We start from the raw sequence: 50,784 nt of genomic DNA, 5'->3' as shown, positions 1-50,784 counted from the left end.
ACGCAAAGCGAGCATCAGACGGAAGCAAAAGATTGCAGGAATGAGCAGTGAATACCTGGAAAAGGTACTCAATGCTGGCCTCAACAAATTGGGTGAATTTTAACAATATGTTCACGCTCTCGCCCTGACTGATATCCAATAAAAAGAGGGAGGCATCATGCCTCCCTCACTCTTTAGTCCTTATACCTCGCGGGTTGGGACTCAAACTCTCTTAACTGACTTGCATTAAGCCCTTGTAGCCCGCTTTCTTATGCCAGAGCCGTAAGCAGTCAGAGCGGGGTTAATGGGATGGGCGGTGGACCTGGGGCGTTCAGTTTGTTTATCGCGCTCATATACGCCATCATTACTCCCACTTGGCCGCTGTAGTTACGCAGACTGATTTTCCCCGCCAGCCATTGTTTAAACCGGCGCATCGCCGTTTGCGCCAGCGAGCGACGGTAGAGTTGCACTTATACCTGTCTCTACCTGTCTCAGACGGTTCATTTCTGCGGTCACTTTTGTCGTGTATAACGCCAACGACGATCTATTTTTAAAAAAATTGACCCACATCCCAAAAACATCTGATTTTTAGCAAGTAAATGATAAATCACTCACATTTTTTAACCTCATTTGGTATTATCAGTGGCATGATCCCCATACCTAATTCAGCGCATGCCGATAAAGACATCGTCCTGCCATGAGGGCGCAGCAATCTAAGCGTAAGCTTCATCAGATACCTCCCGAATAGACAGTGGTGTCCGGGAATCAACAGCCACCTATTCAAGCAGCTAGCGGGAAAATTCAAACATTTTTTGGGGTGTTTAAGTCAATGAAAAAACTATCATTTATTGCAGTGGCACTGCTTGCAACAACCTCTGTCAATGCTGAGATCATCAAGATCCCAACTCAATCTGGTTTCTCAGGTTTTGTCATAGGGGGGGTCGGCACCCTTGAGTACAAATCGAATATGTACAAAGGCCCGAATGATGACAATGACCGCCATGCTGGCTTGTTCAACTCACCAGAAAGCCACTCTTCTGTGACGCCGATTTTTGGTGCAGATCTCCGTTATACATTTGCAGAGACGCGTACTCAGCTGTTCCTTGGTAACCTTATCCAAGATGCGGTGCGTTTTGACTTCACCCAGCAATTAGGTGTGCGTCAGCAGATGGGAGATAAAGGGATTGTAGCTCTGGCTTACGTTTTCCCGCTGCTGCCGGCAGATACTTGGTCTGACCCCTATGCAGAAGGCAATCGCCATGAGACAGACATGAAGTCCGGGGGGGGCCGTTTAGCGTGGGATCAGATTTGGGGAACCCATTTCAACACTTCCTTCACCATGCGCAAGTTCGATATTTCTGAGGAGCTGAGCGGTCAGAGCCTGGGCCTCAGCAGCGCACAACGCGACATGCTAGATCGCAACGGCACCACCAGTGATGTTACTCTGTCCTATGACTGGATCTTTACCCCCGGCCACGTACTGCGCCCAGAGCTGGTATACAGCAAGGGTAGTTTCGATGGCAGTGCCATGAGCTATGATAAGACCCAAATCCTGCTGTCTCACGGCTACAACAACAGTCAGTGGTCATTGGTCAGCAACATCTATCTCGGCCAAATGAGCTACGATGAAGTCAATCCCATCTTCGGTGACAAGGCTGATTCTGACGAGTTTGGTATCAGTGCAAGCTTCTTTTGGCACCGCTTGTTTAACGTGAAGGGACTCAACGGATTAATCAGCGCCTCTTATAGAAAAAGTGACTCTGACATCAACTTTTATGATGCCAGTATCAGAAGTATCAATACTGGTCTGGTTTATCATTTTTGATGAAATGGGACCCCACAACGCCAGCTGCAATGCTGGCGTTTTCAATAGGGGTTGAACGTCCCCACACCGCGCAGATTTTTTACAATACATATAGTGTCACTTTAAGAAAATCAGTCAGATGAGTCTGACTTCACTGTGCTTTCTGACGGGGCGGGTGGTATTGCTGACACAGCCATTGACCAGGGCGCAGAGCGGCATATTCATCAACTCGAACAGGGAGTCGGGCAACCCCTGAGTTGCTCGCAAAGTCAGGTTGAAAATACGCTTGATCATCAGGAAGATGAGATGGCTTGGCCGGTATAGACCTGACTGCGGCCCCGCCTCCCCAGTAGGTTCCGTTCAAACCGCATCGATTTGGGCAACAATGCCTCTTCCAACTCCTTGAGGAAGCTATCAGGGAGTCATCCATCCCCGAAAATGTTAGCAAGAACAGTGAGCCGTCCCCATTGCACTCGGGTTGCCGCTCATGATGGGCGACCATGAAAAAAGCCGGCACGGGGCCGGCTTGCAAAGGGGAATTGCGCTTAGTGAGCGGTGGCGCTGGAGGCGCCGAACCCGGTTTGTGAGCGGACGAACTGGGGCAGGAACTTGGCGTGTTCCTCGGCTGCATTCTGCGACTTGTCGGTGACCGAAAACAGCCAAATCCCGATGAAAGCCACTGCCATGGAGAAGAGGGCAGGGTACTCGTAGGGGAAAATGGCCTGGGCATGGCCCAGCACCTTCACCCACACGGTCGGGCCCAGGATCATCAGGCTGACCGCACTGATCAGCCCGAGCCAGCCACCGTAGACGGCGCCACGGGTGGTCAGGCGTGACCAGAACATGGAGAGGAACAGCACCGGAAAGTTGCAGCTGGCCGCGATGGAAAAGGCCAGGCCCACCATGAAGGCGATGTTCTGCTTCTCGAACAGGATCCCCAGACCAATGGCGACCACCCCCAGCACCACAGTGGTGTACTTGGAGACGCGCAGCTCGTCGGTTTCGTTGGCCTTGCCCTTCTTGATGACGCTGGCATAGAGATCGTGGGAGACAGCCGAGGCGCCCGCCAGGGTCAGGCCAGAGACCACCGCCAGTATGGTGGCGAACGCGACGGCCGAAATGAAGCCGAGGAACAGGCTGCCACCGACCGCATCGGCCAGGTGAATGGCCGCCATATTGGTGCCGCCCAGCAGGGCGCCGGTGGCATCCTTGAAGGCCGGGTTGGTGCTGACCAGCAGGATGGCGCCAAAGCCGATGATGAAGGTCAGTATGTAGAAGTAACCGATGAAGCCGGTGGCGTAGAACACGCTTTTGCGCGCTTCTTTGGCATCGCTCACGGTGAAGAAACGCATCAATATGTGGGGCAGGCCGGCGGTGCCGAACATCAGGGCCAGGCCCAGCGAGATGGCGGAGATGGGGTCAGCGACCAGACCGCCCGGGCTCATGATGGCGATCCCTTTCTCGTGCACCTTGACCGCTTCGCTGAACAGAGCGCCGATATCGAAGTTGACCGATTTCATCACCATGATGGCCATGAAGCTGGCACCGGAGAGCAGCATCACCGCCTTGATGACCTGCACCCAGGTGGTGGCCAGCATGCCGCCAAACAGCACGTAGAGCACCATGAGTATGCCGACCAGCACCACGGCGACGTGATATTGCAGGCCGAACAGCAGCTCGATGAGCTTGCCTGCTCCCACCATCTGAGCGATCAGGTAGAGCGCGACCACCACCAGAGAGCCGCTGGCGGAGAGGGTGCGAACCTCGGTCTGCTTGAGACGGTAGGAGGCCACGTCGGCAAAGGTATATTTGCCGAGGTTGCGCAGCCGCTCCGCGATCAGGAACAGTATGATGGGCCAGCCCACCAGGAAGCCGATGGAGTAGATGAGGCCATCGTAGCCTGAGGTGTAGACCAGGGCCGAGATGCCGAGGAAGGAGGCGGCGGACATGTAGTCACCGGCGATGGCCAGCCCGTTCTGGAAGCCGGTGATGCGACCGCCGGCAGCATAGTAGTCGGAGGCCGAGCGGTTGCGCTTGGAGGCCCAGTAGGTGATGAACAGGGTGCCTGCCACGAAGATCACGAACATGACGATGGCCGAGATGTTGAGGGGCTGGCGATGGACTTCACCAGTCAGCGCGTCGGCCGCCAGCAGGGGGGAAGAGGCCAGCGAGGCCAGCAACAGCAGAGACTTGCCTTTCATGACTGTACTCCCTTGAGGATCTTCTGGTTCAGCTCGTCAAACTCGCCGTTGGCCCGGAACACATAGATGCCGGTCAGCACGAATGAGGCAAGGATCAGCCCCACCCCGACCGGGATGCCACGGGTGATGGTGGAGCCTTCGCTCAAGGGGGTGCCGAGCCAGTCGGGGGCAAAGGCGATGAGCAGGATGAAGGCCAGATAGAGCCCCAGCATCAGGATGGAGAGGGTCCAGGCGAAGCGCTGACGTTTGGTGATCAGCTCCTGGAAGTTGGGATCTTGCTGGATCCGGAGATAAGTTTGCTGTTCCATTGCAGTGCTCCATGACATTGAGTGTCAGCGGTGGATGAAGGGAGGCCCCTACCGAGCAGCAGAACTGCTCATGTAACTGAAATGTGAATTAAATGTTTCTTGTGGGCAATTAGACTTTGGGATAAGTCAATGGGCCGCCTTGAGCCAGACGCAGGTAGATGAGGCCTGCCGTGATGGCGTCACTCAGGGCGTCGTGAACGGGCAGGGGGGGCAATGCCAGATGCTGGCAGATGGCGGCCAGATGCAGGTCGATGGCCGCGTCGGGATAGCGCCGATAGAGGCTGTCGTGATAGAGGCGGCTCACCTCTATGCCCCGCTGGGGCAGGGTTAGCCCCCACAGTTTCTGGCAGGCCAGGTTGAGAATGCGCAGGTCGTAGGCGATGTGATAACCCACCAGTTCGCGCGGGCCGATAAAGTCGAGCAGCAGGCGCAGCGCGGCTTCCAACGTTAATCCCTGTTGCAGATCCTGATGACGCAGGCCGTGGATCACCACAGACTGCGTGCTCAGACTGGCGGGCGCTTGCACCCGCAAGGAGAGGGCCTCTCCGGTGATCAGCCGGTTGCCCTGGATGCGCACTGCGCCGATGGAGACTATCTCCGCCCGCTCGGGATCCAGGCTGGTGGTCTCGAAATCGAGGGCAATCCGCTCATCGCCCGGCGGTAGGGTGAAGAGTGGAGCGAACTCCCCTTCACGGAAAGCGCGGCCAAGCCAACGGCGTCGCCAGTGGTTCCACATGCCTATTGTCTCAGACGAAAGTGCAAGGTGAGCCACTGCTGGAACTTCTTCACCTGATGCAGCGCCTGGCGCAGTAGATCCCGCTCGCCGTGACTGAGCTCACCTATCTGCACCCGGCTGTCGCCCCCCTTGAGCTGGCTGCGCAGCCTCAAGCGGATAAAGAGCCGGAACGCCTCCGCCAGATTGCTGCCATAGCTGGCACTGAGCCGATCGCACGCCACCAGCGCCTCGATACGCCCCAGGGTGGAGGTCTCCAGAATGGCCGCTTCCAGCGCCAGCATGCGGATGCCGTGCACCAGAGGGAAGAGGCCACCCCGCTTGAGATCCAGCCCATCCGGCGCCCGCTCCAGCCTGCCAAACAGGGTGAGCGGGGCATGAAAGGCTACCGCCGGCCGCACCATCTCCGCCAGCAGATCCCGCCGATCGGCCAGTTGCTCCCGCAGCTTGCGGGCGATGGGAGGCAGCAGGTTGCGATCCCCGGCGATAGGGTGGGCATCGGCCAGGGTGGCGAGCCAGAGCAAGTCGGCCTCGCCCGCGTTGACGCAGGCCCGCTCAATCTCCTGTTGCCACTCGTTGACCTCTTTCACCCAGTTCGGGTTGTTGACCATCACCCGGCCGGGGCAGGGCGGATAACCGAGCCGTTCCAGCAGGGCGCTGAAGGCGGCCAGATCCGCTTGCTGATCCGGCCAATGCAGGCCGGCGGGCAGGATCAGGGCATTGTCCTGATCGGTTTTCTGGATCTGCTCGCCGCGTCCCTCCGAGCCCAGCATCAGCAAACACACCTTGTCCTGTACCTCGGGGGGGATCAGCAGGGCAAAGGCCTTGGCGATCAGCTGCTCGTTGATGGTGGCGATGAGCCTCATCAGGAAGGCGGTGTGGATCCCCTGGGCAAACAGCGAGCGGGTCAGTTGCTGCTGCTCGCGGGCCACCGCCTCCAGCGCGGGCAGGGAGTCTGCCCGGGCGATGCGCAGGGTCAGCACGTGGGAGTGAGTCGAGAAGAGCCCCAGCACCTGAGTCAGTTGCAGGATCCCCGCGACCTCGTTGCCACGCCACACCACCAGTCGCTTGATGCGATGACGGGTCATCAGCAGCAGGGCATCAAACAGATAGCTCTCCAGCGGCAGACCAATCAGCTGTGTGGGGGTCAGCACCGAAAGGGGCGCGGTGAGCGGCAACCCCTTGAGGGTCAGGGCGTGGAGCAAGGTCTTGCGGGTTGCCAGGGTGAGCGAGCCGTCGTGGGCGGGGTAGAGCAGGCAATCGGTGCCCTGCGCCACCATGGCTTCGGTGGCCGCCAGCAGGCTGAGCCGGTTTTCGACGACGAGCGGCGCCTGCAGATGGTCGGGTTCTATTCTGGTCAGAATAAATTCCGCCAGATTTTTCTGGCCCAGCCGTTCCCTTTGTGCCTGCTGTTGTTGCCGCTCGGCCAGATTGGCGGTGAAGTAGTTGGCCAGTGCCGGCGTCTGTTCGCAGAGGGCCAGAAAGGTGTGGCGGGGGATCAGCTGGCAGAGTGTATCTTCCAGCGCCGTGAAGTTGTGGCGGCAGCGGCCGTCAAACTGGGCCCGCACGTCGAACAGATCATCGACCCCGTAGTCACCGAAGTGGTGATGAGGCGCGGACTCCTCTACCGTCCCCTTGATGATGAGATAGAGGCCTGGCGGGACATCGCCGGCATTGAGCACCACCTGGCCCGCGCGGAAATAGCAGATGGAAAGGCTCTGCGCGAGCCGCTGGTGCGCCTCGACGTTCAGGCAGTCAAACGGCGGGCGGGCAAAGTTGAACAGAGTGGTCATGGCAATCCTTGGCCGGTGGCGTCAGGTCAGTCTGACAAAGCGGTGGCGTGTGAGCTAGCCGACTTTAGTCGCACGCAGCATCTGCAACGGGAAACGGATGCCCTCACTGTACCTGGTGATCACACTCTGATAACGTTGTGGTATGACCAGTGAGTCAATGACAGGGATCAAGGAGAGGACAAGGGAGATGGAAAAACCAAGGGTCAAGTGCGAGATCCGGGACGGTATCGCCGAAGTGATGCTGGCGCGGGGGGACAAACTCAATGCGCTGGATAGAAGCATGTTCGGCGCCATCGACGAGACGCTGCGCCAGCTGCAGCAGCACAAAGGGTTGCGGGCCGTGATCCTGCACGGTGAGGGACGTGCCTTCTGCGCCGGACTGGATGTGAAGTCCATGCTCAAGCAGCCGGTGGCGGCGCTCGACATCCTCAAGCGTGAGGCCGATGAAGCGACCAACCTGGCCCAGCGGGTGGCCTACGGTTGGCACCAGTTACCGGTGCCGGTGATTGCGGTGACCCAGGGGGTTTGTTTCGGTGGCGGCCTGCAAATTGCGCTGGGGGCTGATTTTCGGTTCAGCACCCCGGATTGCCGTTTCTCGGTGATGGAGATCAAGTGGGGCATTATTCCCGACATGAGCGGCAGCGTCACCCTGCGCAACCTGATGGGGGTGGACACGGCCATGGAGTTGGCAATGAGTGGGCGCGAGCTGGATGCCGTTGAGGCCAAAACCTTCGGGCTGGTGAGCCGGGTCTGCGAGGACCCGCTGGCAGAGGCGCGCGAGTTCGCCAGGACGCTCATCACCAAGTCGCCAGACGCATTGGCGGGGATCAAGCAGCTCTACCATCAGGCTTGGGCGCGCAGCGATGAGGTGATGCTCAAGGAAGAGACCCGTTTGCAGAGACAGATCCTGGGGCGGCCCAATCAGTGGCGCGCCACGTTCAACAGCCTGTTTCGCTGGCGCTTGCCATTCGGGCCGAGGCGCAATCCGCTCTGACCGCGAGCAGATAAAGTGCAAAAGAAATGGCAGCCGAGGCTGCCATTTTTATCGATGTCTTATGTCATTACGGTTCAGGAGATCTTGCGATCCGGCTCGAACGGGTGGCCGGCCTTCTCCTGTTCCAGGTTGTCTTCGGAGCGGTGACCCATCCAGTAGTCGGCGTTTTTGATGCCGAGTTTTTCCGGGTGGAACACGGGGTCCTGCCCCTTGGCCTGCTGGGCTTCATAATCCCGCAGGCAGGCGAAGGCGGTCTTTTGCAGCAAGAGGATAGCGATGATGTTGAGCCAGGCCATCAGGCCGACCCCGATATCACCCAGCCCCCAGGCCAGATCGGCGGTCTTGACGGTGCCATAGACGGTGGAGGCCATCAGCGTCAGCTTGAGCACGAAGGTCAGCCAGGGACGGTTCACCTTACGGTTGATGTAGGCGATGTTGGTCTCGGCGATATAGTAGTAAGCGACTATGGTGGTGAACGCGAAGAAGAAGAGCGCGATGGCCACGAACATGCTGCCAAAGCCGGGCATCATGCTCTCCATGGCGGTCTGCACATAACCCGGGCCCGCTGCGATGCCGGCAATACCGGTATAGAGGGCGACGCCATCCGGTCCCTGTACGTTATAAAGGCCTGTGATGAGCAGCATGAAGCCGGTGGCAGAGCAGACGAACAGGGTATCGATATAGACGGAGAACGCCTGAACCAGACCCTGTTTGGCCGGGTGGCTCACCGCTGCTGCGGAGGAGGCGTGTGGCCCTGTACCCTGGCCCGCTTCGTTGGAGTAAACCCCGCGCTTGACCCCCCACATGATGGCCAGACCCAACACGGCGCCAAAGCCGGCATCAAAGCCGAAGGCACTCTTCCAGATCAGCAGGATCACGCCCGGCAGGGCCGTGATATTGAGGGCGATGATGACGCAGGCCACTATGATGTAGCCCAGCGCCATAAAGGGCACCACTGTACTGGCGAAGCTGGCGATCCGCTTCACACCACCGAAGATGATAAAGCCGAGCAGCAACGCCAGAGCGGCGGCGGTGACGTTCGGATCGATATCAAAGGCAGTTTGCAGGCTGGAGCCGATGGAGTTGGCCTGCACCCCCGGCAGCAGCACGCCGCAGGCGAAGATGGTGGCGATGGCGAAGGTCCAGGCATACCACTTCATGCCGAGCCCTTTCTCGATGTAGAAGGCCGGTCCCCCGCGGTATTCGCCGTTGATCTTCTCCTTGTAGACCTGACCCAGGGTGGACTCCACGAAGGCGGAGCTGGCGCCGAAGAAGGCGACCATCCACATCCAGAACAGGGCGCCCGGGCCACCGAAGGTGATGGCCGTGGCGACACCGGCGATGTTACCGGTACCGACCCGGCCAGCCAGGGTCATGGCCAGCGCCTGGAAGGAGGAGACACCGGCATCAGTGCTCTTGCCGTCAAACATCAGCCGGATCATCTCCTTGATGTGACGCAGTTGCAGGAAGCGGCTGCGCAGGGAGAAGTAGAGGCCTACCCCCAGACACAGAAAGATGAGCGCTGGGCTCCAAATTACCCCATTGATGGCATTGACGATCTCATTCATGTACAACAACTCCTTTGTCGTGCTGTCTTGGCGGGGTCTGCGCCCCGCTCCCTTAAAATAGTGGGTGACCAAGAGGGTCATTTCATCGTGTGCGGGACTTTCAACTGCCAAGTCCGCGGGTTTTAACATATCCATTTGTTCGTGGGCTTCCCAGCGAAATATGTTGTTAACTTGTTAATTTGTGAATTGACATTAACAAATGGCCAATTTGACTGGACACAATACGGCATAAGCCCCTTATCATCGTCGTTTGCGCCTCGATGTATGGAGGGGGCTGAGACAGAGCAAAATGGAGGCCAACGATGAAGATGGACAGTGAAGAGTGGCAGATCCGGCCCGCCGCGCAGGCGGATGCCGATGCCATGGCGCAGCTGTTCGGGCAGCTCGGCTATCCGGCCAGCACGGCCGAGGTGGGCGAGCGCGGGGGTAGGCTGGATCCGGCTACCGAGGTGCTGCTTGCGTGTCATGGGACTGACGTGGCGGGTGTGCTGGTGTGGCACCGCCTGCGGCCATTGCATGTTGCACCAGACTGGGGCCTGATCTCGGCGCTGGTCGTCGATGAAGGTGCAAGGGGGGTGGGTGTGGGGGCTGCCTTGCTGGCGGCGGCAGAAGCCAGCGCCCTGGCGCAGGGTTGCAGCCAACTGGAGTTATCCAGCAGTCTCAAGCGTGAAGAGGCTCATCGCTTCTATCTGGCGCAGGGCTACCTTGAACGCCCGAAACGGTTCGTGAAATTATTCTGATCAGCAAGAGGAGTCTGCGTGTTCTGGTCCAGGTTATGGAGTCTGTTTGGTGGCGCATCCCGGCAGGAAGAAAATGCCCCGGGAGCGTTGGAGTGGCAGCAAGCACTGGCGGCCGTGCCCATTTTGCAAGGATTTACCCGCAGTGATCAGCTGAGGCTGGTTGCGCTGGCGCAGCAGTTTCTGGCTCGCAAGACACTCACCCAGATTGGCGTCGAGCTCACTCCTCGCCAGCAGGCGGTGCTGGCCCTGCAGGCCGTGCTGCCCATTTTGCATCTGGGGCTCGACTGGTATTGCGGTTTTCACGAAATCATCCTGATCCCCGAGCCGGTAACTCGCCGTCAGGAAGTGCAGGATGAGTTCGGTCTGGTAAGCGAGTGGGAAGAGGAGAACGCCGGTGAGTCCTGGCCGCAGGGGCCGCTGGTGCTGGCCTGGAGCGAGTTGCAGCAGGATGGGGATTGGGATGGGTTCAACCTGGTGATCCACGAACTGGCCCACAAGCTCGACATGCTGGGGGGGGAGGCTGATGGTGCGCCACCACTGCCGGCAGGCATGGATGCGCGCCAGTGGACCCAGGCGTTGCAGGGGGCATTCGATGCCATGAACGCCCAGCTGGCCCGCGACGAGGTGACCGCCATCGATCCCTATGCCGCCGAGCATCCGGCCGAGTTTTTTGCCGTGTGCTGCGAGAGCTTTTTTACCGATCCGCTGCGCCTGCAGCAGGTCTATCCCGCGGTATACCGGCAACTAAGCCAGTTCTTTAGCCAGGATCCCGCCCTGCGTTTTCCGGCGACCCGCTTGTTGGCGGGAGAGGCGCAAACGGGGTCACTTGTCTGATAACCGATCCGCAGATGATGTAATCTGAATAGCAAAAAGGCACCCGAAGGTGCGTTTAAAAAATGATATAAGCACATGAAATAAAAGGATTTATTTCGCTCGATGTCCACACGTCGACCACATTGAGAAAAAATCAAAGCCCCGCATGTCGGGGTTTTGTTATCTGTGGCTATCAACTGCCGCGCTTCGCTTGCCACCCTGCACGAAGAGTAAAACGCAACAAACTGTCTTACTCTTCGTGCAGGGCATATTCATAAAAACGGCATGTTATAGCTTCAATTTATTCTTTTTTCGTTTGTAAACATAAGACACGAGCAATAGAGATAAAACAAAACACAAGGGGGTGATCAGATAAAGTATGAAATCAAAATAGTATGCAGCATATGTTTCACCAACATAGTGTCCCTTTAATATATATTCTTCATATAGACTAAAAATTGGTTTGGTGATTGTTAGTATCGATAGAAAAAATAAAGCTAAAAAAGTGAGAGTAACTACGACAATACGCATCATTCTGACATATCCCAAAAAAGAACTTTTGATGCACGTTTCAGATTAGACATTGATAAATATTGCTCTGAAACATCAGGAAACGTTAGTCTCATTCGTGAAGCGAAAAAACCTAAGCTTGCCAGTCTGTTATTTTTCCAAAGGTCAATATGGTCTCCTGTTCGACCACTTTCCCCGGGACGTTGCCAATAATTTTGAAAGAAAACGATACCTTGCTTTCCTGATATTTTCTCTTCAAAATCAGCTCCAGTCATTACAGTCGCAACTGGGCAGCTTGCAAAGGGCCTTTTTGCAAGATAATCAGCAAGCTCTTGAGCCCTAATGGCATGAATTCCTTTACCTTCGGGGCTGGGTGTTGGGCAACGCCAACAACGAGTTCCCCTGAATGACTTCATTAATACGCCATTATCGTATAATGCTTGGCTAACATTGATGGCACAATAATCGCTGAATATATCATTACCTGTACTAGGGTCTTTATGCGTTATGCTACCTGTTGGATAAGCACCCCATAACTTGTCAAAGCTTATTACATTATGCTCAATTGTTTTTATTGAGCCTGTTTTATCATTGGTTCTTATTTTAAATGCAGTGTTAGGCACTTATCATTCCCTCCATTAAGGCCAATGCCTCATCTCCCCAATAGATAGCAAACTCGCCTTCTTTTTGTGTCTTAATTCTTTTCGTTAGTCCCGCACTATCTGTTCGGCCAGAGATAACCTCACCAGCATCATTTATCGCATAATATGGATAATCTGATACTGGTTTATCGGCTGCCATTAGTTGAATTTGTTCATCAAATGACAATGGGGGGATAAATCCAACGGAGCTTTGACTGTTTGCTGAAACTGACATGTTCCCAACAATAACGGAGCTATCGCCAATGATAACACCACCGCAGTCAATAGCTGCTCCGGTCATGGCGATGGGCTTACCATTAATCAGTATGTTAGATATCCCTGAATCAATCGCGCGTGGATGAGGCGGATTGTTTGGCTTGTCATGTGGTTCTAAAGGGTCGCCAACACGCGCAACGGGCATACCATCTATCATTACATCTGGTGAACCAGCAGTGATCTTTGTCGGCTTAAAGCCATCATGGTCAGTACCGATGTTTCCTACTATCGCTGCCTTCATGAAAAGCTCCATTTGAGGTTTAATTCGTGATGGTATCTCCATCTTGCAATGCATTCAAATTTTCGTTATTTCAGTTTTTCGCCATGTGAAATGCAGCGTAACTAGCTGAATTTAATAGGTTTTACTGCGATTCTTTCGATGCATCGACCAATGCCACGATAGCATAAATGTTCACGGAAAATTGATTTTTCCCTTTTATAACAGATGGTTATATTTTCTCTCACTCATAGAGAAACGTTTCAAAAATGCGATTTGCTGCAAAAAACTTCACTCCATTCAGTTTACCTTGGACAAGAAAATCCTAGATATCACGCGCCCTGAGAGGGGGTTATTGCAGGAATCTGTTTTTGCAAAAATTTTATCTCATGGAGCGCGCAGGCGGGAGCGGATGAGCGCGGATTCCGTGACGTAGCTCTGTCAGTGTCTTCTTTTGAGGGGCTAAAGACTCCGCTGATATGGGAATGCTCTGTGCCAGGCTCTGGAGGCTGCTAATAGCCCGTAGGTTTTTTTTGATGGTCGAGATCCCTCTATCTGGCATGATCAAACAACCTTGGTTTTCAGTATCTGGTTTTGAAAAATGGGTAGTTCATGAAACATATAGGAAGGGAGGCCGAATAGTAATGACTATTCTTTTTAAGAAAAAGGTTATGTTGCCCTATTTAATTTAAATAGGGCAACGTCATGTCATTGTTTTGTCAGATATAGATACTCGGATTCGATCTTTTTAAAATCTACTGGAGATAATAAACGACCTTTATTTAGAGTAATCACATGTGCATTTTTTTCAAAAGAATCCAGGGATGAATTATGCATTCCACATAGGAATATTTGTAATCCATCAGGAAGATCAGTGTTTATTACGGTTACGATTCTATCGTAATTCTTTAATGCCTGCTCCTGCTGATTAGGTGTGTCGATTACAAATGGAGATATAACTTCATTATTCGCTTTGTTAATTTGATTTATAATTGCAACGTGATAAGCAAGGGCGGCTCTAGTGCTCTCTGCTGCTCCACCGCTTTGAAATATTTTCTTATGGTCTGTAGGGGACTTTATTTTATTCAAATTAACAGCTGAAGCGTCCAAATCTCTTATTGACTTTGACAATGAACCGCAAAAGAAAGCATCTAATTCAGCTTTGTATTCTTTAGTCGTTAGTTTGTTTTTCTCTTTGTTTATACTTTTTTGGAGTGCACTATTTTTATCATGCTCTGCCTGTTTAGCTGTTTTTGTAGCTTTGACATTAATTTTCACAATGCTACTTGATATAATATCAAGAAGTCCTTTTTTGAAACCTTCAGTGGTTTCCGTATCTGAGTTTAAATATAGCTCTACTTCGCTGGTGGTTAACTCAATCTCTTTAGAGATGCGAGCTATATCTGCATCAACATACTTGATGTCATTAATGATTTCAGTTGCTTGGTCATGTATCTCTTGAACATCATGTAATATAGATGCTCGGCTTACAAGAGTATTATCATGCTGCACACCACAGAGCGGACATTCTAGTACGTCACCATGAATATTCTCGACGGTAAATGTATAGTCCTTATCAAGCTCTACAGCAACGGATTGTGCAAAATTTAATTGATTCTCCAAATCAAACTTTCTAGTTTTCAGATGGGCAAGTGCTTCCAAGGATTCTTTCTGATTAGTTAAGAGGGGGATTAAAACTGTTTCTGCTTTATCTATTTCTAATTTTAGATCCTCCTCTGTTATTGGAATGCCAACGCCTTTTGAGTATTGGTCAACCACATCAATCGCAGTATCAATTCGTTGAATATCATCACTTATCTTCTTATTCTTTTTTTCTATCTCAAAAGCATCTTCTTCAAGGTTGAAGTAATCAGGAGAAAGATACCCTGTATGATATTTAATTATTTTTTGTTGCCATCTTGCATATTGTGATAAATTATTGAATGAATCCCATGCAGCTGACCAGCTTTTCTTTTGGTCTATATAAAATGGTAAAAAATAATATGCGGGCGGTGGTGTTTCTAAATCAGGGTTATCGTCACTACGATTTATCAGCTTTACTTTAAAACCAAGTAAATCAGCAAGCGTCTGAGAGTACTCACCCGAAATTTTTGTGTATTTTTTTAACTTCTCGTGTTTCTTTCCAAAAAAGATGATGTTGCCTTCTCTAGCGACGGTATAGTCATCATTCTCGATGGAGAAATCAAGAAGAACCTTGCAACCTAACGATATCCAGTTGTCATCAAGCACGGGCTCACAACCTAACCCCCAAAAAATATTTTTAACTAGGGTAGACTTACCAATACTATTGTCGTCTCCCGTTATCAATATATGTTTCTTCGGGAACTCGAACTGATTCGCGCATTTTGTAAAACTTGACACTAGAAGCATTCGTTTGAATTTCAAGGTTTTCATTTTTCTTATTCCTTAAGTTTCTCACTAACATTCTGTAATTGTTTTTTTGCTTCAAAATTTCTCCTTACAGCGTAGCTAGTTCATAAATTATATAAGCTGATATCTCATCTTCATTTTTAAATAGAGCACTATCACTCCCCATTTCCATGAGACCCTTGATTGCGTTAAAAAAATCAATGGTCGGGGAGTTAATATATTTATTTTTTTCATTTTCAATGGCAAGATTTATTATTTTGCTCTTTTCTATATCTAATCTATCACTTGCACTTACTTTTGTCATTGCAATTGTCCTAACTATGCTGGATATGGCATTTTTCTTTAAAGTAAAAAATCCCATTTCAGCCAAAATATCTTTCCCGATTAAAACTATCTCATCAATTGATGCATCCTTGGTGTAAACGGAGATAGTATCCATTAATTTTTTTGAAGTGATGCCTTTTTTCTCAATAAGCATGTCCCAGTCACTATAATCCTCAGTAATGGAACCTTTGATGTGAAGTTCATCAATCAAACTTCTGTATATACTCACCGAATTACACATGCTGCTTGGATAAATAGAATTAACAAGCTCAGCTATTTTTGAAATACCGTACTCTCTATGATTATCTATCTTCATTTTTGGAACAATGAACCCAAGATTGCTTGGGATTTCATTGATTTTAATTTCGTCAGAAAGAGATTGTTTGAGAGTTGCCAAACAACTATCACTCAGATCCCCAGTAGATATAATCTCAAGCTGCAAATCTTTTTTCATTGGCAGGGAGAAGCCTCCTGACGAGACTAAATTGACGGCGATAACTTGCTTAGAGTACATCTTGTCTTTGACTGATAGTAACAATTTTCCTAATACAGAGTTATTACTATCCTTGTCAATTTTTACTAGATTCTCTGGCGTGTATTTTTTCTGTACGTTTTTAATTTGATTAAACTCAAATGTAGCATCACTTACATCTAGCCCATTCGAAACCAAGACATCCTCATGAAACTCTATGAATATTGCAAATTCTTTTTTTTCCATCTGCTTATCAATAAGCTTGCATAAGGCCCAATGATATTGGTAGTCATATTTTGCGAATGTGGTCGCCCCAGATTTTTCCCTTTGCTGTTCTGCTAATATATTTGTTCCCATAAATAGCCTGTCGTCGAATGGGTAAAGTTTGACTTCATATGCTAAGGCTCCCTTTGAGTAACGGCAAGCTAGGAGATACAAAAACTGCGGGATTGTTCACAACTAGTGTTCCCCCTTCCTCAGAAGTGGATTACTTGAAGATGAGAATAAGCCCTCATTGATGGACGTTTTTCTAATAGTACAGTTATTGCCAGAGCTCCAAGGAGCGCAGCTGGCGCCGCTTGAGGGCACCTCGCTACGCTCGCCAAACCCTGCTTCGCTTCGCTCGCTCAACACCTCCTCGGCGCTCTCTGCGGGCTTGTCGCTCGCTTTGCGGCGTAGCACCCAGCCATCAAGGCGGGTGGCCTTAACGGCGCTGCCAGCAGCCACACCCACAAGCCGGATCACGTCTTCCCCGTACTTGTTCTTGGCGAGGTCTATCAGGTGATGCAGCCGCACGGGCCGAGCATCCCGTGGGCACACGGGGCCGCCCATCGAATAGGTAAACTCCTTCCAGTTCGCCGCGTCCGCATAGCGGCGGCACTCCTCCATGATTTCGCTTTCAAGCGGGGCCACCGTGCGCCCTTCCTTCTCTTGCACTCGCCCAGGTAGTCGCCGCAGCTCCCGCCACACGCTCACAGATGGCCCGCCCAGCTGCTGAAACTGGCGCAGGCCCCAGAGGGACGCCCACGCCCTGACCCGTCTTGCCCCTTCACTGGCGGCGGTTTCGGCCTCAAGGTCGCCTTCATCCCCTATCTGGTGGCCATCTATGTTCTTGGCGATGTATTTGACGATGTAGCCCACGGCCCCGCCTTTGGCCGGATCCATGACCTTCCAGTCAAAGCGCGGGGTGATGTCGCTATAGGGTCGCTTGCTCACCGGATGGCGCTTGCGCTCAAGGTCGCCCTGGTCATGGCTCAGGGCATAGCGTTGCATCGTGCTTATCAGTTCATGCTGCTGTGCCGGATTGACGAACAGCAGCAAGTGCCAATGGGGTGTGCCATCGTGGTGGGGCTCGACTACCCGAAAGCCGAAATACTCGATACCACGGCGGGCAAGTGCGGCGCGGCAGCGCTTCCAGAGGGTGCCTAGATAGGTGTTGGTGTCGCGGGGAGTGTGGCCCTGATACTTGGGGTTTTCCGTGGTGCGGGCGGGTTGTCCATGTCCCTGGGGGGTTGTCTTCCACGGGTGATATTGGCTCGGGGCTGTCCAGGTGAAGAACAGGCCCACATAACCCATTTCGTCCGCTGCATCGGAGAAGCCCCGCGCCCTCACTACCAGTTCATCACGGCGGTTTGACGGGTTGGCCATTGAGCTGGCCACGGCATCGGCCAGAGAGATAGTAATGTCGTGTTCTTCGTTGTGCGCCTCCATGCTCTTTAGCCACTGCTCGGCGGCCAGCTGGCGCTCATTGAAGGCCCGCAGGGCGTAGCTGGATACATAGGGCGACACACCGCGCCGCACCTTGCCAAGCAGGATGGCGCAGTGCTCCCGATATTGTTCCCAGAGCTTGCGAAATTTGCGCGCCCACCATTGCGGGTCAAGCCAGCGGATAAGGTGGGCCGCAATGAAGGTATCGCGGGCCTCGGTGCTCTTGAAGCGCGGCAGAGTGGGCAGGAAGCCCCAAGGTTTGAGCGGCTGGCCACAGACCCGCCAGAGGTAGGTGGCGGGCATGGTGTCGGCTTGGCCATTGGTGGCCGCATCCAGCAGGCGCTGGACCCGCTCCACGTAGTTCATGGCCAACCGTTCGCGGTGCTCTTTGCGTTGCAAGAGCTCCAACGGTTCGGGGAAGTCGGCTTGCACCTGCCGGAACACTTTCACTCGGTCGGACAACCAGATATTGGCGTCCTTGCAAGCGCTCCCTTTTAGGATGGCTGGCACTCGACGCACACAGTAGCCAGCGAACAGCTCGCCGATAAGCTCGTCGGGTAGTTGTACTGACCCACCTTTGCCGCGTTTGATGGAGAACATCAGCAGGTCGAGCGCCCAATCTAGGTCATAGGCACCTGGAATACCGATGAAGTAGGAGCGGATCACCTCCTCACTGGCGGGGGTGTTGTGGTTACGCTGGCGAAGGGGCTTATTGGCCTCGTCGAGCGGGTAAAACGGCAGGCGGTGTAAGCGCAAGATGTGGGTCATCTTGGTCACCCGCGCTCGCAAGACGGCGGCGGACTGGTTGCGGCGGGGGCGGCCTTTGTCGGTGAAGGTGCTCAGGGGGTTATTCATACCAGCCCCTCTACGCTTGCCCGCAGCGCCCTGGCGTGGGCGGTGGCCTTGGTGTGGGCTTGGCGCAAGGTGGCGCGGGTTAATCGGCACATCTGCAACAGCACCCGCGTTTGGGCCCTGTCACGTATCCCCCTGACCCGTCGCCGGATACGCAACACGGCAAGGCGTGATTGCAGGGTATAAAGGCGGTGATGGTCTTGGCGCAGGGACTCCCCCCAGAATGCGGACAAAACGAGTCCCTCCGCTTGCTGGGCGGCATTGAATTTGATAATGTTCATTGGCTATCTCTTGTCGTGCTTGATATGGGTTAGCTAAAGGGGAGCCACGCAACGGCTCCCTTTGTCTTTTCTGGCGTTCTGCCTCGCTTGCTCTCCTCTTCCTTGTTTGCCTCTCCCGTCCGGCCATTTGTCCGGCGCGGTCGGCTTTTAATCCGCGCCCGCTCGCTCTGTTGTGATAAGCGTGTGAGCACTGGGGGGAGCCGTTATCGGCTCCCCCCTTCACATGGTCGGCTTATTCTTCCAGCTCCCGCTGCAAGCACTGGCGTTTGCCTGGGCTATTGCACAGCGCCAACAGGTCAGCCGCTTGCGGGCGGGTCGAGGTGGCCAGCACTTCACGGGCGGCGGGCTTGTCCCCATCCAGTGCCACCTGCTCGCCACTCATTGCCTCTTTGAGGGCATGGGCCAGCTCGTTCTGTGCCCACTTGCGCGCCCCTTCCTGCCCCATGATGGTGGCCTTGGCGTGGGTCAGGGCGGCCAGTTCGGCCAGTCGCCCCTTGAGCCCGTTGAGGATGGACGGCATCACCTTGTGGTCGAGGTAGCTTTCATAGCCTCCAGCCACCATGCTCTGGGCGCTGTTGACCGCCAGCTGGGTCTGATAGAGCGGCATGGCCAAGCGCTTTTCCTGACACTCCGACAAAGTGGTCGCCGCCTTGGCATCTTCCAGCAGTTCCCCCAGCTCGCGGTATTCCCGCGCCGCTTCCAGTGACACAACCCCGCCCATCAACTGATTAATGCGCCCCTGGCGCAGCTCTTCGCGGCGCTCCTTGGCGGGCGGGATTTGGGCCAGTAAGGCTTTGCGTTGTTCACGCAGTACCTGAATTTCGCTGTCCAGCTCCATCAGCTTTTGATACTCGCTTTGGAAGAGGGCCACGTGCTCATCCAGTCGGCTGGCACGGGTGGCAGTGGGAGCGTTGGGCAGTCGGGTCATGGGGACAGCTTGCAAGGTCTGTTGTTGCATGGGGTTACTCCTCGGTGGCAAGGGTGATGGCATCAAAGGCGGCGTAAGCGGTGGGCTCGCCCAGGGCGTAGGACTGGGCGCGGTTGTAGCGAATGCCCCAGCTGGCGAGGTCGTCAATGTCCCCCGCGTTGAGGCGGTGGGTATGGTTGACGGTGAGCACTTGCAGGTTCTCGACCAGGGTGATGGCCAGATAGGTGCTCGGCATGTGCTGGTGCGAGACAAAGCCCAAGTCGGCAATCTTCATGCGCTGGGTTTTGTCCCGTACCTGTCCGGCCTTGAGGTAGGCTTTCTGGTGGGCGCGTAGCAGGTCGCCGCCGACCATCACCACCAAGCGCGAGTCTTGGCGGTAGGCTGGCGGCAGCTTCTCAATCAGGGCATAGACCATCGCGTCCAGGTCGGTGAAATCGCCCTTGCCGCTGGGGTCGAACGTCACGGCATTGCGCAGCACTCGCAATCCTTCGGGGTCGGCGGCCTTGGCCAGCGCAGGCCAGCCCATCATGACGTCTTCCCCGTTCGGGTTGGCCTCGGGGTCGGTGTTGACGGCGGCGGTCTGGCCATGAAAGCCGACCCGAATCAGGTCATCCGCAAAGGCAACCAGCGCCAGCTCTTCGAGCAGGTTGTTGGCTTGGCGCTGGTCGAGCCCTGCCAGCATCTGGGCCAGCTGTTGCCACGTCCAGATGGCGCTGCTGTCCAGCTCTTCGTATTCGTGTTCACGCTTGCTTGGCTCGGCCCGCACCAGAAAGCGCCCTTGTGCCTTGCGGCCACTGCGCAGGGCTGGCTTGAGCGGGTCAAAGCGCTGTGCGTGGGGGTCATCCACGCCCTGGATAGAGACCATCCACAGAAACGGGGCAGCCTGTAGCATGGCCGCTGTCAGGGCCATACTGGCGGCGTTGTCAAGGTTGCCAAAGCTGGGTTGAGGCGCAGGGATAAAGCTCAGGCGCACATCGCGCAGCAGGTCAGATAAGCTCATCGGGTGGGGCTCCTTAGTAAATGCGGTAATGGTTGGCGTGGGTGGGGTCGTCACTGCGGTCAGCAGCGGGGGCGCTCGGCTGGTTGGGTCGATACGGGGTGAGGCTGTCGAGCTTGCTGCAAAGGGCCGTCACCTCCGCTGACAGGGCCTCTATCTGGCTAAACATCTGCTCGGGTTTTGATGTCCGGAAAGTGGGTTTTGCAGGCACAACGGGCGCAGAGACAGGCACCAGCAGGGGACGCCTGCTGGGCGGCTTGGCGCTAAATTGCAACTGGGTGAGCCCCGTCAGGGTCGGCTGGTCAGTGACGGTCACGCCGGACAGATACCACTTGCCAGTGCCCGCGAAATTCTCACTGGCCTCAATGGCGCAAAAGGCATGGGTGCCGCTGGTGTTGAGCTCTATCAGTTCCAGAGTGGGGCACAGCTCGGCCAGCAGCTTGAGCTGGTCGCCTTGCTCTTGCAGTTTCAGGGCGTGGACGTGCCCCAACGGGCGACCCCGTACCCCATCTGGCCAGAGGTTGGCCACGTAAAAGTTCGGGTCGTACGTCTCGGCCAACTGGCGCAGACACTCGGGCGTGATGGTGCGGCCATCCAGTGTTCGCCCCGTGCTGGCGATACAAATCCAGCCTGTTTTTACCTGACTGCTCATCCTGCCCTCCGCAGTGTTACCGTGGGTTTCTCGCGCTCTTGCGCGGCTTGTATATCCAGCTGCTGCTGGTGTTCGTTCACGCTTTGACACAAGGTGGCGTGGGCCTCGGGTGACATGGCCCGCACCAGTGCCAGGGTTAGCTCATTGGCCCGCTTGGCGGACGGGCTCAGGGTGTGGCTGTAGGACACGGTGGACACCCAGGAGTGACGGCACGCAATATCCGAACAGCGGCAATAGAGGTTGGCGACCCCCGCTGTCATGCGGTTGGTCTTGGTAATGCGGCCTGGCTTGCCGCACTCGGTGCAAAGCACACGCATAGTTTCCCTCCGGCACAAATGGCGTGAGGCATCATCGGGTTACGGCTTGGTAACGGGTGACGTCTCGGGAATTTTCCTGGCTGACGGGTGCAGGGTGTGGCTGTATGACAGGGACGACACCCACGAATGACCGCACTCGGGGTCAATGCATTGGCAATAGAGCGTGGCCACGCCTCGGGTGTGTCGATAGGTCTTGGTAATGCGGCCCAGTTCGCCGCACTCGGTGCACATCACGCGCATAGGTTCCCCCGCAGTGGGTTGACGGGTTGGGGCAGGCGCTGCCACAAGGCCGCCCACGCCAAGGCGTCAGGTTGCTCAATGGCTACGCGGTAGTCAGGCAGGTGTATGAAGCGCTGGCAGGCAGACCCCGCCAGCTTGCGGCGTTGCAGCCGCAGGTTGCGCAAGGCGCAGGGGATAGATAAGATGCTCATCAAATCAAGCCCTCGAAAGCTGATTTGGAAACCCCGTTTGGTGTTAGCGCACCGTTAAACGGGGTTTTTCTTTGCCCGTTGCCAAGGGTTTGCAAGAGGGCGAGCCTGCGTGACAGGCGTTGCGCCCGCAGGTCATGGCTGGCCTGTTGTTGGCGGCTGTTGACCTGCTCGACGGTTTCGCGCAGCAACTGCGCCCCCGCCATGTTCAGGGCCGTTTGTTCATCCCATGTCTGGCTCATACCGGACACCCCAGCCCCAGCCAGGACAGCCAGCCGTCACGGATTTCACGGGGGCGGCTCTCGAAAGCCAGTTTCATTCCCTCGTTCCACGCCGGAAGGTAAATCCAGTATTCGGCGGGGGCGCTCGGGTTAAGCGGGTTGCGCATCGGCACCACGGGCACCTTGCCCTTTTCAATCATTCCCCGCACCGCGCCCTTGGTCTTGCCTATCATCTTGGCGAACACCTCAACGGGAACGGCATCGGAGGCATTTATCATGGGTTCGAGCACCAGCGACACGCGCGGGTCTGTCTCGGTCGGCGGTTGGGTTTGGCTTGCTGCTGTCATCTGATATTCTCCCTAGTTGACACACCAATGGGTCATAGTGGGCCATAATGGCTCAGTGTTAATATCATCTACGATGTAGAGTATGTTCTATAAAATAGAGGAGTTATCTTTTATGTCAACCCCCATCAGCGAGAAACTGGCTTTAGTCAGGGAGTCCGAGCGGATGACAAAGAAGGAATTTGCCGAGCTTGTATGCGTCCCATATGGAACTTACGTGTACTACGAAAGCGGAAGAAATGTCCCTTCAACTGAGATAGTCATGAAGATTTTCAAACAACCAAAATTGGAGAAATACGCGCTCTGGTTTTTCACCGATAAGATCGCACCAGAAGCCGGTCAGATTGCACCGGTTCTCGCACACTTTGGGCAGGAAAGCGGGGATTCATCCCGTTCCGACCAGAAAATTGGCTAACCCTGCATGAGGCATTTCTCAGCGAAATAGAAACATCATGTTTGGGTTACATCGGAGGGCTTCACTATGTCGATTAAGAAGCTCGATGATGGTCGTTATGAAGTGGACATGAGGCCGCAGGGGCGCAACGGAAAGCGCATCCGGCGGAAGTTTGACAAGAAGCATGAAGCAACAGCATTCGAACGCTATGTGCAGGCCAATCAACATGATAAGGCTTGGCTGAAAAAGCCAAAGGATGTGAGACGGATTTCAGAGCTGATCCAGTTGTGGTGGGCCTACCATGGACAGCATGAGAAATGGGGTGCGGAAGAGAGGGCGAAAATGGAACGGGTGAGCGATGGTTTGGGCGATGTTTGCGCCTTTCAACTTGAACCGGCTCGCATTGCTGCATATCGCTCACAGCGGCTCATGAAAGGTAACAAGGCCAGCACGATCAATCGTGAGTTAGCCTGTCTAAGCGGCATGTTTTCCGCATTGATAGACTCGGGGCTCTTTTTTGGCGACAACCCTCTAGGGACGTTGCGAAAGCTGAAAGTTTCCGTGACGGCCATGAGTTATTTGACCGCTTCCGAAATCAGGGGGCTGTTAGAGAGGCTGGAAGGGGATAGCCATAAAATCGTGCTGTTCTGTTTGAGTACAGGGGCAAGGTGGAGTGAAGCGGCCCAGTTGCGTGCGGAACATGTGGTTAATCAACGAGCGATATTCGTTGAGACCAAAAATGGTCGCCAGAGGGTGGTGCCGATCTCAATTGAGCTAGAGCAGTTGATTACCAGCTCAGGCAAAGGGCTGGTTTTTCCAAGGGCGGACTATATGGAAATCAGAGCGGCGCTCAAGGAGGCTAAGCCGTTGCTACCAAAGGGGCAGGCTCTGCACATATTGCGGCACACCTACGCCACGCACTTCATGATAAATGGTGGGAACATCATTACGCTCCAGCGTATTCTGGGGCACGCCAATATTCAGCAGACAATGGTCTATGCCCATTTTGCGCCAGACTACCTACAAGATGCGGTGATGCTCAATCCGCTAAGGGGAAAGCTTGAAATGGCGTGACCACATAGCGTCCACACTTTGGCCCATTTGGAGGGGTATTAAGGGGTGGTAGTGCTGTAATTGACTGAGAAATAGAAGGTAATTCAGACTGTATCAATAGCAAAAAGGCACCCGAAGGTGCCTTTTTCACAATCTGAATCGCTTGCCTATCAGGCAGCGGCTTTCAGCTGTACGGCTGCGGCTTTCTTGTGATCGCCAATCGGCAGCACTGTGCGGCCAAATTGCTCGTTGATCACGGTGGCCATGGCCAGGTAGATGGCGCTGGCGCCGCAGATGATGCCTTCGAAACCGGCGATGGTGCCGATCAGGGTGCTGCCGGTGAAGTCACGGGCGGCCAGCAGGAAGAACAGCACTGTCAGGGAGGCAAACACGAACTGCTTCACGCGCGGGTAGTTGACGGTGCCAACCAGCATGAACAGGGTGAACATGCCCCACATCAGCAGATACCAGCCCATGTAGGCAGCGGGAGTGGCTTCGGCCAGACCCATGGTCGGCATCACCAGCAGGAACACCAGGCTCCACCAGAAGGTGCCGTAGGAGATGAAAGCGGTGACACCGAAGGTGTTGCCACGCTTGAACTCCATAATACCGGCAATGATCTGGGCCAGACCGCCATAGCACAGGCCCATGGCCAGGATCATGGCGCTGATGGGGAAGAAACCTGCGTTATGGATGTTCAGCAGAATGGTGGTCATACCGAAACCCATCAGACCCAGAGGGGCAGGGTTGGCCAATTTTTCGCTCACGTGGCGTTCTCCAAAAAAATAGAGGTGGGGGGTTGATAAAAGACGCGCGATTTTAGGCAGGCTCTTGGCCCCGAGCAAGAGGGGGAACCGCAGAAATGGTAAAAAACCACACGAAATTTTACCCCATGAACCATTCGTGCCATTCAGGTAGATAACAGGTGAATGAATAGCGCTGAAAAGGTTTGTTTTTTGTATGAAAAACGCCACTTCTGAAAGTAAGCAACATGGGGCGTGGGCATGTTTGACTGCCGCGCCTTGTCCCTCTTTTTTATTGCCCGAGTGGTATCCGGCTAAAAAACAGCCTCATATGCCATCAGACAAGAATGTGTCACTGCTATATCAAGTTGAGACAGACCTCAGCTTATGTTGGGGGTCTGCCGGTTGGGCAGGGGCTAAGCAGGGATAGCAGGGATAGCAGGGATAGCATGGCTGACAACGGGAGCATCAGGAAATGGGGGCACGGGTAGTCGCACCAGCGCCATCTGCCTGGCGCATAGCAGCGCAATAATAGCGCCGCAATATGGCGATGTGAAAAGACAACCGGCAGGGTGAGCAAAGGGGGGGGGCTTTTGGCCCCCCCTTGCTCAATCATCCAGGGTCAGGACGACCTTGGCTTCCTTGTCCGTTTCCCGCACCTGGCTGTCGAGCACAAACAGCCGCTCCGGCGCGATTCCCTGGGTATCCACCAGATACTCCTTGGTGTTCTGGGCGCGGCGCATGGCGAGGTTGCGCAGGGACTTGGTGGTGATCAGCTGTTGATCCCGCAGCAGGATCTCCGCCTGGGTGCGCAGGGCCGGGCTCGATTTATCCAGTTTCAGCCGATCGGCCAGCGCCCCAAGATCCTCATTGAAGCGCGCCTCATAGGCCTCGGCCAGTGCCGCTTGCAGGACGGGATCCTGCTCCAGCAGGGAGAGGTCGACCGGGGCGCCCGTGATCTTGGCCAGCGCACGTTCCAGCTTCTGGCGCTGCAAGATGGGGCGCTCCTCGTTGAAATTGACCTTGCCGCGAATGTTCATGCTGAGCTTGGGTCTCTCCTTGAGGGCCTGTGCCAGCTTGGCGAGCTTGGTCTGCTGGGTGGGTGTGAGATCCGGCTCACCGGGCAGGAAGAGCAGTTCGTCCAGATCCTCGGTGCCTCCGGCCAGGGAGGCCAGCAGGGAGAAGGGGGAGGTGATGGCCTTGCTGAGCGTGTTGCTCAGCACATCCCAGAAGATGTTGCCCAGGCTGAAATCCGGCTGATCCAGATTGCCCTTCACCTTGAGGTTCATCTGGATGACGCCATTGGCGTCGCTGAGCAGGGCGATGGCCAGCCCCAGCGGCAGATCTTTGGCCTGTTCACTCTTGATCTTCTCCCCCAGTTGCAGTTTTTTGATCGTGATGTCGTTGTTCCCCTCCAGCCGGTTGCCCCGCAGCTTGTAGTTCAGCTTCATGGAGAGCTGCCCCTTGTCGATGGCGTATCCCGCATAGGTGCTTGAGTAGGGGGTGAAGGTGGTGAGCTCCAGGTTGTTAAAGGTGACGGCCACGTCCAGCACAGGTTGTTCGATCAGCAGGTTGGTGCCGCCGCGAATGGTCACGGGGGCATAGCGGTCAACCTTGCCGTTGAAGGCGAGATCCGAACGCTGGCCGGGAATGTTGCTGATATGGCGGCTCTGACCCGTGAGGGAGGCGATGTCCACCACGAACTCCGGGCTCAGGCTGCGATCCGCAAAGCGCAGGTTGCCCTGCTCGGTACGGATCTGATCTATGGTGATGCGGGGAACGGGCCCACTGGCCGGCTTGGTCCCGGCGGCTTGCGGCAGCAGCAGTTGCTGGACGTTGGTCACCCTGTCCTCGTTGATCTCGATGCGGGCAAAGGGCTTTCGCAGCAAGATGTCGCCAATTCTCACCTGCTGGCTGATGCCGTCATAGTGCAGTCCGCTCAATTGCAGGTGCTCTATCTGCAGCAGGCGTTGATTGTCGGCCCGATCCAGCACAGTGAGACGCTCGATGTCGAGCCCACCCGTGACGTCGAGCTGGCTCAGTGTCCCCTTGTCATCGGTGGTGATGGCCAGCTTGGTGCGGCTGGCGAGCAGGCCATCGCGCACGCTGATGCGCAGCAGATCCTGCAGGTAGGGTTGGGCCCACTTGAGGGGCAGTCCCTGCTGCCTGATCTCCCCGTTGAGGGCGAAGGGGGTGAGGGTGAGGGCACCGTCAAACGCCAGCGTACTCTGGGCGTTGAGGGTGGCATTGAGGGTGAGCGGGCTGCGCTGGCCAGCCTGGCTGCTCAGGGGGCCGAGGGTGAGGTTCAGCCCGGAGAGTTCCCGCAATTGCGGCTTGCCGCTGCTCGACTCGGTCAGCTTGAGCTCGCCCTGGCTGATGCGGGTCTCTTTGAGCGACCAGCGCCACGGCTTGCCGCTATCCGCTTGTTTGCCCGCCGGCTGGGCGGCGGACTGCGGGATCAGCAGGGCGGCCAGATCCAGTTGTTGGCTGGCATCCAGGGCGGCCGTGATGGCTGGGGCCTTGAGCGCTATTTGGTCGATCTGGATCGATTGCTTGCCGCCATCCATGGCAATGCCTGCCAGCACCAGCTGCTTGAAGCGGGCAAACTCGGCGCCCTGGCTCTGCTTGAGCTGCCAGTCGTTCAGGGTCAGCTTGCCCTTGGTGAGTTGCCAATCCAGCCCTTGCTTGCCCGGTGTGAGCTGGTAATCCAGCTCGGCACTGGCCTCGCCCTTCACCAGATCGACCTTAAGATAGGGGGCCCAGAGCGGTGCGAAGGGTGAGAGCGCCAGCTTGCCCAGGCTAAGCCTGCCCTTGCCTGCCCCCGTCATGATATCGAACTGACCGCTGGCCTTGAGCGGGCTGTGTTGGTTGAGGCTGGCGCTCAACTGAAACGGGTTGGTGTGGGCGGGCGCCGTGGTGAAATCCGGCAGCTGCAGTTCGAGCCCGCTCAGGGTGAGCGGCGGTACCCAGCCCGGGCTGCTGCTCTTGCGACTGTCCTGATAGCGGATATGCCCCGCGGTAGCGGCCAGCCTGGTTATCTGTATCAGGGGAGGTTCGCCGCCAGCCGGCTCGGGCGTCTGTGCTGGGGTGAGCAAACGGGTCAGGGCGTCGGTCAGGTTGAAGCGGATGGTCCCCTTGTTGTCCGGGAGACGAACAAGCTGCACCGTCGGCCGGGTGAGGGTTGCGTCACTCAGTATGATGGCTTTCTGCCGCCAGCTTTCGCCCAGTGCGGGGATAATCTGCAACTGCTCGAAGGCGATGATGGGTTGCTGTTTTTCATCGAGCAATGCCGAGGGACCGATGGCGAGGGAGGGGTGACGCAGGCCGACGCTTATCTCCCCCAGGGTCAGGTTCAGGCCGTAATGCTTGGCCAGCCAGCCCGGCAGGTGGCGCTGGGTGAGGGTGGGGGCTTGCCATAACAGGATGAGCAGGGAGATGAGCAAGACGGCGCTAAGGTAAAGGACATAGCGCAACAGGCGGGCACGCAGGGGCTTGGGCATGAGGCTCTCCAATTGATGCGTATAGGGTACCAAAATATCAGGAGACGATCGTGGCTCCGATTGATGCCTTGCGCCGTACTTTGTCCAACGGCGTGTCACTCTTTCGCTGCTCTGCAACTGGGCCAGCCAGGCTTCCAGCTGGCTAGCTGTTGGAGTGAAGCTCGCACGGCTGATCCCATTTGTCCGATCGCAGCAGGCGGGCGACTTGCTGCGGATACTCGTTGAGTTCGGCGATGAGATCCTGCGTCAGCCCGCGACAGCTGTTTTCACCCTCCTTGAGCACGAAGGGGATAAGGGTAGCCCCCGACCTGGAACAGGGGGGGCCATGCCGTGGGGCAGAGCAATAACAACCAGTAGCACAGTGTTTCATGGGGGCACCAGGGCGGTGAGATGATCCCAGATTCGGTTAATCTGCGCTGGTTTTCAAGCTGTTAAGGGAATTTGCGCAGCGTTGCTCGGCCGCCTCCAGCTCCGCCATCACCATCTGGATGTCTTCCAGTTGCTGGTGCAGGGATTGGCGCTTGGCGTCGATGAGCTGGATCATGGAGTGAAGCTGGGTTTTGCTCGATCTGTCCGTGTCATACATGTCGAACAGCTCGCGGATCTCCGCCAGGCTGAAGCCGAGTCGTTTGCCGCGCAGGGTCAACTTCAGCCGGATCTTGTCCTTGTGGCTGTAAATGCGGGTCTGGCCCTCCCGGGTCGGGGTGATCAAGCCTTCATCCTCGTAGTAGCGGATGGTGCGCGGCGTGATATCAAATTCGTGGGCCAGCTCGGAGATGCTGAAGGTGATCTCCTTGCCGGGCAGGGGATCAGTCATCATGGTGCGCTCCTGTAGCAACTCGGGTCTGTCGTCGCTTGGACCCCGAGAGGCCGGGCCCGCTTGACGGGGGGTCAGAGATCATGATCTGCTCCTGTTGACAGTGCGGCGCGAAGCCGCATGGCATGGGCGTGCAGGGCCTGGCCGACCCGGGAGCCGTTGGGACGACCGAGTTGCTCGCTCACCCACTGACCGGTGGCGGCCAATTTATCGAGACTCACCCCTGTGCTCATGCCAAGCCCGTGCAACAGGTAGACCACCTCCTCCGAGGCGACGTTGCCGGAGGCCCCCGGCGCATAGGGGCAACCGCCCAGCCCGGCCACCGAGCAGTCGATGGTGCGGATGCCGCGCTCCAGCGCTGGCAGCAGATTGGCCAGCCCCTGGCCATAGGTGTCGTGAAAGTGCACCGCGAGCCGGCCCGCCGGGATCTCGTGCAGCACCGCATCCAGCATGGGCGCGACCGTGCCCGGGGTGCCGACCCCTATGGTGTCGCCCAAAGAGATCTCGTGACAGCCAAGATCCAGCAGCCGCTCGGCCATGGCCGCGACCCGTTTCGGACGGGTCGGGCCGTCGAACGGGCAAGCGATGACGGTGGAAAGATAACCCCGTACCCTGATGCCGAGGTGGCGCGCCTCCTGCACCAGGGGGGCGAAGCGCACCAGAGACTCCTCCACGCCGATGCCGATATTGGCGCGGGTAAAGCCATCGGAGCAGGCGGTGAAGAGGCCAATCTCGTCGACCCGGGCGGCAATGGCCGCCTGCAAGCCCTGCAGGTTGGGCACCAGGGCGCCGTAACGGGTCGCTCCCTTGCGCGGCAGGGCCTTGAAAAGTGCGGCGGAGTCCGCCATCTGCGGCACTTTTTTGGGTGAGACGAAGGCCCCCACCTCGATGCGCTGCAGGCCGCTCTCGGCCAGGCGCGCGATCAGCTCCAGCCGCTGGACGAGCGGCAGGGAACTGGCCTCGTTTTGCAGGCCGTCGCGCGGGCCCATCTCCACCAGGCTCACCTTGTCATCCTGCATTCCGGATTCTCTCTTCATGACCCGCTCTCTTGTTGATCCACGGCATCGGCAAAGCGCACCAGTATGGCCCCCTGACTTACCTGCTCCCCTTGCGTGCATTGCAGGGTCTCGATCACCCCATCCCGGTCGGCTTTCAAGACATGTTCCATCTTCATCGCCTCCAGCACCAGCAGGGGTTGGCCCTTGCTGACGCGCTGGCTGGCCTCGACCAGCAGCGCCACGACTATGCCGTGCATGGGGGCCGTTGCACCCTGTGCGGCGCTGGTGTGCTGATCATGATGAGGCTGATGGTGTTGATCATCGGCGCAGAAGCGGATGCGCTGGTCATCGAGCTGTAACACGAATTCGGTGGCGGTCAGTGCCTGGACGGGGTAGCGCTGCCAGCGCCCAGCGTGTTGCAGGCGGAGATGATCGGTGCCCAGTTCACAGAGGAGTGAGCTCCCCTGCCACGACAGCGTGCCGGCGCGCCCGGACAGGGTCAGCACCCGGGCCTCGTCGCCGATGCGCACCGCCGCCGTCCAGTTTCTGCTGGCCCCCAAGCGAAAGCCGCGGGCCTGCTGCCAGGGAGTGGCATCGGCACTGCGGCTGGCGAGCCAGAGGGTGGCCAGCGGCCAGGCCAGTTCCGGGATGGCTTGCGACTCGGTAGGAATGGGCCACTGGGTATGATGGCGCATGGCCAGTACGTCCGGTTCCTGACACAGGCGCAGCAGCAGCGGTCCGTTGTGCACCAGGGGGCCGAGCGCCAGCGCCGCCAGCGCATCAGCCAGCTTGGCAAACGCTTCGGTTCGGCTCTGGCCGTGGGCGATGAGCTTGGCAATCATGGGGTCGTAATAGGGGCTCACCTCATCCCCGGCGGCGACCCCGGTATCGATGCGCACACCCTTGGGCCAACTGAGCCAGGCGATGGGGCCGCTGGCGGGTAGGAAACCGGCCTCTACATCCTCGGCGTAGAGGCGAGCCTCCACCGCATGGCCGCGCAGCACCACCTTATCCTGGGTGAGCGGCAGCGGCTTGCCTTCGGCCACCGTCAGCTGCCAGGCCACCAGATCCTGACCGGTGACGCACTCGGTGACCGGATGTTCCACCTGCAAGCGGGTGTTCATCTCCATGAAGAAGAACTCATCCCCGCACAGCAGAAACTCGATGGTGCCGGCACCTCGATAGTCGATGGCCCTGGCGGCGGCGACGGCCGCCTCGCCCATGGCGCTGCGCAGGCCAGGCGCTATGTTCGGCGCGGGGGCCTCTTCAATTACCTTCTGGTGGCGGCGCTGCAAGGAGCAGTCCCTGTCCCCCAGGTAGATGGCGTTGCCCAGGCTATCGGCAAACACCTGCACCTCCACGTGGCGGGCGCGGGCCAGATAGCGTTCAAGCAGCACATGATCATCCCCGAAGGCGGCCAGCGCCTCGCGCTTTACCGCCGCCAGCGCCTCGTCGAATTCGTCGATCTGATCGACCCGGCGCATCCCCTTGCCACCGCCACCGCTGGCGGCCTTGATAAGCAGCGGGAAGCCAGTCAGCAAGGCCTGCTCGCGCAGCCACTCGGGGCGTTGATCCACGCCGTGATAGCCGGGCAGCACAGGTACGCCGGCTGCCAGCATCAGCGCCTTGGCACCCGATTTGTCGCCCATGGCGAGGATGGCGCTGCCGCTGGGGCCGATAAAGCGCAGGCCACGTTGTTCACAGGCGGTGGCAAAGTCGCTGTTCTCTGACAGAAAACCGTAGCCCGGGTGGATGGCATCGGCCTTGGCCTGCTGGGCGATGCGCAGCACTTTGGCGGCATCGAGGTAGCTCTCCCGTGCGGGAGCTGCCCCCAGATGCCAGGCTTCGTCGGCTTCCCGCACATGCATGGCGCAGGCGTCAGCGTCCGAGTAGAGGGCGATGGTGTGGATGCCAAGGCGCCGGGCTGTCTTGATGATGCGCACGGCAATTTCGCCTCTATTGGCAATCAGCAGGCGCTGGATGGGGTGATCGTGGGTCATGCTTCATCCTTGAAACGGGGGCGCCAGGCGGGAGGGCGCTTGTCGAAGAAGGCCTGCATGCCCTCCTGGGCTTCGAGCCCGACCCGTACCCGGGCGATAGTCTCGACGGTTTTCTCTTCATGCAGGCGGGTGCCATGGCTCTCGATGGCGGTCAGCAGCCGCTTGGTCTCTTTCATCGCCTCCGGGCCGTTGTGACACAGCCGCAGGGCCAGCGCGCGCCCTTGCGCCAGCAACTGATCCGGCTTGGCCAGCTGGTGCGCCACATTGAGTCGACAGGCGGTGATGGCATCGAAGGGTTCGGCGCTCAGCATGTAGCGGCGCGCCTGGCGCATGCCCATGGCACGCACCACATAGGGGCTGATCACCGCAGGCACCAGTCCCAGACTCACCTCGGAGAGGCAGAAGCGGGCATCCTCGCTTGCCAGTACCAGATCGCAGGCGCAGACAAGGCCCAGTGCGCCGCCATAGGCCGCGCCCTGCACCAGCGCCACTGTGGGGAAGGGCAGCTCGTCCAGGGTGTGCATCAGCCGCGCCAGCACCCGGGCGTCTTCGCGGTTGTGCTCGAAATCGGCGTGGGCCAGGTTACGCATCCAGTTGAGATCGGCGCCAGCGCAAAAGTGCTTGCCCTCTGCCCGCAGCAAGAGAGCATGGGGCCGCTCGGCGTGGCCGTGGCGATGGGCCAGATCGTCGAGGCAATCGAGCAGCCCCAGCATGAGCTCGGCATCGAAGGCGTTGTGGCAGGCGGGGCGCGAGAGCACCAGCTCGGCCAGCGGACCGTGACGCTCCAGGCGAAATCCTTGCTGAGCGCCGCTGAAAAGTGGATCGGACATGTCGAGCTCCTTTACATCCGGAAGATGCCGTATTGTTCCGGGCCTGTCTCGGCCCCCTGACAAGCGGCCAGTGCCAGCGCCAGTACGGTGCGGCTCTGGGCTGGATCGATGACGCCATCATCCCACAGCCGGGCGCTGGCGTAGTAGGGGTGACCCTGCCGTTCATACTGGGCGATCACGGGCGCGCGGATGGCCTCCGCCTCCTGCTCGCTCAACGGCTTGCCCTCGGCGGCCAGCTTGTCGCGGCGCACCTGCACCAGTACGCTGGCGGCCTGTTCCCCCCCCATCACTGAGATGCGGCTGTTGGGCCAGCTGAACAGAAAGTCGGGCTCATAGGCGCGGCCGCACATGCCGTAGTTGCCGGCACCAAAGCTGCCACCGACGATGAGCGTTATCTTGGGTACCCGGCTGCAGGCCACGGCGGTGACCAGCTTGGCGCCATGTTTGGCGATGCCTTCCCGCTCTGCGGTACTGCCCACCATAAAGCCGGTGATGTTTTGCAGGAACAGCAGGGGGATCCCGCGCCTGTTGCAGAGCTGGATAAAGTGGGCGCCTTTCTGGGCGCTGTCGCTGTGCAGCACGCCATTGTTGGCGAGGATCCCCACCTGCATGCCTTCGATCCGGGCGAAGCCGGTGACAAGCGTGGTGCCAAACAGTGCCTTGAATTCGTCAAACTCGGAGCCGTCCACCAGGCGGGCGATGAGCTCGCGGGCGTCGTAAGCGCGCTTGAGGCTGGTCCCCACCAGACCGTAGAGATCTTCTATCGGATAACAGGGGGCTTCATAGGCTGGAGTGGATTGCGTGGTGTGTTCTCCCAAGTTGCTGACCAACGTGCGGGCGATAGCCAGCGCATGGGCATCGTCACGGGCCAGGTGATCCGCCACGCCTGAGTGAGCGCAGTGCACCTCGGCGCCGCCGAGGGCCTCGGCGCTGATCTCCTCGCCCGTCGCTGCTTTGACCAGTGGCGGCCCCGCCAGAAAGATGGTGGCCTGTTCCTTGACCATGATGGATTCGTCAGCCATGGCGGGTACATAGGCACCGCCTGCGGTGCAAAGCCCCATCACCACCGCCAGCTGGGGGATGTTCTGGGCCGACATGCGGGCCTGGTTGTAGAAGATGCGACCGAAGTGTTCCCGGTCGGGAAAAACCTCGTCTTGCATGGGCAGGAAGGCGCCGCCGGAATCCACCAGATAGAGGCAGGGCAGGCGCAGCCGCTCGGCGATGGCCTGGGCCCGCAGGTGTTTTTTCACCGTGAGCGGGTAGTAGGTGCCCCCCTTGACGGTGGCATCGTTCACCACCAGCAGGCAGAGTCTGCCCGCAATCTGGCCCAGCCCCGTGATGATACCGGCGGCGGGCACAGGTTCGTCATAGACCTGCCAGGCGGCCAGCGCCGACAGCTCGAGAAAGGGAGAGCCCGGGTCCAGCAGCTGGTTGATGCGCTCGCGGGGCAGCAGCTTGCCACGGGCTTGATGGCGGGCGTTGTTGGCCTCGCCGCCGCCTTGGGCAATCTCGTCGAGACGGGCATTGAGATCCTCGACCAGTGCCTGCATGGCCGAGCGGCCCTCGGCAAACTCGGGACTCGCCGTGTCGAGGCGGGAGCGGATACGACTCATGCGTTCTCTCCCATCAGCTCGCGGCCGATAAGCCAGCGGCGAATTTCCGAGGTGCCTGCGCCTATCTCGTAGAGCTTGGCGTCCCGCAGCAGGCGACCCGTGGGGTATTCGTTGATGTAGCCGTTGCCCCCCAGCAGCTGGATGGCATCGAGCGCCATCTGGGTGGCGTTTTCTGCGGCAAACAGGATGGCGGCGGCGCAATCCTTGCGGCTGGTGCGGCCCAGATCGCAGGCGCTCGCCACCGAATAGACCAGCGCCCGGCTGCTGGCGAGGCGGGTGTACATGTCGGCGAGCTTGCCTTGTACCAGCTGGAACTCGCCGATGGCCTGGCCGAACTGCTTGCGCTCGCGCACATAGGGCAGCACCACGTCCATGCAGGCCTGCATGATGCCAAGGGGGCCCGCCGCCAGCACCACCCGCTCGTAATCGAGCCCGCTCATCAGCACCTTGACCCCGCCGTGCAGGGGGCCGAGCAGGTTCTGTTGCGGGATGCGGCAGTGGTCAAATACCAGCTCGCAGGTGCTGGAGCCGCGCATGCCGAGCTTGTCGAGCTTCTGGGCCGTGGTAAAACCGGGCGTGCCCGCCTCTACGATAAAAGCCGATATTCCCTTGGGCCCGGCCTGGGCATCCGTCTTGGCATAGATGACGAAGGTATCGGCATCCGGGCCATTGGTGATCCACATTTTGTTGCCGTTCAGGACGAAATGCTCCCCCTCGCGCGCGGCGGTCAGGCGCATGCTGACCACGTCGGAGCCGGCTTCCGGCTCACTCATGGCGAGGGCCCCCACGTGCTGGCCACTGACGAGGGAGGGCAGATAGCGCGCCTTTTGATCAGGGGTACCGTGGCGGTGGATCTGGTTGATGCAGAGGTTGGAGTGGGCGCCGTAGGAGAGGCCGACCGAGGCGCTGGCGCGGCTCACCTGCTCCATCACCAGCACGTGGGCCAGATAGCCGAGGCTCACGCCGTCATACTCCTCCGCCACCGTGATACCGTGCAGCCCGAGCTCGCCCATTTGGGGCCAGAGATCGCGCGGGAAGGCGTTGCTGTGATCGATCTCGGCGGCGCGCGGCGCTATCACTTTCTGGCAGAAGGCCTCGACCTGCTCGGTCAGGGCGCAAAGGGTCTCATCCATCACTACGTGCATCCTTGCTCTCCTTTGAATGACGGGGGCTTACCGGTCTGACTGCCCCGACGAGCCGAAATAGGGGGCCAAACTGGTCAGTCCATTTGTGCGTTAAGTTTACGTTAGCGTAAACGTAAATTGATTGTTAGTCTAAGGTAAATTTGTCGGGTGGCGGCTGCAAGGCGGCTCGTTTCCCCTCCATCAACCGAACTCAAGGAGTGAGCGGCATGACCAGCCAGTACCCATTGCAGTCTGCCAGCAAGGAGAGCAGGGCATGAGTAACCATCAGACCCAGTACGGCGATGTGCCGCTTTATATCGGTGGCGAGGCCTGTGCCTCCACGAGCGAGGCGTGGATCGAGGTGACCAATCCGGCGGAGCAGAGTCTGCTGGCGCGGGTGCCGAGGGCTACCCCGGCTGAGGTGGAGCGCGCGGTGCGCAGTGCCCACGACGCCTATCTGCTGTGGCGGGATGTGCCAGCCCCCGAGCGGGCGCGGGTCATGTTCAACTACCAGCATCTGCTAAAAGCCCATCACGATGAGCTGGCCTCCCTGCTGGCCCAGGAGACCGGCAAGAATCTGGCGGACGCCAAGGGAGATGTGTGGCGCGGTATCGAGGTGGTGGAGCAGGCCTGCGGCATCGCCAGCCAGACCATGGGGGAGACCATGGGTAACGTGGCGCGCCGGGTCGATGGCCACTCCTGGGTGCAGCCGCTGGGGGTCTGTGTCGGCATCACGCCGTTCAATTTTCCCGCCATGATACCGCTGTGGATGTTCCCGCTGGCGGTGGCCTGCGGCAACGGCTTCGTGCTCAAGCCTTCCGAGCAGGATCCGCTCACCCCCATGCGGCTGGCCGAGCTGTTCACCGAGGCGGGGGCCCCCAAGGGCATCCTCTCCGTTGTACACGGCGGCGCCGAACAGGTGGATGCGCTGTTGTGTCATCCGGATGTGAAGGCGGTCAGCTTCGTCGGCTCTGCCCGGGTCGGTGCCCACGTCTATCGCACCGCCACTGAACACCTCAAGCGGGCCCAGTGTTTCGTCGGTGCCAAGAATCACATGGTGATCATGCCGGATGCCAACAAGGGGCAGGTGCTGAGCAACCTGGTGGGGGCAGGCGTCGGCGCGGCCGGGCAACGCTGCATGGCCATCAGTGTGGCTGTGTTCGTTGGCAGTGCCCGGGAGTGGATCCCCGAGCTTGCCGCCGAGTTTGCCAAGGTGAGGCCAGGGGTCTGGCACGATCCCGAGGCGGCCTATGGTCCCCTCATCAGCCCGGAGGCGAAAGTCAGGGTAGAGGGCCTCATCGAGGCGGGGATCAAGGAGGGGGCCGAATGCCTGCTCGATGGCCGCGTCTGTGATGTGGCGGGTTATCCGGTGGGCAACTGGGTGGGGCCGACCCTGTTTCGCGGTGTGACCCCAGAGATGCGAATTTATAAAGAAGAGATTTTCGGCCCTGTGCTCGCCTGCCTGGAAGTAGCCAATCTGGACGAGGCGCTGACCCTCATCAACACCAACCCCTACGGCAACGGCACCTCTATCTTCACCGGCTGCGGCGCTGCGGCACGCAAGTTTCGTCACGAGGTGGCTGTGGGTCAGGTGGGGATCAACGTGCCCATTCCGGTACCGCTGCCATTTTTCTCCTTCACCGGCTGGCGCGGCTCCTTCTACGGGGATCTGCACGCCTACGGCAAGCAGGCGGTGCGCTTCTACACCGAGACCAAGACGGTGACCGAACGCTGGTTCGACGAGGAGATCCCCACAGGCCCCAATATGACCATTAGCCTGCGTTAAGGGAGAAAGAGACAGGACTGGGCAATGCCGACTGGCGCGAACCTGACTATCAACCAGCGTTGCGCGTGGGTCAGACAGACAACAGACACAGGACACAAGGAAGCGGACAAAATGGATTTTACCCTGACCGAGGATCAACAGGCTTATGTCGAGGTGGCGACCGCCTTTGCCAATGAGGCGCTCAAACCCCATGCCGCCCGTTGGGACAGAGATCACGAGTTTCCCATTCCCACCATCAAACAGGCGGCGGCGCTCGGCTTTTGCGGCCTCTATACCCCGGAACAATATGGCGGGCTTGGCCTGCCCCGGCTCGATGCCAGCCTCATCTTCGAACGCCTCGCCATGGGCTGCACCTCTACCACTGCCTACCTCACCATCCACAACATGGTGAGCTGGATGCTGGGCAGCTGGCTGCCTGGCGATGTCGCCGAGCAATGGGTGCCCAGGCTCGCCAGCGGCGAGCTGCTGGGCTCTTATTGTCTCACCGAGCCGGGGGCGGGCTCAGATGCGGCGGCACTCAAGACCCGTGCGGTGCGTGACGGCGAGACCTATCTCATCGACGGCAGCAAGGTGTTCATTTCGGGGGCAGGCAGCACGGACGTGCTGGTGGTGATGGCCCGCACCGGGGGCGACGGGGCCAAGGGGATCTCTGCCTTCATGGTGCCCGCCGACAGTGAGGGGATTGTCTACGGCAAGGCGGAGGAGAAGATGGGCTGGAACAGTCAGCCCACCCGTGAAGTGGCCTTCAACGGGGTGCGCATTCCCGCGAACTATCGATTGGGTCAGGAGGGGGAAGGGTTCAAGTTTGCCATGCAGGCGCTGGATGGCGGGCGCATCAACATCGCCACCTGTTCTGTGGGTACCGCCCAGCAGGCGCTGGACGATGCGCTGGCCCATGTGCAGCAACGCCAGCAGTTTGGCCACCCTATCAGCGAATTTCAGAGCGTGCAGTTTCGCCTCGCCGACATGGCCACCGAGCTGGCGGCGGCTCGCCTGATGGTACGTCAGGCCGCTGACAAGCTGGACAGGGGGAGTCCGGACAAGAGTGCCTGGTGCGCCATGGCCAAGCGTTTTGCCACCGATGTAGGTTATCGCGTCTGTGACGAGGCTCTGCAACTTTTTGGCGGCTATGGTTATATCCGCGAGTATCCGCTGGAGCGCTACCTGCGTGATACCCGGGTCCACCGCATCCTGGAAGGCACCAACGAGGTGATGCGGCTGATCATCGCCCGCCGCCTGCTGGCAGATCCCGGTCTGTCGCTGGCTTAACACATTATTTGCCCCTGAACCGTCGTCAGGCTTTGTGAGTCAGTCGAATGTTGGCTCCATTCAACCCTGTCATCATGGGGCAGTCTCATTTACAAGGACAATGCAATGACAAGGATCAGGCTCGAATATCACGGTCACGTGGCTTACATCACCTTCGACCATCCGCCCGCCAACACCTGGACCCTGGCCAGCTTGCAGGCCTTCTTGCAGATGATGGTGGAGCTCGAGAGCCGCCCCGATGTGGTGGCGCTGGTGATCCGCGGGGCGGGGGACAAGTTCTTCTGCGCCGGCGCCGATCTCAAGATGTTTGCCGATGGCGATCTGGATCATGCACGTGAGGTGGCCGAGGCCTTTGGCCGCGCCTTCCAGGCACTGGCCGATTTCCACGGCGTCAGCATAGCTGCCATCAATGGTTATGCCATGGGGGGCGGGCTGGAGGTGGCGTTGGCCTGCGATATCCGCATCGCCGAACAGCAGGCCATGCTGGGACTGCCGGAGGCCTCTGTGGGCTTGTTGCCCTGCGCCGGTGGCACCCAGCGCCTCACCGAGCTGGTGGGGCCAGGTTGGGCAAAGCGGATGATCCTCTGTGGCGAGAAGGTCAATGCCACGTTGGCCTACGAGATGAGGCTGGTGGAGGAGGTGGTGAAAACGGGGCACGCCTGGGACGCGGCGCACCAGATGGCCCAGCTGGTGGAGCGCCAGAGCCCGAGCGCCCTGCATGCCTGCAAGCGCCTTATCAATCAGGGGCGCTGTGGCCCTCGTGATGGTGCCTTGCCGCTGGAGCGTCATATGTTCCTCAAGCTGTTTGAGGACGCCAATCAGCGTGAAGGGGTGGCGGCCTTCCTGGAGAAGCGGCCCCCGTGCTGGCAATACGCGGTATCTGCAAAGCAGGGGGAGGATTCATGAATGACGCGGTACGTGTAGCCACCCACCCCACGGCGGACGGCCATCATATCGGCGTGTTGACCCTGGACAGTCCTGCCTCCCTCAACGCCCTGAGTCTGCCGATGATCCAGGCTCTGCAGCGTGCGCTCACGCAGTGGGAGCAGGATCCCGGTGTGGTTTGCGTGGTATTGCAAGGAGCTGGCGAGAAGGCGTTTTGCGCCGGCGGTGACATCCGTTCCTTCTATTACCGCAAACAGGAGGAGAGCGAGCAGGCGCTGTTTGGATATGCACGGGATTTTTTTGAGCAGGAGTATCGGCTCGATCACCATATTCACCGCTATGCCAAGCCCCTCATCTGCGTGGCGGATGGCATCTGCATGGGGGGCGGCATAGGCCTGTTCGCCGGCGCCGATTTTCGGGTGGTGACCGAGAGGAGCCTGTTCGCCATGCCAGAGGTGACTATCGGTCTCTATCCCGATGTAGGGGCCAGCTGGTTTTTAAGCCGGATGCCGGGACGACTCGGACTCTGGCTCGGGCTCACTGGTGCGCGTTTCAACGGCGCGGATGCCATCGGCCTGGGACTGGCGGATCACGCCATGGCCAGCCGCGAGCGGGCTGACTTGCTGCCGCGGCTGGCCGAATTGGGGTGGGGGGGAAAGGTCGCGCCGCGCGAGCAGATCGCACAGTTGCTGAGCGGCTTGCAGGCAGAGGCAGACCAACTGCTGCCAGCCCCTGTGATCTTGCCCCATCAGGCCAAGATCGATGCCCTGCTGGCTGGGCGCACCCTGCAAGGGGTACTGGATCGGTTGTACGATGCTCTCTTCGAGCCCGACCTGGGCGAAGGGAGCCTGGCGCAGGCCCGCGACATCTGTCGCGGCGGCAGCCCCATCAGCCGCGCCATCCTGTGGCGCCAGTACTGGCAGGCGCGCCGCCAGTCACTGACCGAGGTGTTTGCCGATGAGCTGGCGCTCTCGGTCAACTGCGTGCTGAGGGGGGATTTTGTAGAAGGGGTGCGTGCGCTGCTCATCGACAAGGACAAATCACCTCGCTGGCAGGCGCCACCGCCCGGCACTGACTGGCTGGATGCCTTCTATCGCTGGCCCGAAGGGAAAAACCCCCTGACGCCTTGAGCCTGAGAGCGTCAGGCGCCAGGGTGGATGAATAGACACAGGTTGCTGGATAACCAGCACGGCAAGGAGCAGACAAGATGACACGGATAGGGTTTATCGGGCTGGGCAACATGGGTGGGCCCATGGCCGCCAACCTGGCCAGGGCGGGGCATGGGGTTCAGGTGTTTGACTTGATGCCGGAGAGTGTTGCCAAGGCGATCGCCGCGGGTTGTATCGCCGCAGGAGATGCCCGCGAGGCGATCGCCGATTGTGAGGTGGTCATCAGCATGCTGCCCGCCGGTGAGCATGTTCGGGCGCTTTGGCTTGGCGGCAATGGTGGACAGGATCTGCTGGGGGCCTTGCCTGCGGGGGCTCTGGTGATCGACTGCTCCACCATCGACGTGGCCTCGGCTCGCCAGGTCGGGGAGGTGGCCAGGGCGCACGGCATTCGCTTCATCGATGCGCCCGTCTCGGGCGGGGTGGTGGGGGCGAGCGCGGGGACCCTCACTTTCATCGTCGGTGGTGAACTGGCGGATTTCGAGGCGGCCAGGCCTATTCTGGCTCACATGGGGCAGAATCTGTTTCATGCCGGGGCGCTCGGGGCGGGTCAGATCGCCAAGATGTGCAACAACATGCTGCTTGCCATCCACATGGCGGGCACCGCCGAGGCGCTGGCGCTCGGGGTGAAGGAGGGACTGGACCCGGGCGTCCTCTCCACCATCATGGGCAAGAGCTCGGGCAACAACTGGAGCCTGGAGCGTTACAACCCCTGGCCTGGTGTGATGGAGAACGTGCCCGCCGCCCGCCACTATCAGGGGGGCTTTATGACCCGGCTGATGGTCAAAGATCTGGGATTGGCGATGGCGCTGGCCGAACATGCCCATAGCGCCGTGCCCATGGGGGCGCTGGCTCGTAACTTGTTCAACCTGCACGCGACGCAGGGCCAGGAGCACAAGGATTTTTCCAGCATCGTTGAGCTCTATCTGGATAAAACGCCGGACCCGTCACAGGCCGGTTAGTCTGCGGTAGTGTGCGCATCACCTCATCAAGCGGGCTGCAACGCAGTTAACAACAAGGAGTACCCATGGATATCAAGCAGAAGGTCATCGCCGTCACGGGGGCGGGGCGGGGGCTTGGCCGTGCCATCGCCCTGAGGCTCGCGGAGCAGGGCGCCATACTGGCGTTGATCGATGTGAATCGCACCGATCTGGAGGTGACCGAAGCGGAGCTGCGCAGTCGTGATGGCCAGTGCGCCCTGTTCGTCTGCAACGTGGCGAGTGAAGCCGAAGTGGAGACGACCTTTGCTGCGATCAAAGAACAATTGGGTGGCCTGCATGGTCTCATCAACTGCGCCGGGATCCTGCGGGACGGCATGCTGATCAAGGTGAAAGAGGGAGAGCTGGTGGAGAAGATGAGTCTGGCCCAGTGGCAGGCTGTCATCGATGTCAACCTGACCGGCACTTTCCTCTGTGGTCGGGAAGGGGCAGCCCTGATGGCCAAGGGCGGGCAGGGCGGCGTGATAGTCAACATCTCCTCCATTGCCCGTGCAGGCAACATAGGCCAGAGCAACTATGCCGCCAGCAAGGCGGGAGTGGCCTCCCTGGTGGTCACCTGGGCGCGGGAGCTGGCTCGCCATGGCATTCGAGTGATGGGCATAGCCCCCGGGGTTTTTGCCACCGACATGACGGCGGCGATGAAACCGGAGGCGATGGCCAGAATGCAGCAGGCCATCCCGGTTGGCAGCATGGGGGAGGCGCACCAGCTGGCTGAAACCGTGCATTTTATTCTCGCCAATGACTATCTGTCCGGGCGCATGATAGCGCTCGATGGCGGCTTGCGGCTCTGAGTTTATCGGTGGTGAAGAAGATGCCCCTGGCCTCTGGCACAGGGGCATTTTTATTGAATCCTTTGTCAGCAAGCTGGCTGCACGCCCTGACGACAAGCTGCCTGCTCATGCAGGGCCGATCTGGAAAAACGGGGGCGAAGTCATGGGGAAATGTGAAATATCAACGGGTCTTTCTTAATTTGAGCCAGCTCACAGGCGCTTGAAGTCAGTGCTGTAGAATTGCGCGCGGTCAAGACGGCGCATGATTGACGGTACGAGGGATTGCGGTCGGAATAGTCATGCAATATAGTTGCCGCCTTTTTCACGGGGTACGGATTTTTCGCCCCTCCCATATTGCGCGCTGTATGAATACGGATGCTCAGCCGCCGCTTAATCAAACAGGATTGAGATGGACAAGAAACTAGGGCTCGGCGCCCTCATCTCGCTGGTGATCGGCTCTATGGTCGGCGCCGGGGTCTTCAGTCTGCCACAAAATATTGCCGCTCATGCCAGCGCCGGGGCCGTCGCCCTGGGGTGGGCCATCACAGGTCTTGGCATGATCTGTCTCGCGCTGGTTTACCAGAATCTCTCCATGCGCCGCCCGGATCTCGATGGCGGTATATTCAGTTATGCCAAGGCCGGTTTTGGCGATTTCATCGGCTTCAACGCCGCCTGGGGTTACTGGCTCTGCCAGCTGCTGGCTAACGTTTCCTACGCTATCGTCGTGTTCAGCGCCCTGAGCTACTTCTTCGATACCCCGGACAATGTCATCTTCGGCGACGGCAACACCCCCGTGGCCATCACGCTCGCCTCCATCCTCATCTGGTCCGTGCACGCCCTGGTGCTGCGCGGGATCCAGGTGGCGGCCCTGGTGAACATAGTCACCACCATCGCCAAGATGGTGCCGCTCATTGTGTTCTGTGTGGCCATCCTGCTCGCCTTCAACATGGATACCTTCACCCTGGATATCTGGGGCCAGGACAACGTGGAGCTGGGATCTGTGATGGATCAGGTCAAGTCCACCATGAAGGTGACGCTCTGGGTCTTCATTGGTATCGAAGGGGCCGTGGTGGTCTCCGCCCGTGCCCGCCATCGCAAGGATGTGGGTCGTGCCACTGTGCTGGCACTGCTCGGTGCGCTGGCACTCTACGTCATGGTGACCCTGTTTTCTCTGGGGGTCATGAGTCAGCCACAATTGGCCGCCCTCAAGAATCCGTCCACCGCCATGATCCTGGAAGCCGTCGTGGGCCCCTGGGGCGCCTGGCTCATCAACATAGGTCTGGTGATCTCGGTGATGGGGGCCCTGCTGAGCTGGACTGTGCTGGCGGCGGAAGTGCCCTACATAGCGGGCAAGACAGGGGTCTTCCCTGGCTGGTTTGCCAAGGAGAACAAGAACGGCTCGCCCAAGGTCTCGCTCTGGTGCTCCACCTGCCTGGTGCAGACCTTCCTCATCATCATCTACTTCCAGAGCAGCACCTATCTGGCGCTGGTCAACATTGCCACCTCGGCGGCACTGGTGCCCTATGTCTTCTCTGGTGCCTATGGCCTCAAGCTGGCGCTGAAAGGGGAGACCTACGAGGGCCAGCCCCATCAGCGCAAGCGTGACCTGCTGCTGGCACTGATGGCCACTCTCTATGGCTGCTGGCTGGTCTATGCCGCCGGTGTCGAGTATCTGCTGCTGGTGGCGTTGCTCTACAGCCCCGGCATCTTCATCTACTGGAAGGCGCGTCAGCACCACGGGCTGCGCGGCCTCAACCGGTTGGAGCAGGGGATGACGGCGGCCCTGCTCGGGTGCGCCGTACTGGCCTTCTACAAGGTCATGGACGGTACCATTCCCTTGAGTTAACCGGCACAATGAAGAGATGGCCCAAGGGCCATCTCTTTTTTTATGCGCGTTCTGGCCTGGATGGTCAGGCGCCGCCTCGGAAGGAATTGTTATGCTGTTTATGGGTTATCTGCTGCTGGGTGCTTTCGCGGGCATGCTGGCGGGGCTGTTCGGGATCGGCGGCGGTCTCATCATAGTGCCCGTGCTGGTACTCAGTTTTCACGCTCAGGGGGTCCCCCCCGATATCATTACCCATCTGGCACTGGGTACCTCGCTGCCCACCATGATCTTCACCGGTTTCAGCTCATTGCGGGCACATCAGGAGGCCGGTGTGGTCGACTGGGTGGTGATCCGCCGCTTGGGGGCCGGCATGCTGATCGGCGCCTGGCTTGGCGGCATGACAGCCAACCTGCTCAGCGCCAGCACCCTCAACATCATCATCGGCTGCTTCGCCTGGACCATGGCGCTGCAGATGGGGCTCAACCTCAAGCCCAAGGCGGAGCGGCACCTGCCGGGTCCTGTCGGCACCGGCATCGCGGGCACCGTTATCGGCTGGATGTCGGCGTTATTTGGCATCGGCGGTGGCTCGCTCACCGTGCCCTATCTCAGCTGGAACAGCGTGCCGATACGCAGCGCCGTAGCGGCCTCTGCTGCCTGCAGCATGCCCATCGCCCTGGCGGGCAGCTTCAGTTACCTCTATGCCGGCTGGGGCAATGCCGAGCTGCCAGAATGGAGCCTGGGTTTCATCTACCTGCCCGCCTTACTCGGCATAGTGCTCACCAGCACCCAGTTTGCCCGTGTGGGGGCAAGGCTTGCCCATAGACTTTCCCCGCAACGGCTCAAGCAGGCGTTTGCCCTGCTGATGTTGCTGGTGGGGGCCAAGTTTATGCTGTTTAGCTGATTCATTCGGCAGATTGTTGAAAAATAAGGCAAACGGTTCGTCCCTCGGTAGAAAGCCATTGCAATGAAACGGGACTTTGCTATTCTCGTCGCCGGTGGCCCCATTGGTCCTCTCGCATTGATAACTCGTCAACCTGGTCAGGACCGGAAGGTAGCAGCCAAGGCGGGGGACTCGAGTGCCGGGATGCGGCTGGTGGGGCCACCACCTTTTTCTGCAATTCCCGTTTAAGATCAGTAACTTAGCTTGTTGAAGGCAAGCTGTTTGTGTATCACTGTCACACAAACTGGCACACAATCCTCATAGGAGGTGCCATGTACTTACTGAATAGAAACGGCATTTACTACTACCAACGAGTGACCATGTGCAATGGTCGTCGTCAGACCTTCCGTAAATCCCTCAAAACAAGAGACAAGGCACAAGCCCAGCTCTTGGCACTTCAAATTCACTTCAATCATTCCAGCCCTGATGTGCAGCAAGCTGTATGCATCTCCGATGCTGCTTGCCGTGATGTCATGTCTAAACCCGTTGGGTTTGAAGCTGAAGCCTCAACGACACAACATCCCCCGCTAAACGGGCACGTTCACATCCCTACAAGCACCAGCAGCGAAGCTGTATGCCCCTCTGGGGTCGAATCCCCCGCTGTACCTTCCGAACACAATCAAATTCAACCAGACCAAGAAGACAAGTTTTCCGGTCACGTCGAGTCATACATTGCTGAAAAGCAATTGTCATGGGCTCCTAAAGAGACCAAGAACCAACAAAACTACATCAACACCTTTATTGAACACGTTGGTGATAAGTCTCTGTCTGAGTACACAAAGGCTGATGCTGTCTCGTTCAAAACTTGGCTGCTGGGTTCTGGCAAGTCACCGACCACCATCAATAAATACATTCAAAAACTGAGTTTGTTGTTTAGTTGGCTATCAGATCACACCGAGCAAACAACGGACATATTCAAGGGCCTGAAGCTCAAGCGGGTCAAAGAGGTCAACGTCAGATCCGGCTACACAGATCCAGAGTTGAAACTGTTCGATTCGTGGGCCAAGGAGCAAGAGCCGTGGCGCATGTTCATTGCCATGATAGGGCGGTATCACGGATTGCGTTCTAACGAAGCCTGCCAGCTCTACAGCGACAATATAGAGCAAGTTAATGGTGCCTGGTGCTTCAACATCAGAGCTACACGTGATGATCAGAGCCTCAAGACAGAAGCCAGCCAACGGCTTGTCCCAATCCATAGCAAATTGTTAGGGGCTGGATTCCTGGACTTTGTAGCAAGTCGGAAAGGGGATAGGTTGTTCAAGGAGCTGCCCTATCGGAACAACTGCTATAGCCATCTGTTTGGACAGTGGTTTAGTCGCAATCGTCCAGTTAACAAAGACTTCCACAGCCTACGCCACACAGTAGCAAGCAAGCTAAAAGCTGCGGGTATTCCCTTGCAGTATGCCGCTGCCATTCTGGGTCACACAAACAAGGCCATCAGTTATGATCGCTATGGTGGTGATGTTCCATTAGACAAACTCAAAGAAGCTTTGGAGATTGCACTATGAACACAAAATTACTTTTGTTGTTATCTCTCACATTCTGTTCTGTAGCCTTTGCCTCTGCATATTCACAATACAGGCTCATAAAACAAGAGGTGATCAACAATCAAGCTGTCTGTACGTATGAGAATGCACGGGGTGATATCATCACCAGAACACATAAACCTAAAAAGCAGTGTGCAAAATATATCAATACAGATAGAAATTAGATTCATGTTTAATCATGTGGTCTGTGTCATTGACATACAACACAATTATATATTAGTCTCTTGGAGTCCTTCGGGGCTCCCTATTTCATGTGGAATAGGGAACACAACATAAGAGGTAATAGATGCCAACAAATAAAATTGAAATATATAGAGCCAATGGGGAGTTTCTAAAAGAATATGATAATGTTTTTGCCCATGACCTCTCAAGAACACTGTTTAACCACGTTTCTGAACTAGAAGGTTGGAGTGTAAAGGTTGATATGGTTGGGATTAATGGAGTGGAAAGGGGGAATGAGATATCTAGAAAAAATGAAAAACAGCGAAGGATTAGACAAGATAATATAGAACAAATTAAAATAATGAATTGTTTCACTGAACATGACATTGGAAAAATAACTTTTAAAGGTATGTATGGAGAGCCTTTTTCAATTTCATACGAAAATGAATCGTTAATATTGGATAGACCTCTGGATTAATGTTTAGCAATAGGGCGATCTCAATGGTCGCCTATCTTCCAACACAAACAAAAAAAAGGGGCTGACTATGCCCCTTATAATAAATAGGGTGTCCTAGAAACTGGGACAGTAGGTGTCCTAATTTCTGGGTAGGGGTGTCCTAGAGTTTAGGACAGGGTGTCCTAATAATTAGGGAGGGGGTGTCCTAGAAACTGGGACTTATAATATTATATTAGAATAGATAAGAATATATAAAACTATTCTTTAAATTAGGGCTCGCCCTTAACACAACCAGTATATAAATTGAATGAATATGAAATTTATGTATTGGTTATTAATATAACATATGTATATATAAAACTATGAACACAAACAGCCCATTCACATTCGTTCATTAACTGTATGTGTTTAAAGACCAACACTAAAAATGAATGAACATGAATGATTGTGTTGTGTCTAATATTATTATATGTGTTTATATAGATTAATAGACAGTCATAAACATTCGCTATGCTCACTTATTACGACAGTCTACCTATATGCTTCGTGTCAAACACAATGACACTGTGCCTATAGATAAATCTAAATTCATAACCAACATAAAAACACATGTTGTCTATTCATCAAGATTTATAGTGACAAACAAATAAAAAATAGAATGTGTGTTATAGATAATATATATGTGTTGTGTGATAAGCGATAGCTATTGTTGTTGGTGTGATAAATCAATTGTGGCTGCCTCTATGGCACCTAGAATCAATTCTATTGTGTTCAGAGTGTGTTTGTATGTGTATTGGTGTGCAATTGAAAATAGGGCTGTTTTAGGCCCAATTAATTAACTATTGTGGTTAAGCGTAGCTAATAGATACATAAATATATAGTTGTGGTTCAACGTATAGCGTCATAGGACGCTCTGTGAGCGATTATATTGTGTTGGTGAATACACTGACAGCCTGAAAGGCTCAGAAGCTCGTATAGAGCGTTACAGGAGGTGTTTGGTGGGTTAATTGAGCCTTACGGCTCTGGCACATCTGGTGCTATTGGTTGTATATAGAAGGTTTGATTTGTGTTTGACATTGAAATTTTACCTGTGTTATACTGAGTAGGTAAAAAATATTTTCAAAAATGCTTGAATTTTTTAATTTATTATGGTAAACTATAATTATACAGTCGAGAAAGGAAATTAAAATCTAATCTTGTTTGTATGCCATTTGGCTATTTAGTCACGACACATTCACTAAAACTTATGCTTTCAATTACAAATTGAACGGCAGATTTTTATTTTATCTAAATAAGAGGGAACATGTATAGAACAGTAGAACAAGCAACAGCCGCCATGGTGGCAAAGTATGACGATCTTCGCAAGGCTATCCAGCGAGCACAACAATATTGCCACAAAGCAAAGAGCGAAGAGTCCTTTGATTTCTGGGCAAGTGTTGTTGAGGAACTTCAAAAGCTTAAACCGAAAAAACAATACAAATTTCAATCAAAAGAGGAATAAACATGCAACTTCATTTGCCGCATGAGATTTTTAAATTCGTAAATGATAATCGTCAAGGCGACTCCCAACAAACATTTATTATAAAACTCATTGCTGATGCAATGAACAATCAAAACCTAAAAACTGTAATAACTGAGGAACAACATGAGCAACAAAGCAAACAATAATAACAATGAAAAACAAGTAGAAAATTTTACCACAGTTTGGGATTCAGTCCGCCGCGCAAAGACAGTAAACGGATTCCAATTCAAAGCAATAGATAAGCTGTTATATAGCTATCTACTTGGATGGCAAGTATCCAAAGATGACCCCAACAACAAGAAAGTAACCAAGGTTAATAGCTCCGTCCGTGAATTACAGCAAGAGCTTGGTGTTAGTAAGGGCACCATCGAAACCAGTCTAAAAACTCTTGAGAAAATGGGCCTCATAGTTATTAAAAGCGGTGGTGTTGGTTTTTCTAATGAATATGATGTGAGTAAATTCTCAGATGTCGAATCAACAAACGTAGAAATCAAAGTTGATCAGTTCATGGAGAACCGCAAAGAATACAGAGCAGAAAAACAAAACAATAAAGGTTGGGTTTATGAATCTGGAAATAAAGCTGAAGTTGAAAATAATGCAAATGCACAAGGATGTCGAGATGAGCAAACTAAAATTGTTGGTGTGAGACAAGAAATAAAACAAGACGACTTACCTGACTCATTTCTTGGTGATTGCGGTGTGTCTCATGATTCAGCATTCGAGGATTACAATAGCACCAGAGGTGCCGAGCCTTACGGCTCAATTAACACCCAGCCCAAACCCATAAAATCCGTAAAACACTCTCACTATGACGAAGACGGTAGACTATGTGCTAAATGTTATCAGAAGAGGGTTGGTGGCGCGTGGTACTGCACAGATAGCGACTGTTTTAACAATGTACCGTTTTAAATAGAGGAATAATGATTAACAATTTTAAAGAATTGATTTTAAAATCAGCAAAGCAAGAAACACAAGAAGAAAGAGTTAGCGTAGAAGTTGTGTATGTCCCCGAGGAACGTGACCACCACAACCAATATATGAGCAAGGCAACTGTGGTTGCAGCGTGTGCAGACTTCAATTCTAATTTAGCAGCCGGTAAAATCTCTGCAAATCTTTATCACATATCGAATACAAACAAATTTGAAATTATCAAATCGTGGATTAACGAAATTGATATGGTGAGCCCCACAGGCGAGGAAGTGAAAGAAGGCGTATGGCTTGTTGAACTTCGATATTCTCCTGAATTGTGGATTGAAAAGAAGGCAGGCAAGATTCAAGGTGTTAGCATCGGCTGTAGAGGTGTTGTGAATCCAGAAACTGGCGAAATTACAGGTGTGACTTTCTCACCGGATTAATCAAATGAAGAAACAATTCAAGCGCACTAGAATATTCTATTTTCTAACTAAAAAAGAGGAACAAAAATGAAATATGAAGAAATGCTGAAAAATATGGGCCACCAGATCGCAATGACATTAAACGAAAATGACGCTGAAAAACGTTCAGAGCACAAATACAACCTTTTAGAACAGCTTGAATATCTGATTGAGTTTAGCAAGGGCCGAGATCATATTGTGTTGACTACTGCGGCATTTATCGATCAGTGTACTAATGGTGAATGCCAAGAACTAACAACCGCTCTACGGGATAGCGTTTTTAAAATGGAAATTTCACAACAATAAATTATTTAGTTATCCATTCTTTAATATTTTATAAAGCCCCTTCAGAACCTCTCTAAATCGCTTAAATTACAATTCTTGTGGTATTCCAGTAAGCGCCCCTGAATCAGCACCTGTTTTTACTGAGATCACCTCGGCACACTGAAACCCATCGTATCTACGTTGGGATTTCCGCTATGACCACTCAAGAACGCGTTGATTTTTGGCAGCGCCAGATC

47 protein-coding genes, 1 other RNA gene and 3 pseudogenes are annotated in these 50,784 nt (G+C 56.3%); 22 read left to right on the top strand and 29 right to left on the bottom strand.

Annotation, left to right across the window (positions count from 1 at the left end; genetic code table 11):
* Positions 1-808: 808 nt before the first annotated feature.
* Positions 809-1,804, top strand: a complete 996-nt coding sequence (locus GWQ22_RS10910) for a DUF2860 family protein (RefSeq protein ID WP_275930316.1) — start codon at positions 809-811, stop codon at positions 1,802-1,804.
* 183 nt (positions 1,805-1,987) lie between these two features.
* Here the strand turns inward: GWQ22_RS10910 and GWQ22_RS10905 are convergent.
* The 5 genes and pseudogenes from GWQ22_RS10905 to GWQ22_RS10885 form a co-directional block, all read right to left on the bottom strand.
* Positions 1,988-2,130: pseudogene (locus GWQ22_RS10905) on the bottom strand (transposase); the annotation flags it as partial.
* 198 nt (positions 2,131-2,328) lie between these two features.
* A complete protein-coding gene (locus GWQ22_RS10900; RefSeq protein WP_275930315.1) occupies positions 2,329-3,984 on the bottom strand; it encodes a cation acetate symporter in 1,656 nt (551 codons plus the stop codon).
* On the bottom strand, positions 3,981-4,292 hold the full coding sequence (locus GWQ22_RS10895) for a DUF485 domain-containing protein (protein ID WP_275930314.1): 312 nt from the start codon (positions 4,290-4,292) through the stop codon (positions 3,981-3,983). Before GWQ22_RS10895 ends, GWQ22_RS10900 begins: the two co-directional genes overlap by 4 nt.
* Before the next feature lie 109 nt (positions 4,293-4,401).
* Positions 4,402-5,028: a 3'-5' exonuclease gene (locus tag GWQ22_RS10890; RefSeq protein WP_275930313.1), complete on the bottom strand. Its 627-nt coding sequence runs from the start codon at positions 5,026-5,028 to the stop codon at positions 4,402-4,404.
* 2 nt (positions 5,029-5,030) lie between these two features.
* Positions 5,031-6,818, bottom strand: coding sequence for a putative nucleotidyltransferase substrate binding domain-containing protein (locus GWQ22_RS10885; RefSeq protein ID WP_275930312.1), 1,788 nt, complete (start codon positions 6,816-6,818; stop codon positions 5,031-5,033).
* A 187-nt stretch (positions 6,819-7,005) separates the two neighbouring features.
* Here GWQ22_RS10885 and GWQ22_RS10880 point away from each other — a divergent pair, with 187 nt between their 5' ends.
* A complete protein-coding gene (locus tag GWQ22_RS10880) occupies positions 7,006-7,812 on the top strand; it encodes a crotonase/enoyl-CoA hydratase family protein (RefSeq protein ID WP_275930311.1) in 807 nt (268 codons plus the stop codon).
* Positions 7,813-7,886: 74 nt separating this feature from the next.
* On the opposite strand, the gene GWQ22_RS10875 is transcribed toward GWQ22_RS10880, so the two are convergent.
* On the bottom strand, positions 7,887-9,380 hold the full coding sequence (locus tag GWQ22_RS10875; protein WP_042037424.1) for an alanine/glycine:cation symporter family protein: 1,494 nt from the start codon (positions 9,378-9,380) through the stop codon (positions 7,887-7,889).
* Between the two features lie 302 nt (positions 9,381-9,682).
* Between GWQ22_RS10875 and GWQ22_RS10870 the strand changes: the two genes are divergently transcribed.
* Positions 9,683-10,120, top strand: coding sequence for a GNAT family N-acetyltransferase (locus tag GWQ22_RS10870; protein ID WP_108535741.1), 438 nt, complete (start codon positions 9,683-9,685; stop codon positions 10,118-10,120).
* 18 nt (positions 10,121-10,138) lie between these two features.
* Complete coding sequence (locus tag GWQ22_RS10865) at positions 10,139-10,954, top strand: M90 family metallopeptidase (RefSeq protein ID WP_275930310.1); 816 nt, start codon at positions 10,139-10,141, stop codon at positions 10,952-10,954.
* 509 nt (positions 10,955-11,463) lie between these two features.
* Here the strand turns inward: GWQ22_RS10865 and GWQ22_RS10860 are convergent.
* The 14 genes and pseudogenes from GWQ22_RS10860 to GWQ22_RS10795 all read right to left on the bottom strand — a co-directional run bounded on the left by GWQ22_RS10860 (position 11,464) and on the right by GWQ22_RS10795 (position 22,494).
* Complete coding sequence (locus tag GWQ22_RS10860; RefSeq protein WP_275930309.1) at positions 11,464-12,066, bottom strand: type VI secretion system amidase effector protein Tae4; 603 nt, start codon at positions 12,064-12,066, stop codon at positions 11,464-11,466.
* Positions 12,059-12,601, bottom strand: a complete 543-nt coding sequence (locus GWQ22_RS10855) for a type VI secretion system PAAR protein (protein WP_275930308.1) — start codon at positions 12,599-12,601, stop codon at positions 12,059-12,061. The genes GWQ22_RS10860 and GWQ22_RS10855 overlap by 8 nt, the downstream gene beginning before the upstream one ends.
* A 684-nt stretch (positions 12,602-13,285) precedes the next feature.
* Complete coding sequence (locus GWQ22_RS10850; protein WP_275930307.1) at positions 13,286-14,992, bottom strand: hypothetical protein; 1,707 nt, start codon at positions 14,990-14,992, stop codon at positions 13,286-13,288.
* 64 nt (positions 14,993-15,056) lie between these two features.
* Complete coding sequence (locus GWQ22_RS10845; protein WP_275930306.1) at positions 15,057-16,121, bottom strand: DUF4297 domain-containing protein; 1,065 nt, start codon at positions 16,119-16,121, stop codon at positions 15,057-15,059.
* A gap of 102 nt (positions 16,122-16,223) precedes the next feature.
* Entirely contained in the window at positions 16,224-18,326 is a 2,103-nt protein-coding gene (locus GWQ22_RS10840; RefSeq protein ID WP_275930305.1) for a replication endonuclease, read from the bottom strand.
* Entirely contained in the window at positions 18,323-18,604 is a 282-nt protein-coding gene (locus GWQ22_RS10835) for a hypothetical protein (RefSeq protein ID WP_275930304.1), read from the bottom strand. The genes GWQ22_RS10840 and GWQ22_RS10835 overlap by 4 nt, the downstream gene beginning before the upstream one ends.
* 232 nt (positions 18,605-18,836) lie before the next feature.
* Positions 18,837-19,562 (bottom strand): hypothetical protein, encoded by a 726-nt coding sequence (locus GWQ22_RS10830; RefSeq protein WP_275930303.1) that lies wholly within the window; start codon positions 19,560-19,562, stop codon positions 18,837-18,839.
* 4 nt (positions 19,563-19,566) lie between these two features.
* Positions 19,567-20,532 (bottom strand): P2 family phage major capsid protein, encoded by a 966-nt coding sequence (locus GWQ22_RS10825; protein WP_275930302.1) that lies wholly within the window; start codon positions 20,530-20,532, stop codon positions 19,567-19,569.
* A gap of 13 nt (positions 20,533-20,545) precedes the next feature.
* On the bottom strand, positions 20,546-21,181 hold the full coding sequence (locus tag GWQ22_RS10820) for a GPO family capsid scaffolding protein (RefSeq protein ID WP_275930301.1): 636 nt from the start codon (positions 21,179-21,181) through the stop codon (positions 20,546-20,548).
* Positions 21,182-21,285: 104 nt separating this feature from the next.
* A pseudogene (locus GWQ22_RS10815) lies at positions 21,286-21,498 on the bottom strand (ogr/Delta-like zinc finger family protein); the annotation flags it as partial.
* 75 nt (positions 21,499-21,573) lie between these two features.
* Positions 21,574-21,738, bottom strand: a pseudogene (locus GWQ22_RS10810) (ogr/Delta-like zinc finger family protein); the annotation flags it as partial.
* Positions 21,729-21,929, bottom strand: a complete 201-nt coding sequence (locus tag GWQ22_RS10805; protein WP_275930299.1) for a hypothetical protein — start codon at positions 21,927-21,929, stop codon at positions 21,729-21,731. The pseudogene GWQ22_RS10810 and the gene GWQ22_RS10805, both read right to left, overlap by 10 nt.
* Positions 21,929-22,168 carry a hypothetical protein gene (locus GWQ22_RS10800; protein ID WP_275930298.1) on the bottom strand — a complete coding sequence of 80 codons (240 nt, stop codon included), beginning with the start codon at positions 22,166-22,168 and terminating at the stop codon, positions 21,929-21,931. Before GWQ22_RS10800 ends, GWQ22_RS10805 begins: the two co-directional genes overlap by 1 nt.
* Positions 22,165-22,494, bottom strand: coding sequence for a Cox family DNA-binding protein (locus GWQ22_RS10795; RefSeq protein WP_241325099.1), 330 nt, complete (start codon positions 22,492-22,494; stop codon positions 22,165-22,167). The genes GWQ22_RS10800 and GWQ22_RS10795 overlap by 4 nt, the downstream gene beginning before the upstream one ends.
* A 112-nt stretch (positions 22,495-22,606) precedes the next feature.
* Between GWQ22_RS10795 and GWQ22_RS10790 the strand changes: the two genes are divergently transcribed.
* Both GWQ22_RS10790 and GWQ22_RS10785 read left to right on the top strand, forming a co-directional pair.
* Positions 22,607-22,906, top strand: coding sequence for a helix-turn-helix transcriptional regulator (locus GWQ22_RS10790; RefSeq protein ID WP_275930297.1), 300 nt, complete (start codon positions 22,607-22,609; stop codon positions 22,904-22,906).
* A gap of 66 nt (positions 22,907-22,972) precedes the next feature.
* A complete protein-coding gene (locus GWQ22_RS10785; RefSeq protein WP_275930296.1) occupies positions 22,973-23,959 on the top strand; it encodes a tyrosine-type recombinase/integrase in 987 nt (328 codons plus the stop codon).
* Between the two features lie 149 nt (positions 23,960-24,108).
* Here GWQ22_RS10785 and GWQ22_RS10780 read toward each other — a convergent pair whose 3' ends face one another.
* The 9 genes from GWQ22_RS10780 to GWQ22_RS10740 all read right to left on the bottom strand — a co-directional run bounded on the left by GWQ22_RS10780 (position 24,109) and on the right by GWQ22_RS10740 (position 35,584).
* Positions 24,109-24,705 carry a GPR1/FUN34/YaaH family transporter gene (locus GWQ22_RS10780; RefSeq protein WP_042037427.1) on the bottom strand — a complete coding sequence of 199 codons (597 nt, stop codon included), beginning with the start codon at positions 24,703-24,705 and terminating at the stop codon, positions 24,109-24,111.
* Positions 24,706-25,289: 584 nt separating this feature from the next.
* Positions 25,290-28,181 carry a DUF748 domain-containing protein gene (locus GWQ22_RS10775; protein ID WP_275930295.1) on the bottom strand — a complete coding sequence of 964 codons (2,892 nt, stop codon included), beginning with the start codon at positions 28,179-28,181 and terminating at the stop codon, positions 25,290-25,292.
* A gap of 142 nt (positions 28,182-28,323) precedes the next feature.
* Positions 28,324-28,551: a hypothetical protein gene (locus GWQ22_RS10770; protein WP_275930294.1), complete on the bottom strand. Its 228-nt coding sequence runs from the start codon at positions 28,549-28,551 to the stop codon at positions 28,324-28,326.
* Positions 28,552-28,587: 36 nt separating this feature from the next.
* The gene (locus tag GWQ22_RS10765) at positions 28,588-28,998 is read right to left on the bottom strand and encodes a MerR family DNA-binding transcriptional regulator (protein ID WP_275930317.1); all 411 of its coding nucleotides are present in this window, start codon (positions 28,996-28,998) and stop codon (positions 28,588-28,590) included.
* Between the two features lie 74 nt (positions 28,999-29,072).
* Positions 29,073-30,017: a hydroxymethylglutaryl-CoA lyase gene (locus tag GWQ22_RS10760; protein ID WP_212513514.1), complete on the bottom strand. Its 945-nt coding sequence runs from the start codon at positions 30,015-30,017 to the stop codon at positions 29,073-29,075.
* 14 nt (positions 30,018-30,031) lie between these two features.
* Positions 30,032-31,996 carry a biotin carboxylase N-terminal domain-containing protein gene (locus tag GWQ22_RS10755; RefSeq protein ID WP_275930293.1) on the bottom strand — a complete coding sequence of 655 codons (1,965 nt, stop codon included), beginning with the start codon at positions 31,994-31,996 and terminating at the stop codon, positions 30,032-30,034.
* The gene (locus GWQ22_RS10750; RefSeq protein WP_212513508.1) at positions 31,993-32,826 is read right to left on the bottom strand and encodes an enoyl-CoA hydratase-related protein; all 834 of its coding nucleotides are present in this window, start codon (positions 32,824-32,826) and stop codon (positions 31,993-31,995) included. Before GWQ22_RS10750 ends, GWQ22_RS10755 begins: the two co-directional genes overlap by 4 nt.
* A gap of 11 nt (positions 32,827-32,837) precedes the next feature.
* The gene (locus GWQ22_RS10745) at positions 32,838-34,439 is read right to left on the bottom strand and encodes a carboxyl transferase domain-containing protein (RefSeq protein WP_275930292.1); all 1,602 of its coding nucleotides are present in this window, start codon (positions 34,437-34,439) and stop codon (positions 32,838-32,840) included.
* Complete coding sequence (locus tag GWQ22_RS10740; protein WP_275930291.1) at positions 34,436-35,584, bottom strand: isovaleryl-CoA dehydrogenase; 1,149 nt, start codon at positions 35,582-35,584, stop codon at positions 34,436-34,438. Before GWQ22_RS10740 ends, GWQ22_RS10745 begins: the two co-directional genes overlap by 4 nt.
* Before the next feature lie 253 nt (positions 35,585-35,837).
* Here GWQ22_RS10740 and GWQ22_RS10735 point away from each other — a divergent pair, with 253 nt between their 5' ends.
* The 16 genes from GWQ22_RS10735 (at position 35,838) to GWQ22_RS10660 (ending at position 50,569) form a co-directional block, all read left to right on the top strand.
* Positions 35,838-37,349: a CoA-acylating methylmalonate-semialdehyde dehydrogenase gene (locus GWQ22_RS10735; RefSeq protein ID WP_275930290.1), complete on the top strand. Its 1,512-nt coding sequence runs from the start codon at positions 35,838-35,840 to the stop codon at positions 37,347-37,349.
* A 111-nt stretch (positions 37,350-37,460) separates the two neighbouring features.
* Positions 37,461-38,618, top strand: coding sequence for an acyl-CoA dehydrogenase family protein (locus GWQ22_RS10730; RefSeq protein ID WP_042037435.1), 1,158 nt, complete (start codon positions 37,461-37,463; stop codon positions 38,616-38,618).
* A gap of 105 nt (positions 38,619-38,723) precedes the next feature.
* Positions 38,724-39,524, top strand: a complete 801-nt coding sequence (locus GWQ22_RS10725) for an enoyl-CoA hydratase (RefSeq protein WP_275930289.1) — start codon at positions 38,724-38,726, stop codon at positions 39,522-39,524.
* On the top strand, positions 39,521-40,633 hold the full coding sequence (locus tag GWQ22_RS10720; RefSeq protein ID WP_275930288.1) for an enoyl-CoA hydratase/isomerase family protein: 1,113 nt from the start codon (positions 39,521-39,523) through the stop codon (positions 40,631-40,633). Before GWQ22_RS10725 ends, GWQ22_RS10720 begins: the two co-directional genes overlap by 4 nt.
* A gap of 77 nt (positions 40,634-40,710) precedes the next feature.
* The gene (gene mmsB, locus GWQ22_RS10715; RefSeq protein WP_275930287.1) at positions 40,711-41,631 is read left to right on the top strand and encodes a 3-hydroxyisobutyrate dehydrogenase; all 921 of its coding nucleotides are present in this window, start codon (positions 40,711-40,713) and stop codon (positions 41,629-41,631) included.
* A gap of 65 nt (positions 41,632-41,696) precedes the next feature.
* A complete protein-coding gene (locus GWQ22_RS10710) occupies positions 41,697-42,458 on the top strand; it encodes an SDR family oxidoreductase (RefSeq protein ID WP_275930286.1) in 762 nt (253 codons plus the stop codon).
* Positions 42,459-42,846: 388 nt separating this feature from the next.
* The gene (gene arcD / locus GWQ22_RS10705) at positions 42,847-44,283 is read left to right on the top strand and encodes an arginine-ornithine antiporter (RefSeq protein ID WP_275930285.1); all 1,437 of its coding nucleotides are present in this window, start codon (positions 42,847-42,849) and stop codon (positions 44,281-44,283) included.
* 91 nt (positions 44,284-44,374) lie between these two features.
* The gene (locus tag GWQ22_RS10700; RefSeq protein ID WP_275930284.1) at positions 44,375-45,163 is read left to right on the top strand and encodes a sulfite exporter TauE/SafE family protein; all 789 of its coding nucleotides are present in this window, start codon (positions 44,375-44,377) and stop codon (positions 45,161-45,163) included.
* 101 nt (positions 45,164-45,264) lie between these two features.
* Positions 45,265-45,361, top strand: an RNA gene (ffs, locus tag GWQ22_RS10695) — signal recognition particle sRNA small type.
* A gap of 113 nt (positions 45,362-45,474) precedes the next feature.
* A complete protein-coding gene (locus tag GWQ22_RS10690; RefSeq protein ID WP_275930283.1) occupies positions 45,475-46,710 on the top strand; it encodes a site-specific integrase in 1,236 nt (411 codons plus the stop codon).
* 325 nt (positions 46,711-47,035) lie between these two features.
* Positions 47,036-47,389, top strand: coding sequence for a hypothetical protein (locus GWQ22_RS10685; RefSeq protein WP_275930282.1), 354 nt, complete (start codon positions 47,036-47,038; stop codon positions 47,387-47,389).
* A 1,282-nt stretch (positions 47,390-48,671) separates the two neighbouring features.
* On the top strand, positions 48,672-48,869 hold the full coding sequence (locus GWQ22_RS10680) for a hypothetical protein (protein WP_275930281.1): 198 nt from the start codon (positions 48,672-48,674) through the stop codon (positions 48,867-48,869).
* Between the two features lie 2 nt (positions 48,870-48,871).
* On the top strand, positions 48,872-49,036 hold the full coding sequence (locus tag GWQ22_RS10675; protein WP_275930280.1) for a hypothetical protein: 165 nt from the start codon (positions 48,872-48,874) through the stop codon (positions 49,034-49,036).
* Positions 49,014-49,799 carry an HTH domain-containing protein gene (locus tag GWQ22_RS10670; protein ID WP_275930279.1) on the top strand — a complete coding sequence of 262 codons (786 nt, stop codon included), beginning with the start codon at positions 49,014-49,016 and terminating at the stop codon, positions 49,797-49,799. The genes GWQ22_RS10675 and GWQ22_RS10670 overlap by 23 nt, the downstream gene beginning before the upstream one ends.
* Positions 49,800-49,810: 11 nt before the next feature.
* The gene (locus GWQ22_RS10665) at positions 49,811-50,245 is read left to right on the top strand and encodes an XkdF-like putative serine protease domain-containing protein (protein ID WP_275930278.1); all 435 of its coding nucleotides are present in this window, start codon (positions 49,811-49,813) and stop codon (positions 50,243-50,245) included.
* A 66-nt stretch (positions 50,246-50,311) separates the two neighbouring features.
* The gene (locus tag GWQ22_RS10660; protein ID WP_275930277.1) at positions 50,312-50,569 is read left to right on the top strand and encodes a hypothetical protein; all 258 of its coding nucleotides are present in this window, start codon (positions 50,312-50,314) and stop codon (positions 50,567-50,569) included.
* Positions 50,570-50,784: the final 215 nt, after the last annotated feature.

It is taken from the genome of Aeromonas sp. 1HA1 (genome assembly GCF_029237385.1).
Classification (GTDB): Bacteria; Pseudomonadota; Gammaproteobacteria; order Enterobacterales; family Aeromonadaceae; genus Aeromonas; species Aeromonas popoffii.
This window is presented reverse-complemented; position numbering and strand designations above follow the sequence as displayed.

What these genes read in the sequence shown, in the direction of transcription:
- GWQ22_RS10910 (WP_275930316.1), top strand. Translation starts at nt 809, where the DNA reads ATGAAAAAACTATCATTTATTGCAGTGGCACTGCTTGCAACAACCTCT.
- GWQ22_RS10900 (WP_275930315.1), bottom strand. Translation starts at nt 3,984, where the DNA reads ATGAAAGGCAAGTCTCTGCTGTTGCTGGCCTCGCTGGCCTCTTCCCCC.
- GWQ22_RS10895 (WP_275930314.1), bottom strand. Translation starts at nt 4,292, where the DNA reads ATGGAACAGCAAACTTATCTCCGGATCCAGCAAGATCCCAACTTCCAG.
- GWQ22_RS10890 (WP_275930313.1), bottom strand. Translation starts at nt 5,028, where the DNA reads ATGTGGAACCACTGGCGACGCCGTTGGCTTGGCCGCGCTTTCCGTGAA.
- GWQ22_RS10885 (WP_275930312.1), bottom strand. Translation starts at nt 6,818, where the DNA reads ATGACCACTCTGTTCAACTTTGCCCGCCCGCCGTTTGACTGCCTGAAC.
- GWQ22_RS10880 (WP_275930311.1), top strand. Translation starts at nt 7,006, where the DNA reads ATGGAAAAACCAAGGGTCAAGTGCGAGATCCGGGACGGTATCGCCGAA.
- GWQ22_RS10875 (WP_042037424.1), bottom strand. Translation starts at nt 9,380, where the DNA reads ATGAATGAGATCGTCAATGCCATCAATGGGGTAATTTGGAGCCCAGCG.
- GWQ22_RS10870 (WP_108535741.1), top strand. Translation starts at nt 9,683, where the DNA reads ATGAAGATGGACAGTGAAGAGTGGCAGATCCGGCCCGCCGCGCAGGCG.
- GWQ22_RS10855 (WP_275930308.1), bottom strand. Translation starts at nt 12,601, where the DNA reads ATGAAGGCAGCGATAGTAGGAAACATCGGTACTGACCATGATGGCTTT.
- GWQ22_RS10850 (WP_275930307.1), bottom strand. Translation starts at nt 14,992, where the DNA reads ATGAAAACCTTGAAATTCAAACGAATGCTTCTAGTGTCAAGTTTTACA.
- GWQ22_RS10845 (WP_275930306.1), bottom strand. Translation starts at nt 16,121, where the DNA reads ATGGGAACAAATATATTAGCAGAACAGCAAAGGGAAAAATCTGGGGCG.
- GWQ22_RS10840 (WP_275930305.1), bottom strand. Translation starts at nt 18,326, where the DNA reads ATGAATAACCCCCTGAGCACCTTCACCGACAAAGGCCGCCCCCGCCGC.
- GWQ22_RS10835 (WP_275930304.1), bottom strand. Translation starts at nt 18,604, where the DNA reads ATGAACATTATCAAATTCAATGCCGCCCAGCAAGCGGAGGGACTCGTT.
- GWQ22_RS10830 (WP_275930303.1), bottom strand. Translation starts at nt 19,562, where the DNA reads ATGCAACAACAGACCTTGCAAGCTGTCCCCATGACCCGACTGCCCAAC.
- GWQ22_RS10825 (WP_275930302.1), bottom strand. Translation starts at nt 20,532, where the DNA reads ATGAGCTTATCTGACCTGCTGCGCGATGTGCGCCTGAGCTTTATCCCT.
- GWQ22_RS10820 (WP_275930301.1), bottom strand. Translation starts at nt 21,181, where the DNA reads ATGAGCAGTCAGGTAAAAACAGGCTGGATTTGTATCGCCAGCACGGGG.
- GWQ22_RS10805 (WP_275930299.1), bottom strand. Translation starts at nt 21,929, where the DNA reads ATGAGCATCTTATCTATCCCCTGCGCCTTGCGCAACCTGCGGCTGCAA.
- GWQ22_RS10800 (WP_275930298.1), bottom strand. Translation starts at nt 22,168, where the DNA reads ATGAGCCAGACATGGGATGAACAAACGGCCCTGAACATGGCGGGGGCG.
- GWQ22_RS10795 (WP_241325099.1), bottom strand. Translation starts at nt 22,494, where the DNA reads ATGACAGCAGCAAGCCAAACCCAACCGCCGACCGAGACAGACCCGCGC.
- GWQ22_RS10790 (WP_275930297.1), top strand. Translation starts at nt 22,607, where the DNA reads ATGTCAACCCCCATCAGCGAGAAACTGGCTTTAGTCAGGGAGTCCGAG.
- GWQ22_RS10785 (WP_275930296.1), top strand. Translation starts at nt 22,973, where the DNA reads ATGTCGATTAAGAAGCTCGATGATGGTCGTTATGAAGTGGACATGAGG.
- GWQ22_RS10775 (WP_275930295.1), bottom strand. Translation starts at nt 28,181, where the DNA reads ATGCCCAAGCCCCTGCGTGCCCGCCTGTTGCGCTATGTCCTTTACCTT.
- GWQ22_RS10770 (WP_275930294.1), bottom strand. Translation starts at nt 28,551, where the DNA reads ATGAAACACTGTGCTACTGGTTGTTATTGCTCTGCCCCACGGCATGGC.
- GWQ22_RS10765 (WP_275930317.1), bottom strand. Translation starts at nt 28,998, where the DNA reads ATGACTGATCCCCTGCCCGGCAAGGAGATCACCTTCAGCATCTCCGAG.
- GWQ22_RS10760 (WP_212513514.1), bottom strand. Translation starts at nt 30,017, where the DNA reads ATGCAGGATGACAAGGTGAGCCTGGTGGAGATGGGCCCGCGCGACGGC.
- GWQ22_RS10755 (WP_275930293.1), bottom strand. Translation starts at nt 31,996, where the DNA reads ATGACCCACGATCACCCCATCCAGCGCCTGCTGATTGCCAATAGAGGC.
- GWQ22_RS10750 (WP_212513508.1), bottom strand. Translation starts at nt 32,826, where the DNA reads ATGTCCGATCCACTTTTCAGCGGCGCTCAGCAAGGATTTCGCCTGGAG.
- GWQ22_RS10745 (WP_275930292.1), bottom strand. Translation starts at nt 34,439, where the DNA reads ATGAGTCGTATCCGCTCCCGCCTCGACACGGCGAGTCCCGAGTTTGCC.
- GWQ22_RS10740 (WP_275930291.1), bottom strand. Translation starts at nt 35,584, where the DNA reads ATGCACGTAGTGATGGATGAGACCCTTTGCGCCCTGACCGAGCAGGTC.
- GWQ22_RS10735 (WP_275930290.1), top strand. Translation starts at nt 35,838, where the DNA reads ATGAGTAACCATCAGACCCAGTACGGCGATGTGCCGCTTTATATCGGT.
- GWQ22_RS10730 (WP_042037435.1), top strand. Translation starts at nt 37,461, where the DNA reads ATGGATTTTACCCTGACCGAGGATCAACAGGCTTATGTCGAGGTGGCG.
- GWQ22_RS10725 (WP_275930289.1), top strand. Translation starts at nt 38,724, where the DNA reads ATGACAAGGATCAGGCTCGAATATCACGGTCACGTGGCTTACATCACC.
- GWQ22_RS10720 (WP_275930288.1), top strand. Translation starts at nt 39,521, where the DNA reads ATGAATGACGCGGTACGTGTAGCCACCCACCCCACGGCGGACGGCCAT.
- mmsB (WP_275930287.1), top strand. Translation starts at nt 40,711, where the DNA reads ATGACACGGATAGGGTTTATCGGGCTGGGCAACATGGGTGGGCCCATG.
- GWQ22_RS10710 (WP_275930286.1), top strand. Translation starts at nt 41,697, where the DNA reads ATGGATATCAAGCAGAAGGTCATCGCCGTCACGGGGGCGGGGCGGGGG.
- arcD (WP_275930285.1), top strand. Translation starts at nt 42,847, where the DNA reads ATGGACAAGAAACTAGGGCTCGGCGCCCTCATCTCGCTGGTGATCGGC.
- GWQ22_RS10700 (WP_275930284.1), top strand. Translation starts at nt 44,375, where the DNA reads ATGCTGTTTATGGGTTATCTGCTGCTGGGTGCTTTCGCGGGCATGCTG.
- GWQ22_RS10690 (WP_275930283.1), top strand. Translation starts at nt 45,475, where the DNA reads ATGTACTTACTGAATAGAAACGGCATTTACTACTACCAACGAGTGACC.
- GWQ22_RS10685 (WP_275930282.1), top strand. Translation starts at nt 47,036, where the DNA reads ATGCCAACAAATAAAATTGAAATATATAGAGCCAATGGGGAGTTTCTA.
- GWQ22_RS10680 (WP_275930281.1), top strand. Translation starts at nt 48,672, where the DNA reads ATGTATAGAACAGTAGAACAAGCAACAGCCGCCATGGTGGCAAAGTAT.
- GWQ22_RS10675 (WP_275930280.1), top strand. Translation starts at nt 48,872, where the DNA reads ATGCAACTTCATTTGCCGCATGAGATTTTTAAATTCGTAAATGATAAT.
- GWQ22_RS10670 (WP_275930279.1), top strand. Translation starts at nt 49,014, where the DNA reads ATGAGCAACAAAGCAAACAATAATAACAATGAAAAACAAGTAGAAAAT.
- GWQ22_RS10665 (WP_275930278.1), top strand. Translation starts at nt 49,811, where the DNA reads ATGATTAACAATTTTAAAGAATTGATTTTAAAATCAGCAAAGCAAGAA.
- GWQ22_RS10660 (WP_275930277.1), top strand. Translation starts at nt 50,312, where the DNA reads ATGAAATATGAAGAAATGCTGAAAAATATGGGCCACCAGATCGCAATG.